A 57,671-nucleotide genomic window follows, 5' to 3' on the forward strand; every position below is an offset into this window, starting at 1 on the left:
TCGGGCCGCCTGCGCGGCTACAAGCGCTGGCGGCCGATCGAGCAGGCGACGATGGCGTACGGCTACGGGCTGTCGATGTCGCTGCTGCAGATCGCGCAGACCTACACCGCCTATGCGGGCGACGGCACGCTGCACCCGGTGTCGCTACTGAGGAACGGCTCCGACCCGCAGACGATCGAGGCCCATCGCGGCCACCGCGTGACGTCGCCGCAGACCGCGGCGGCGATCCGTTCGATGCTCGAGTCGGCCGTCGGCGAAGGCGGCACGGGGCGCCGCGCGCGCGTCGACGGCTACCGGATCGGCGGCAAGACGGGCACGGCGCGCAAGCAGGTCGGCGCAACCTATGCGAAGGGCAAGTACCGCGCACTGTTCGCGGGGATGGCGCCGATGAGCAACCCCCGCCTGATCGTCGCGGTGATGATCGACGAGCCGCGCGGCAAGGGCTATTACGGCGGCACGGTGGCCGGCCCGGTGTTCTCGTCGGTCACGAGCGGCTCGCTGCAGCTGCTCGGCGTGCCGCCGGACGCGCCGGTCGAGCCGACGCCGAATGCGCCGCTCAAGGCGGCCGCGCCGCAAAAGACGGTCGCGGCGCCGAAGGCCGAGCGGCAAGCGCAGACGGTGGCCGCCGGGAAGGCGGCGGCGCCTGTGAAAACGGCCGCGCAAGCCGGCGCGGCCGTAGAGACGAAGGCGGCGGGCTGAAGCCGCTTGGGCGTGGGTGAAGTCGCCGGGGCGCGGCGCGGCGGCGAACAGGTCGGCTGACAGATCGAGGTCGGCTGTTCGCTACGTAGAACCCGCCGCACGCGCCGTTCCGAGAGGCCGGCGCAATCCTGTAATCCCGGCGATCCGCGCAGTCCGCGCAGTCGCAGCGATCCTATCGATCCGAGCGATCCCAGCCGCTAACCATCAATGCGCGGCCGCCACCGGCTTCGCCATCCTGCCGAGCACGTGCTCGGTCATCCCGCGCGCGAGTTCGCTCTCGCCCATGAACACGGTGCCGATGCCCTCGCTCGACAGCAAGTCGGCCTCGTCGCTGCTGTTCGTGCACAGCACGACCTCCAGCGCCGGATTGAGCGTGCGCGAGATCTCGACGATCTGCCGCACGTCGAATACGTCCGGCAGCGTGACGACCAGCATCCCGGCGCGCGCGATATGCGCCTGCACGAGCACGACCGGCTCGATCGCGTCGCCCGACACGGCCGCGACACCGTCCGCGCGCAGCTTCTCGACGAGCTCGCGATTCTGCTCGACGACGACATAGGCGATCCCGCGCTCGTCCAGCGCATGCGCGATCCGCGTGCCGACCTTACCGTAGCCGACGATCACGACCTGGCCGGTCAGGTGCGTCTGCGGCGTCGACATCGGCAGCGCGGCGAGCGGATCGTCGCGTGCCTCGAGCTTGCGCGCGAACGCCGAATGCTTGCGGATCCATGCGAGCGCCGGATCGATCATCGCGAACAGCAGCGTGTTCATCGCGATCGAGATCAGCGCGACCGCGAGAATCAGGCTCTGCCCCTCGGCCGACAGCAGCCCGAGCGCACGGCCGAGCCCCGCGAGGATGAACGAGAACTCGCCGATCTGGGCGAGGCCGGCGCCGACCGTCAGCGCGGTGTTCAGCGGATAGCGGAACGCGATCACGAGCGCGACCGCCGCGAGCGTCTTGCCGATCAGCACGATCGCCGCGACCTCGATCACGTGCAGCGGCTCGGCGAGCAGCACCTTCGGGTCGAACAGCATCCCGACCGAAATGAAGAACAGCACCGAGAACGCGTCACGCAGCGGCAGCGTCTCGTCGGCCGCACGCCGGCTGAACTCCGACTCGCGCATCATCATCCCGGCGAAGAACGCGCCGAGCGCGAACGACACGTCGAACAGCTTGGCCGCGCCGAACGCGATGCCGACCGCCGCGGCGATCATGCACAGCGTGAACAGTTCGCGCGAACCGGTACGGGCGACGAGCCACAGGATGCGCGGGAACACGCGCTTGCCGACCACGAGCATCAGCGCGATGAACGCGGCGACCTTCAGCATCGTGACGCCGAGCGTGCCCCACACGCTGCCGCCGGCCGCGTGCGCGTCGCCGGGCGGCGTGCCGCCGAGCAGCCCCGCGACGGGCGGCAGCAGCACGAGCACGAGCACCATCACGAGATCCTCGACGACGAGCCAGCCGACCGCGATGCGTCCGTTGACCGTCTCGACGAGCCCGCGCCCCTCGAGCGCCCGCAACAGCACGACCGTGCTCGCGACCGACAGCGCGAGCCCGAACACGAGCGCCGCGCCGAGGCTCCAGCCCCAGGTGAGCGCGAGCCCGCCGCCGAGCAGCGTCGCGACGGTAATCTGGACGACGGCCCCCGGCAGCGCGATCTTGCGCACCGCGAGCAGGTCGCCGAGCGAAAAATGGAGGCCGACGCCGAACATCAGCAGCATCACGCCGACTTCCGCGAGCTGCTGCGCGAGCGACAGGTCGCCGACGAAACCGGGCGTGCCGGGGCCGATCACGATCCCGGCGAGCAGATAGCCGACGAGCGGCGGCATTTTCAGCAGCGACGCGAGGTAACCGAAGATCATCGCGAGACCGAAACCGGCCGCGAGCAACGCAATCAGGCTGATGTCATGAGGCATCCCCCCTCCCGAGTTCTTGTAACGATTTAGTAAGGTTCAAGAATGGAAGGATAAGGGATGAGGCGAAAAATTGGCGCGCCACCGCGAAAAATTCATGCGGGTGGCGCGCCATTGCGGGGTGCAACCCCGGTCGGGCGGAACGCGCCCCGCGGGCCGACCGGCGCCGCGAGGCGGAGCGGGTGGGCGGGGCCGGATGCCCCGCCGCGTGGGTCAGCGCGCCGCTTGCGGGAACCGCGCGCCCGGCGGCGGCTCCGGCCGCGTCGACGGCACGCTCTTGCGCACCTTCGCGACCTGCGCGGCCGTGATCGCCGTCCCCGTATTGCCCCAGCTCGTGCGCACGAAGTTCGACACGTCCGCGACTTCCTGGTCCGACAGGCGCCAGCCGAACGGCGGCATCGTGAAGGTCGACGGCGCGGTGTGCGTGCCCTTCAGCGCGCTGCCCGACAGCACGACGTGGATCACCGAAGTCGGATCGTCGCCCTGCAGGACAGGGTTGCCGGCGAGCGCCGGGAACACCCGCGTGTAGCCGTGGCCGTCGCTGCGGTGGCAGGCCATGCAGTTGTCGCGATAGACCGCCGCGCCCGGCTTGCTCGCGTCGCCGGTTTGCAGCGCGTGCGCGGCCGTCGCGTCGTACGCGTACGGTGCCTCGCCCTGCACCTTTGGCGGCAGCGTCTTCAGGTAGCGTGCGATCGCCGTGAGATCGTCGTCGCTCATGTGCTGCATGCTGTGGCCGACCACGTCCGTCATCCCGCCGAACGCGGCCGTGCGCAGCGTGCGGCCGGTCTTCAGGAACTGCACGATCTCGGTTTCGTTCCACGTGCCGAACCCGGTGCGCGGCTCGCCGCGCAGGCTGGTCGGCACCCAGCCGTCGATCGCCGCGCCGCCGGCCAGGAAGTCGAGGCCGCCCGCGTCGGTCAGCGCGCGCTCCTGCATCGTCGCCGCGCGCGGCGTGTGGCACGCGCCGCAATGGCCGAGCCCCTGCACGAGATACGCGCCGCGCGCGACCACCGGATCGGTGTACGGCGCCGCATCGAACGGCTTCGGCGTCGGCGCGAACATCTTGCGCCAGAACGTCAGCGGCCAGCGCATCGACAGCGGCCACACGATGTCCACCTTGCGGTTCTCGTGCTCGACCGGCGCGACGCCGTGCATGAAGTACGCGTACAGCGCCTTCATGTCGTCGTCGGTCAGGCGCGCATAGGACGGGAACGGCATCGCCGGGTACATCGTGTCGCCGTTCTTGCGCACGCCCTCGCGCACCGCACGGGTGAAGTCCTCATACGTCCAGCCGCCGAGGCCCGTCTTCGGGTCCGGCGTGATGTTCGTCGAGTAGATGCCGCCGATCGGCGTGTCAAACTTCAGCCCGCCCGCGAACGGCTTGCCGCCGCTCGCGGTGTGGCACGCGATACAGTCGCCCGCGCGGGCCAGATATTCGCCGCGCTTGACGAGGTTCGCGTCGGCAGACTGTGCGACCGGTGCGGCTGCCGGGCCCGAAGCCGCGGCGGGCGCGGATGCCGGCTGCGCGAACGCGGTGCCGCCCGCGAGACCGAACGCCGCCCAGGCCGTGCCGATCGCCAGGGCGCGCCGCAGCGGGGAAATCCGGCGCGCGGCGTTGTAGTGGTTCATCGTCCTCTTCATGCGGTCACCAGCGGGGCGGGATTTTTCAGGTATTGCTCGCGGATCGCACGTGCCGACCAGTAAGCCAGCGCCGCGATGATCCCGGTCGGGTTGTAGCCGATGCCCTGCGGCAGCGCCGACGCGCCCATCACGAACACGTTGTGCACGTCCCAGCACTGCAGGTAGCGGTTCAGCACGCTCGTCTTCGGGTCGGTGCCCATGATCGCGCCGCCGACCAGGTGCGTCGTCTGGTACGCGCGCGAATCGAAATGCTTGCCGAACTCGCGCGTCGACACGCCGATCGCCTTCGGCCCCATCGCCTCCGCGATCTTCTTCATCTGCCCGGTCACGTACTGCGCCATCTTGATGTCGTTGTCCTTCCAGTCGAAGGTCATCCGCAACAGCGGCTGGCCGTACGAATCGCGATAGGTCGGATCGAGGTCGAGATACACGTCGCGGTACGACATGTTCGTGCCGTGCGCGTCCATCGAGATCGTGTGCGCGTAGTTGTCCTTCACGGCCTTCTTCCACGCCGAGCCCCACTGCGGCGTGCCCGGCGGCGTCGCGATGCCGCTGATCGGCTTCACGCCGGCCTGGTTCACCCACAGCGGCGAGCCGCCGACGAAACCGAGCGGGCCGTGGTCGAAGTTGTCCGCGTTGAAGTCGTCCACCGCGACACCGTTGCCGCCCGCGCCGATGAACGGATTCGTGAAGGTGTCCTTGTCGAAGAACGCCTTGATCGTCGACAGGTTCTGGTACGCGAAATTGCGGCCCACCACGCCTTCGCCCGAGATCGGGTCGTACGGCTTGCCGATGCCCGACAGCAGCAGCAGGTGCACGTTGTGATACTGGAACGCGGCGACGATCACAAGATCGGCCGGCTGATGCACTTCACGGCCGGCCGGGTCGACGTAGGTGACGCCCGTCGCGCGCTTCTTCGTGTCGTCGAGGTCCACGCGCAGCACGTGGCACTTCGAGCGCAGCTCGAAGTTCGGCACCTGCTTCAGCGCGGGCAGGATGTTCAGGTTGGGCGACGCCTTCGAGTACATGTAGCACGCGTAGCCGCTGCAGTAGCCGCAGAAGTTGCACGGCCCCATCTGCACGCCGTACGGGTTCGTGTACGGACCCGACGTGTTCGCCGACGGCAGCCGGTACGGATGCAGCCCCAGCGACTTCGCGGCGTCGGAGAAGCGCTGCGCCGAATACGTATTGAGCTGCGCGGGCAGCGGGAAGTTGTCGCTGCGGTTGGCCTCGAACACGTTGCCGTCGCCGACCACCTTGCCGCCGACCTTGTAAGCCTGCCCCGACGTGCCGAACACCTTCTCGGCGAAGTCGAAATACGGCTCGAGTTCGTCGTAGGTGACACCCGTGTCCTGGATCGTCATCCCTTCGGGGATGAACTTCTTGCCGTAGCGCTCTTCGTAGTGGCTGCGCAAGCGCAGCTCCTCCGGCGTGATCCGGAAATGCACGCCCGACCAGTGCAGCCCCGCGCCGCCGACGCCCTCGCCCGGCAGGAACGCGGCGAGCTGCCGGTACGGCAGCGCAGTGTCGTTCACGCCGTGGCGGATCGACACGGTCGTCTTCGACAGGTCGAGGAACAGCTTCTTGCGGACGTTGTAGGTCAGCTCGTCGATCGTGTTCGGATACGCGCCGTCCGGATAGGTGTCGCGATATTCGCCACGCTCGAGCGCGACGACGTTCAGGCCCGCTTCGGTCAGTTCCTTCGCGAGAATCGCGCCGGTCCAGCCGAAGCCGACGATCACCGCATCGACGTGCGGCTTCTTTTCTGCGGTCATCAGGTGCGCTCCCCGTTGATCGAGACGGGGCCGTACGGATAGGGCTTGCCGTTCTGGTTGACGAAATCCATGAAGTCGGCGCGCGCGCCCGGAAAACCGATCATCTTCCACGCGGCCATGTCGTGATTGCCGCCGTGCACCGGATCGCAGAAGTAGCCTTCGCGCGTGTTCTGCAGCAACAGACCGAAGAACACCGTGGACGGCACGTCGTCGATCTGCGCGCCGCCTTTTTCCAGCGCACCGAGCACGGTGTCGCGGGTTGGCGCGTCGAGGTCGGCGAACGCCTTGCCGTGGGCCTTTTCGCAATAGCGGTTGACCGCCGCGATGCCGAGCCGGTAGATGTCGCGCGGCACGAGCTTGAGCTGGTAGCCGAGCTCGGGCACGCCCTGCTGGAACGGCCCCTGCATGTACCACGTCGCGCCGTGCGCGTACGGGGTTTCCATCTGGCGGTCGATGAATTCGGGCGCGCCGGATTCGAGCGCGCCGGGGCCTTCGGCATCGGCCGGAATCAGCCGGTCGACGGCGGCCTGGACGAACGCCCACTCCTTCGCATCGAAGAAGGTCGGCTTGTACGGCGCGCGTTCGGCGCCGGCCGACGCGGCTGAGGCATTGCCGGCCGTGGTCGAGGACGACGACGAGCGCAGGTCGCAACCGGCGACCGACGCGATCGGCACGAGCGCGACCGACGTGCGCAGGAAGCGGCGACGCGAGTTGGGTTTGTCGGGTGGCGTGGACATGGTCGGATGTTGATCGTTGGGGAGCGTGATTCGGGAACCCGCATTCCGGATGCGGCATGCCCGACACGGTAGCCATGCCGCGCGCGGCCGGCCGTCCTGTTCTTGCGATGTTGCGAGCAACCTCGATGCAGGCGCCGGCCGCGCACTGCGCGGTAGCGCCCGTCATGCAGCCGCGCGGCGTGCCGGTTTCGGCACGCCGCGCGGGGTCGACCTCTTCGCGGGTCTTATCGTCGGACAAATACCGGCTTGCCGCCCGCATCTGCCCGTCATCGCCATGGCCTATTCAACTTAGACGCCGCGCCGGCCGACGGCAAGCGCAACGTGCACGACCCTCATTTCGGGCCCGGCGACAAATGCCGCGAATTATAGATGGAACCGGTTCCATTTCCAAAGGGTTCAGTGCAATTCATTACATCGAAAACCGCAATAATGAGGAAATCGTTTTCCGGAATACGCAAGAGCCGTGGCGCGGCCGCGGCGTCGATCTCAGGGCCGGACGCACGCGCGGGTGTCGCTCGATGGGCGCCCGTGGTTTTTCAGGGGTAGCCCTGCCCGCGCCGCTCGGCGCTTTCCGATGCGGTGCCCGCGACGCACGTTACCGCTTCGCTCGCGGCAAAACGGCCGTCCCGCTCGACGCAGTGCTCACCACGGCCACAGCATCGACGCGATCGACAACGAAAGTGCCGCGCACAGCGGCGAGTAACAGAGGCTGTCCATGCGCGCGAAACGCGACCCGCGAACCCGCTTGAAAAAGCCGACGTAGCGGAAATCGCCGACGGCGCGCACCGCGAAGATCAGTGCGAGCGCAACGATCGCGAACGCGATCGCGCCGGGATACAGGTTCGGCCACAGCCAGCCCGCGCGCGACGCCACCGCGCTTGCGCCGGCCAGCAACGCCGCCGCGACGGCGAGCGTGCCGGGCACAGTCGGCCGCAGCAGCGGTACGCCGTCCTGTTCCGGAATGGCCGCACGCTTGCCGAGCCGTCCGCCGAACGCCCAATAGACGTGAACGAGTGCAATCGCACAAAGCGTCGGCACGCTGAAATACGCGCCCGTCATGTCGGTAAGCTTCCTTGTCTCATCGTGTCGTCGTGTCGTGATCCAGCCGGAAGGAATCCGGCACGCGGCCCCGTTCCGCGCCACCCGAGACGATACCCAAACCGCGTGCCGCATGCATTGCGACGTCCGGTCGCAATACGCCATGCCGCGTGTTGCGGTGCAGTGCGCGCACCGTCGCACCGGGCCGCCGCTTGACTTCCCTCCGGGCACCGCTACCCTCTTATTCCAGTACGGCACGCGAACCGTGCATGCGCAACCGTCGCACACGTGCCGTTCGCCGGCACGCACGATCGGACGATCGCGGCGCGCCCGGGCACGACAACCATGACGAATACCCATGGAGGCGACTCATGCTGATCGGTGTGCCGAAGGAGATCAAGAACCACGAATACCGCGTCGGCCTCACGCCGGCCGGCGCACGTGAGCTCACGCGACACGGCCATCGCGTGCTCGTGCAGCGCGGCGCGGGCACGGCAATCGGCCTGCTCGACGACGACTACACGGCCGCCGGCGCCGCACTGTGCGACGACGCGCGCGACCTCTTCGCGCGCGCCGACATGATCATCAAGGTCAAGGAGCCGCAGGCGGCCGAGTGCGCGATGCTGCGGCGCGGACAGATTCTTTATACGTATCTGCATCTCGCGCCCGATCCCGAGCAGGCGGCCGCGCTCGTGAAGTCCGGCGCGGTCTGCATCGCGTACGAAACCGTGACGGGCCCGGGCGGCGGACTGCCGCTGCTCGCGCCGATGAGCGAGGTCGCGGGGCGCATGTCGATCCAGGTCGCGGCAACGCACCTCGAAAGCCCGCGCGGCGGCCGCGGGGTGCTGATGGCCGGCGTGCCCGGCGTGCCGGCCGCGCACGTCGTGGTGCTCGGCGCGGGCGTGGTGGGCACCGGTGCGCTGCAGATGGCGGTCGGCCTCGGCGCGCGCGTCACCGTGCTCGACACGAACGTGGGCCGGTTGCGCCAGCTCGATCTGGTCTTCGCGAACCGGATCGCGACCGTCTGCTCGAACGCGCATACGATCGACGAAGCCGTGCGCGACGCCGACGTCGTGATCGGCGCGGTGCTCGTGCCGGGCGCGTCGGCACCGCGGCTCGTCACGCGCGACATGATCGCGACGATGCGCACGGGCGCCGTCGTCGTCGATGTCGCGATCGACCAGGGCGGCTGCTTCGAGACCTCGCATGCAACGACGCATGCGCAGCCGACCTTCGTCGTCGACGGCGTCGTGCACTACTGCGTCGCGAACATGCCGGGCGCGGTCGCGCGCACGTCGACGTTCGCGTTGAACAACGCGACGCTCGGCCATGCGCTCGCGCTCGCCGACAAGGGCTGGAAACGCGCGATGGCCGACGACCCGCATCTGCGCGCGGGCCTGAACGTATGCGACGGCCACATCACGTACGAGGCCGTCGCGCTGGCGCTCGGCCTGCCGTACGTACCGGCGGAAGACGCGCTGGCCTGACTTCGGCATGCGTGACGGCGCACACGTGCGCCGTCACGCGCCCTTCGGGCGGCCGCGCTTCGACGCGATGCTTGTGTCGCTTGTGTCGCTTGTGTCGCTTGTGTCGCTTGTGTCGCTTGTGCCGTTGGCGCCGCTGGCACCACTCGCGCCCATCGTGCGCGCCAACAGCGGCCGAAGTTGCGCGAGCGTGCGCGTGTTGAGCACGTCCTGTCGCGTGAGCCACCCGCGCCGCGCCTGGCCGATACCGTATCCAAGATTGTCCAGATCGTCCGCGCACCGCGCGTCCGAGCCGATCGCCACCGCGACGCCAGCCTTGGCGGCCTCGCGGCACCAGACGTCCGGCAGATCGAGCCGCCGCGGGTCGCCGTCGAGTTCGACGAAGCAGTGGCGCGCGGCGGCCGCGGCGAGCACGCGCGGCACGTCGAGTTCGCATGCGTCGCGTTCACCGAGCAGCCGGCCGGTCGGGTGCGCGAGGATCGTGAAATACGGGTGATCGATCGCGCGCAGCAGCCGCTCGGTCTGCGCGTCGCCCGGCAGGTCGAAGCGGTCACGTACCGCGCCGACCACGAGGTCGAGCCGGCCGAGCACGTCGTCGGGCACATCGAGGCTGCCGTCCTCGCGTATGCCGGCCTCGACGCCCTTCAGCAGCACGAAGTCGTCGAACGACGCGTTGAGGCGGTCGATCTCGTCGATCTGCCGTACGAGCCAGTCGGCATCGGTGCGGCCGCCGCCGGACTCCGGCGTGCGATCGGTCACGGCGAGATACGCGAGCCCGCGCGCACGCGCCGCGTCCGCCATCGCGCGCAGGCTGTCGCGCCCGGCCGCTGTGTCGGTATGCGCATGCAGATCGCCATGAACGTGCTTGCGTTCGACCAGCGCCGGCAGCGCGCCGACGCGCGACGCGTCGATCTCGCCGCGGCCCTCGCGCAACTCGGGCGGCACCCAGTGAAGGCCGATCGCCTCGTAGACGGATGCCTCCGTCGCGCCCGCGATCCGCTCGTCGCCGCGGAATACGCCGTATTCGTTGATCTTCAGCCCGCCGGCCTGCGCGATCCGGCGCAGCGCGATGTTGTGCGCCTTCGATCCCGTGAAGTAGACGAGCGCCGCGCCGAACGCGTCGGCGTCGACGACGCGCAGGTCGAACTGCAGCCCGTTGCCGAGCACGACGCTCGAACGCGTCTTGCCGTTCGCGAGCACGCGTGCGACCTCGCCGTAGCCGACGAACGCGTCGGCTACGGCGGCCGGATCGCGTGCGGTCACGAGGATGTCGAGATCGCCGACCGTCTCGCGGCAGCGGCGAAAGCTGCCGGCCGGCACCGCTTCGCCGACGCCGGCCACCTTGCGCAAGCGCTCGAGCAACGGCATCAGCGATTGCACGGCATCCGGCAGCAGAAAGCGCTGCGGCTCGCGCTTCAGGCGGTCGTCGATCGCGTCGAGCAGATGCGCTTCGGTCTTCGCGCCGAAACCCGGCAGCACGCGCACGTGCCCGCTCTTCGCTTCGACGCGCAGCTGCTCGAGCGAGTCGACGTGCAGCGCGTCATGCAGCGCCTTGACGCGTTTCGCGCCGAGCCCCGGCACGTCGAGCAGTTCGACGATCGCGCCCGGCAACGCATGGCGCAGCGTTTGCTGCAGTTCGCAGGTACCGGTCGCGGCGATCTCGCGCAGCTTCGCCGCGAGATCGGCACCGATCGACGGAATCCGGCCGAGATCGCTGCCGTTCGCGATCATCGCCGGAATGTCGCGCCCGTAGTCGGCAATCGTACGGGCCGCGTTGCGGTAGGCACGCACCCGGAACGGGTTGGCGCCCTGGATCTCGAGCATGTCGGCGATTTCGGCGAAGACGGCCGCGCACTCGGCATTGTGGATCGGCATGATCGGCGTGGCTCCCTTCCACGTGGATGGCGCCGTGCGCCGGCGCGCCGGCGTCGGCCCGCCCGGCGCCGCATGTCGACGGCGGCGGGTGCCCGTTGGTCATCCCGCGCCGATTGCCCGTGCCGTACCGCGCGGGGCATGTTGCTTGCGCGGCCCCTGCACCGACGTCAGAGCGATGCGCGCGGTGTCGTCGCGTAGCGCCGCTCGTATACCGACTGGCAATGCGTGCAACGCTCGGCGGTCGGGCGCACGAGCAGTCGCTCGTAGCCGACCGGCGCATCGCAATCGATGCACTCGCCGTAGCTGCCGTCGCGCATGCGCTGCTGCGCGCGCCCGATCGCGCGCAACTCGGCCAGCTTCATCCCGATCAGCGCGTGATCCATGTCGACGAACAGATCGGCATTGGCCTCGTCGCCCTCGTCCGGCGCCGCGCCGGCAAGCTCCGCATAGGACTCCGACGCGCGCTGGTCCTCGCTCGTCCGGATCTCCGCACGCAACGCCTGCTCGCTCTCGGTCAGCCGTCGCTGCAGCGTCTGCCGTTGTTCTCGATCGAGCGCCATCGCCGTCCCTCCTTTTCCGGGTTCCGCGCAATGAGGCATGCGGCGCGCGGTTGTCGCGCCGGTGCACGGCGGGCCGGGATGCCCGGCTCGTCGTGCCCGGATGCGCGTCCGGCCACACGAAGTGCGGGACGCATTCGACGCAGCATAAACCCAATGCACACGCATGTGTTGACCGGCGTCAGCGCCCGCACCGCGCATGAGAAACCGGGGACCGATACGAAAACCCCGCGCGGCAGCATTCGTCTGACGCAGCCGCCGTTGAGGTCGATCAATCCCCTGTAAAAAGTTGCGTCGTAGATTGAGAGCATGCGCGGCGAATCCGCGGCTTTCCGGGAGAACGTCATGTTGTTCGGCGTCGTCATCTGGGTGGCCCTTGCGGCCCTGTTCCCGACGATGGTCGTGCCGACGATCCAGCACGCCATCCAGCCGTCGAGCGCGCAAGCCGCGCCCGACGCCAGCCCCGCCGTCTCGCCCGCTGCGTTGCCGACAGCCGCTCAGCCGCCGGCGGACAGCTGAAGCGCGGTTGCGGGTTCGCGGTTGCGGGACGCGTCGTATCGAGGCCGGCAACACAAGGCGACACTTAATACTTCGCAATCCTCTTCATCAAAACGCATTGCGCCCGACGAAGCCGCGCACGACCGTCATCAGAATGATCTTCATGTCGAACCAGAAGCTCCAGTTCTGCATGTAGAACAGGTCGAACTTCACGCGCGCAGCCATCGCCTCGACCTTGCGCGTCTCGCCGCGATAGCCGTTCACCTGCGCCCATCCCGTGATCCCCGGCCGGACGCGATAGCGATACATGTAGCAGTCGATCAGTTGCCGGTAGAAGTCGTCGTGTTCGATCGCGTGCGGTCGCGGGCCGACCACCGACATCTGGCCGAACAGCACGTTGAAGAACTGCGGCAACTCGTCGAGCGACGTGCGCCGCAGGAACGCGCCGACCGGCGTGATGCGCGCATCGTTGCGCGAGGCCTGTCGCACGATACCGGGCTGTACGCGATGCACGCGCATCGTCCTGAACTTGAGGATATGGAACTCGCGCCCGTCGGCCCCCTTGCGGCGCTGCCTGAACAAGACGGGCCCCGGCGACGACAGCTTCACCGCGATCGCCAGCGCTGCGAGCAGCGGCAGCAGCGGAATCAGCACGGCGACGGCGAACAGCCGGTCGAACGCGAACTTCGCCCACAGTTCCGGCGCGGAACGCGGCGTGGTCGCGAGGTTGATGGCCGGCATGCCGAGCACATCGGTCGCGGATCGCTCGACGACCGCCATCTGCCGCACGTCCGGCAACAGCCGCAGTTCGACGAACTCGTCGCGCAGTTCGCGCACGATGCGCTGGATGCGCGACTCGTGCGACATCGGCAGCGTGAGCCACACTTCGTCGATCTCGCCGCCGCGGATCATGCGCCGCAACGCGACCCAGTCGTCGATCACCGGCACGCCGCCGATCCCGTCAGCCGTAGCCGCGGCCGCTGCATCGTCGTCGAACACGCAGGCAGCCGCGAACGGTCCGGCCGGTTCGAGCTGCATGCGCTCGATCGCCACCCGTCCGTAAGCGGTCGCCCCGACGACCGCAACCCGCCGCTGCCGCGCGCGCGGATCGCCACGCTTCATCGCCAGCGCGCACAGTGCCAGCCTGCCGAGCAGCAGTGCCGCGTCGCCGGACAGCACGGTCCGCGCGATCCAGCGCGTCGTGACCGTGCCGCCGCGGTTCATGATCCACATCGTGCCGGCCACCGTCAGCGTGCCCACGCACACGACGGCCACCACCGTGCGCGTCAGCACGACACCGCCGTCATGCGGCGACGCCGCGCCGCGCGTCACGTGCACGCTGCGCGGCAACAGCGCGACGGTCAGCACGCACAGCAATGCGATCGTGCCGCGCTGCGCGTCCGACAGATCGTGCCACGCGAGCCCCATCGCAGCTTGCGCGGCGAGCGCACCGGCCAGCACGAGCGCAACATCGACCGCGGCGATCGCGGCGCGCCGCATCGCATTCGTTCCACCCGCCATCGCATGCATCGTCACGCACCGTGCGCGGGGAAACCGCCGTGCAGGTCCTGCATGCGCGGCCGCACCGGCAACGCACGCGCGCCGGCCCGCGTGCCGAGCAACCGGCGATAGTCCGCGCGAATCAGCTCATAGCACTCGCATGCCTGGCGCTCGAGACCGTCGCGATCGAGCACGGTGATGCGGCCGCGACGCTGACGGATCAGCCCGGCTTCCTGCAGGTTGCCGGCCGCTTCCGTCACGCCTTCGCGACGCACGCCGAGCATGTTCGCGATCGTCTGCTGCGTGACGGCCAGTTCGTCGCCGTCGATCCGGTCATGCGCGAGCAGCAGCCAGCGGCTCAACTGCTCGCTGACCGAGTGATGCCGGTTGCACAACGCGCTGCGCGATATCTGCGCCATCGTCGCCTGGCAGTAGTTCAGCAGCAGCCGATACGTCGCCGGCGAACGTTCGAATTCCGAGCGCATCACGCAGGTCGGCACGCGGTAGGCCATCCCGCCGATACGGACTTCGACGCGGTTCGATACCGCGATGCCGCCGACGAGCGTCGCCAGGCCGACCACACCTTCGCGGCCGACCACGGCGACCTCGACCATCGCTCCGTCCTCCATCAGGTGCTGCACCGACATCATGGCGGTCGTCGGGAAATGCAGGTGGCGCATCGGTTCCCCGACACGATCGAGCATGCCGGCCTTGATCCGGACCAGTTCGAGGTGCGGTGCGATGGCGCGGATGCTGTCCTCCGGAAGGGCATCAAGGATGGCATTCGCCGAGTAGCTCGAGTGAAGATGAAGCATGTCTGTATCCCTTTTATCGTCCGCGCCGCATGCAGCCGCGTCAGCGGAACTCGTTATCGCGATGCGCGCCCGGACGGCGACGCGGGTTGCGGCCCACAACCCTCGATCCAATCGACCCTCGGCGTCTCGCCACTGGATCGAATCGGCAGTCCCGTTTTCGACACGCCCGTCCTGATAAGCGATTTACGTGCCAATACCCGCCTCATCCTTAATATATAAATGACTCGCGATTTAGAACCCCCGAATAGCCGGCCGAAAACCGCAAAAAACGTCTCATTTCCGGACACTCTCCGTCGTCGCGGACGCAGCCGGCGATTCGACTGATCATTGGGCGCGGGGGCAGGCAGTGGCACCGGCAGCAGCGCCGGAGTCTTATCGTTCAAGAACTTACATCCGGTTTTCAATTGTTTCCGTGATGTCTCACACGGATCCGAGTCGCATGCCGCACGCTCGAATGGTCGTTTGAAACTGTCTCAAATATGAATCGTCGGATTAATTTACGGCTTTGTAAGCGAACGCACATATCTCACGCAACATCATGATTAAATTGATAAATCATGACCATTAATCTCAATTGTCAAACAATGTTCAATGCATTCTTGATATTTTTCTTGTACGATGCACATCGTTGCCTGATTGATTCTCGATCAACACCGAATTCGCGATTCATCCGCCAATTCATTTCGGCGTGATTAATTCGTACGAAGATGATCTTCAAATACATATAACCTTTGCATTTACCTTGAATCGTCAAACTTTGTGAAGTGACGTAATGCGCAATTTATCGAATTGAATTGCGTGCTAGCCTTTTCCGCCATCGGCATTCGAATTTCGATGAACACAAATCCGCACGTGCGTGCTAAATCCCCGTGGATGGCGCCGCGCGATGTGCGATCGCTCCCTACGAGGATTCGCCGTGACCCACCAGGCCAATGACGCCGCCGCCCACGCGAGCGGCATGATCGAGCTTTCCCACAGCTTCGACGCCAACCGGTTCCTCGCGGCCCTCGACCGCGACGAACGCGCCACGCTGATTGCCAACCTTCAACTCGTTCACCTGAAATCGGGCCAGGTGCTGTGCGAACCGGGTGAAATGCTCACCGCGGTCTACCTGCCCGTCACGACGGCGATTTCGCTGCAGTACGTGTCGTCCGGCGGCATGACGCTGGAAGTGGCCGAGATCGGCAGCGAGAGCGTCGTCTGCGACGACGTGATCGGCGGCAGCGGCCGGATGCCGTGTCGTGCCGTCGCATGCCGCGACGGCTTCGTCTACCGGCTCGACCGGCGCATCTTCGCCGCCGCGTTCGACGCGTCGCCGGTGATTCGCCATCTGGTGTTCGTCTGCGTGCGGCTGCTCATGGCCCAGGTCTCGCAGATCACGTTCTGCAGCCGCCATCACGTGCTCAAACATCAGTTATGCAGATGGTTCCTGCTCGCGTATGACCGGTCGCGCAGCATCGAGATCCAGATCACCCACAGCATGCTCGCGCAGATGCTCGGCGTGCGGCGCGAAACGGTCACGGACGCGGCCGGGGAAATCCAGAAACTCGGCCTGATCCGCCAGTACCGGAGCTCGATCGAGCTTGCCGACCTTGCGGGCCTCGAGAAAATGTCGTGCGGCTGCCGCGCGATCGTGCGTGACGAGATGAAGCGCATCCTGTCGGCCGACTCGGGCGTGAGCACCGCGGCACGCGCGTGATGCGCACGGCGTGTCGGCGCACGCGTGCGATCCGAGTCAGCCGATTGTAGGGTGGCGAACAGAACGCCGGGCGTGCGAATGGTCTACTGATGCCGGACTGCCGGGGGGATGTCAGCGCGCTGCGCGCGTCCGCCCTTGCGGACGACACCACACACGCCGGAGCAGCACGTGAAAAACGAAATCAGAACCATCCTCAAGCACGTCGCCCACCTCGAAGCCGCGATCGATTCGATCGGTGACGGGGATGACCTCTACGAAGCGGGCCTCTCCTCGCTCGATACGATCCAGCTGATGCTCGCGATCGAGAAGCAGTTCAACATCGAGATTCCCGACGAGATGCTGAACCGTAATCTGTTCCGCAGCGTCGACGCGCTCGCGGACACAATCGCGACCCTGCAACGCGCCGAGCATTCCGCATGAGCGCGCTGCTTCCCGAACTCGCGGCCGACGACGAACCACGCCGGCTCGACGAGGCCGCGCACGCGGTCGCGCAAATCGCCGCCCAGCACGCGGATGCGGTCGACCGGGACGCGCGCTGCCCCGTCGAGGCGATCGAGGCCATGCGTGCGCGCCGCCTGCTGAGCGCAATGGTCCCGACCCAGCTCGGCGGTGCCGGCGCGTCGCTGGCCGACATCGCATCGGCATGCTCGATTCTCGGCCAGGCCTGCGCATCGTCGGCGATGGTGTTCGCGATGCACCAGATCCAGGTGGCCTGCATCGTCAATCACGCGGCCGACCAGGGCTGGCACAAGCTGTTCCTGCAACAGCTCGTGCGCCATCAGTGGCTGCTCGCGTCGGCGACGTCGGAGGACGGCGTCGGCGGCAACCTGCGCGCGAGCCAGTGCGCGCTCGAGACCAACGGCGGCGAATTCCGGCTGCACAAATCCGCGCCGACGATCTCGTACGGCGACTACGCGGACGGCATCCTCGCGACCGCGCGGCGCGACGCCGACGCGCCGGCGTCCGAGCAGGTGCTCGTCACGGTGCTGCGCGACGGCTATACGCTCACGCGCCGCGGCGAATGGGACACGCTCGGCATGCGCGGCACGTGCAGCAACGGCTTCGTGCTCGATGCACAGGGCACGACCGTGCAATGCCTGCCCGTGCCGTTCGCGCAGATCGCCGAACAGACGATGGTGCCGGTTTCGCACATCCTGTGGGCGGCGGTGTGGATCGGCGTGGCCGGCGACGCGTTCCATCGCGCGCACCAGTTCTTCCGCACGCAGGCGCGCCAGACCGACGGTGCGCCGTCGCCCGCGTCGCGGCGCATCGCCGAATCGCTTGCGCTGATGCAGGCGATGCAGGCCCGCGTCGACAGCGTGCTGCGCCTCTATGCCAGCGCGTCGCCCCGCTCGTGGTCGGCCGGCATGGCCTGGGCCGCCGAAATCAACACGCTGAAGACCTATGTGTCGTCGACCGCGCTCGAAGTCGCCCAGCAGGCGATGATGATCTGCGGGATGGCCGGCTACAAGCACGGCACGCCGTTCAGCATCGGCCGCCACCTGCGCGACCTGCACGCGGCGCCGCTGATGATCAGCAACGACCGCATTGCCGCCAATACCTCGAGCCTGCTGCTCGCACTGCGTCCCGCGACGCTGGAGAAACATTCGTGAACGATCGCCTCTCCGTACCCTCCGCCGCCACCCCGTCCGACGCGCCGCTCGACCGCGCGGGCGTCAATCCGCTGCGCGACGAGCTGATCGATGCGGGCCTGCTCGTGTCGACCGGCATCCAGGGCCTGTTCGGCCGCAGCGAGCGGTTCGAGCGCGTCGTCGAAGCGCTCGACGCCTTCGTCACGCGCCTCGGCGCCGACCAGCAGGCCGAAGTGCTGCGCTTCCCGCCGGCGATGAGCCGCACCGAATTCGAGCGCAGCGAATACATGAAGAGCTTCCCGCAACTCGCGGGCAGCGTGCATGCGTTCTGCGGCGACGAACAGCGGCACCAGCGCGTGCTGCAGTGTCTCGACCGCGGCGAGGACTGGACCGAAAGCCAGAAGCCGACCTACGTCGTGATGACGCCGGCCGCCTGCTATCCGGTCTATCCGGTCGTCGCGCGCGCCGGTGCGCTGCCCGACGACGGCCGCATCGTCGACGTGTTCTCGTATTGCTTCCGCCACGAGCCGTCGCTCGACCCGACCCGCATGCAGCTGTTCCGGATGCGCGAATACGTGCGGATCGGCACGCCCGAGCAGATCGTCGCGTTCCGCGCGACGTGGATGGAGCGCGGCACGCGGATGATCGAGGCGCTGCGCCTGCCGAACGCGATCGATCTCGCGAACGATCCGTTCTTCGGGCGCGGCGGCAAGATCGTCGCAAACAGCCAGCGCGAGCAGAACCTGAAGTTCGAGCTGCTGATCCCGATCGAGCACGACGACCGCCAGACCGCGTGCCTGAGCTTCAACTACCACATGGATCACTTCGGGCTGCTGTGGGACATCCGCACCGCGACGGGCGACGTCGCGCACACGGGCTGCGTCGGCTTCGGCCTCGAGCGGCTGACGCTCGCGCTGTTCCGTCATCACGGTTTCGACCTCGACGCATGGCCGGCCGACGTTCGCGACGTGCTGTGGGGTACGCGATGAAATTCGTGTCCCGCGACGGCGAGGACGCGTCGTTCGAGGACGTGCGCCACCGCGCTCGCCACTACCGGCCGCACCCGCTGCACAGTCAGGAGATGGTCTGGAAACAGACCAACTGCTACGTCGACATGTGGCTCGAGGTGCTCCGGTGGTGGGGCCTCAATCCGTACGCGGCACTGCCGTTTACGATCGCGCTCGATTTCGAGGGCGACCAGTTCACGTTCTTCAAGTTTCCGCACGACGAACTGGAGCGACTGTACGGCATCGTCGTGCAGGAACACTCGATCTACGAGCCGCTCGACCAGCACATCGAGACGCAGGTCGCGCGCGGTCACCTGATGATCGTCGAGGTCGACGCGTGGTTCCTGCCGGACACGCGCGGCAGCAGCTACCGCACGCAGCATACGAAGACGACGATCGGCATCGACTCGATCGATCGCACGCGCCGCCAGATCGGCTACTTCCACAACAGCGGCTATTACGTAGCCGAGGATTTCGACTACAACGGGCTCGTTGGCGGCAGTTCGCCAATGCCGCTGCCGCCGTACGTCGAGTGCGCGAAGCGGCGTTTCGCACCGCTCGACGAGCGCGCGCTGTGCGAAGTCTCGCTCGCGTCGCTGCAGCGGCATCTGCGCCGGCTGCCGGTCGTCAATCCGGTCACGGCGTTCCGGCGCCAGTTGCAGCTCGATGCGCAATCGCTCGCCGGTTCCCCGCTCGAACGCTTCCACGCGTACTCGTTCAATTCGGTGCGGCAACTCGGCGCGAACTTCGAACTGTTCGGCCACTACACGCGCTGGCTGCAGGCGAGCGGCTGCGTCGGGCCGTTCGCCGAGATTCGTACCGCCTGCGACCGCATCGCGTCCGAGGCGATGGTGCTGGAGTTCCGGCTGGCGCGGGCGTGCGCGCGCGGCAAGGAAGAGCACGGCGACGCGACGCTCGAAGCGATCGAAGCGGCTTACGCCGACCTGATCGACTGCGCGCGGCAGATCGCCCCGCCGCTGCAGCACGCGGTGCCCGTTCGCGTCGACGCGGCCCCCGTGCCGTTGATGCGGTGACACGTGCGCACACCGCGCTCGCGTGGTCACTGCTCGCCACGGCCGCGGGTGCCGCGAGCACGCCGCTCGATCTTCCCGCCGACGGCTGGATCGCCGCCCCCGTCCCCGGCACGGTCGCGCAGGCGCTCGCGCTGGCCGGCCGGCCCGACGATACCGCGTCGCTCGACGAGCGCGACCACTGGTATCGCGTCGAACTGCACGGGCACGGGCCGCGCGTGCTGCGCTTTCACGGCCTCGCGACGCTCGCCGAGGCATGGCTCGACGACACGCCGATCCTGCGCTCGGACAGCATGTTCGTCGCGCACGACGTGCCCGTGTCGCTCGACGGCACGCACCGGCTGACCGTCTGCTTCCGCGCCCTCGCGCCGCACCTGCGCGATGTGCGCGCACCGCGCCGTGCACGCTGGCGCACGCGGCTCGCCGAACCGGCGACGTTGCGCACCGTTCGCACGTCGCTGCTCGGGCACATGCCCGGCTGGTTTCCGCGCTGCGTGCCGACCGGTCCGTGGCGGCCCGTCGACGTGCTGGACCCTGCCGACGGTCCCGTTCTCGTTCATTGCGACCTGCACGCGCGCCTCGACGGCGATACCGGCTGGCTCGATGCGGCACTCGCGTTCGCCGGGCCGCTGCCCGATGCGTTCACGGCCCGGCTGTCGTGCGGCGAGCACCACGCGACGCTCGAACGCCGCGGCGCCGACCGGCTGCATGCGACCGTCGCAGTGCCGAACGTGCGCCGCTGGTGGCCGCACACGCATGGCGAACCGGTGCTTTACGAGGTCGCATTGCACATCGGTGCCGACCGGCGGCCGCTCGGCGCGACGGGCTTTCGCACGATCGAACCGGACGTGGGCGACGACGGCAAGGGGTTCGGGTTGCGCGTCAACGGCGTGCGCGTGTTCGCGCGCGGCGCATGCTGGAGCAGCGCCGCACCGCTCGCGCTGCACGCGGACGACGCGACCTATGGCCGCCTGCTCGGATACGCGCGCGACGCCGGCTTCAACATGATTCGCGTCGGCGGCACGATGACCTACGAGGCCGACGCATTCCATGCGTGGTGCGACCGGCTCGGACTGCTCGTCTGGCAGGACTTCATGTTCGCGAACTTCGACTATGCGCTCGACGATCGCGCCTTCGCGGATGCCGTCGGTCGCGAAGCCGAACAGTTCCTCACGCGCCTGCGCGCGTCGCCGTCGCTCGCGGTGCTGTGCGGCGGCAGCGAGATTGCGCAGCAGGCCGCGATGTCCGGACTCGGGCCGAAGCAGCGCTTTCTCGAACTGACCGCCGAGCGCCTCGCCGATCATGCGGCGGCACGGCGGCCCGACGCGCTGTACGTCCCCGACTCGCCCGACGGCGGCGTACTGCCGTTCATGCCGCGCGAGCGCGTGTCGCACTATTACGGTGTCGGCGCGTACCTTCGCCCGCTCGACGACGCGCGTCGCGCCGACGTGCGCTTCGCGAGCGAATGCCTCGCGTTCGCGAACGTGCCGTGCGATGCGATGCTCGCCAGCCTCGGCTGGCCGGGCGTGCACGAGCCGCGGTGGAAAGCGGCCGTGCCGCGCGACCCCGGCACGTCGTGGGATTTCGACGATATTCGCGATCACTATCTGCAGACGTTGTACGACGTGGCGCCCGACCGCCTGCGGCGCGAGGATCCGTCGCGCTACTTCGAGCTGTCGCGCGCGGTGATCGCGGACCTGATGCGGGACACGTTCTCGGAGTGGCGGCGCACCGGCTCGCGCTGCGCGGGCGCGCTCGTCTGGCAGTTCCAGGATGTGATGGCGGGTGCCGGATGGGGCTTGCTCGATGCGGCGCATCGGCCGAAATCGGCGTGGTATGCGCTGCGCCAGGTACTTCAACCGGTGCAGGTCCTGCTCGTCGACGAAGGGCTGAACGGGCTCGACGTGCACGTGATCAACGAGCGGCCGGCGCCGCTGTCGGCGGCCGTCGAGCTGGTCGCGCTGCGCGACGGCCGCACGCCGGTCGCGCGTGCCGGCGGTCCGGTCCGGATCGCCGCGCACGACACGGTGCGGCTCGATTCGGCTGAATTGCTCGGCCGCTTCTTCGACTGGACCTACGCGTATCGCTTCGGCCCGTGCGAGCACGATACCGTCGTCGCGACACTGCGCGCCGACGACGGCACGCTGCTGTCGCAGGCGTTCTACTTCCCGTCCCGCACGCACCCGGCCGTGTTCGCCCGCCGCGAACCCGGCATCGAGGCATGCGTGTCGCGCACCGGCGACATGTGGCACGTCGACATCGGCACGCGCCACGTCGCACGTCACGTGCAGATCGATGCACAGGGCTTCGTGCCGCGCGACGACTGGTTCGATCTCGCGCCCGGCACGCCGGCGCGTGTCGCGCTGGTACCGCTCGCGAACACCGGCGGCCATGCTGCCGCCGGCGCGCCGCCGACCGTCGAAATCCGCGCGGTCAACGCCGCGCGAACCGTGCGCGCGGCGTTGACCGGCTGACGCAAGCGGGCGCGGGACCGGGATCACGCGCGCGCACGCGCTCGCACGGCCGCACCGCGCACGTCAGTCCGACGACCCCGTGCCGCGCGGCCGCTCGATGCCGTACGCTTCCATCCAGCGATAGAGCGTTGCACGCGACACGCCGAGCTCGCGCGCGGAAGCGGCGACGCGTCCGCGCGTGCGCAGCAGCGCGGTTTCGATCGCTTCGCGCTCGATCGACTTGCGGATGTCGGCCACCGACGGCGACGCCGCGTCGAGACAGTATTCGAGCTCGAGGTCCTGCGCGGTGATCAGGCGCCCTTCCGTCATCACGACCGCGCGCCGCACGCGGTTGATCAGTTCGCGCACGTTGCCCGGCCAGTCATGCTTGTAGAGCGCCGTGATCGCATCCGTCGAAAAGCCGCGCACGCGATGGCGCGCGTCGCCGCGAAAGCGTTCGAGCATGTGATGCGCGAGCAGTTCGATGTCCTTGCCGCGCGCGCGCAGCGGCGGCTGGTCGATGCGCATCACGCAAAGACGGTGGAACAGGTCCGCGCGGAAACGCCCTTCTTCCATCGCTTCGCGCAGGTCGACGTGCGTCGCGGAGACGATCCTCACGTCGACCTGCACCGGGTCGCTGCCGCCGAGGCGATGAATCGCGCGCTCCTGCAGGAAGCGAAGCAGGCTTGCCTGGCTCTCGTGCGGCAGGTCGCCGATTTCGTCGAGCAGCAGCGTGCCGCCGTTTGCGGCCTCGACGTAGCCGATCTTGCGCGCGTTCGCGCCGGTAAACGCGCCGCGCTCATAGCCGAACAGTTCCGATTGCAGCAGGTGGGGCGGGATCGCACCGCAGTTGACCGCGACGAACGGGCCGTTGCGCCGTTCCGAATGACGATGGATCGCGACGGCCGTCAGTTCCTTGCCGGTTCCCGTCTCGCCGAACACGAACACCGGCGCGTCGGTGCGCGCGAAGCGCCGCACCGTATCGAACAGCCGCAGCATCGCGCTGCAGGTGCCGACGATGCCGTTCTCCTGCGATTCGAGGCGTTCCCGATCGCGCGCGAACAGGCATTCCATTCCGTACGCATGGCCGACCGTATCGGCAATGCGTTGGTGCGATGCGGGCAACGTGATGTAGTCGAAGCAATAGTCGCGCAACAGCGCGCGCACGTTCGTCGAGGCCGTCTGACCGGTCTCGACGAGCGCGACCCACACGACGTCGCGCATCGACGCGCAGGTCGACGCGATGCTGCCGATCGCGTCGGCGTGACCGCCGCTCAGGTCGAGGATGCCGCAGGTGATTTCGCCGGAGGTGTCGCGCAATTCGCTCGCGTGCGCGACGACCGTCACTTTCCAGTCGCGTCGCGCGAGTTCCTTGCGCAGCATGACGGACGGCGACTGGGTCCAGTAAATCAGAGGACGCTGCCCGGTAGTCCTCTCCCCGCCGGCGCTCTTATCGCGCGTTATTGGCATATTCATAGCGAACCATCACTTTCTCCACTCCGCGAACCGTTCGCGTGCGCTGCGGTCGGCGGCGCATGGCCGCCTGTCCGCGCTGCGTTTCCGCAGCTTTGGCGAAGATCGAAACTGCACACGGCGAGAGCCCCCGGAGGTCGAGCCGAATGTCATCCGGCCTCGTTGTCATCGAACTCGAAGGGAACGCGCGGCCGCGGGAGCCGCGGCGTTCCGGCTTTCATACGACGCGCCGTCAGGCGGAGCGCGTCGGCAAACGGGAATTCCGTCCGCATTTGCGTCGCGTCGTACACGACAGCCGCGCCCGATGCTGAACCGGATGGCCGCCAACCCGCTTTCGGAATGGTGGCCTCATTTCATCCGTTCCTGAATCTACACCCCGTATCGAGATGGCCTTGTTACCAAAAGATAAAATCGATTCAGCCGATTACGCTGCCGCCCCGCCGGCGCGGCGCGCGTTTAGCGCCTCGGATTTGATTATCCACGACCATTCCCTTCAAACAGTGCCAAATACCACTTTTCTGCAAGATCGGCGCGTTCCATTGCCCGCGATTCTCGCCTGAATCGCACAAATAATCCGGACAGCGTTTTGCATCCGTGGGTAATCGCGCGTCCCGTGCGACACCGCCACGACGCATCGAACGCGGGCGAACCGCGCGTGTTCGTTACAACATCGTAACGAAGCAGACGGTCGTGTCGTCCGTCTCCTGACGCGATGCAGCATGGCGTCCATGCCTGTCGTGCCACCCACGATCGCTGCCGACATGCCGGTGCGACAGGCACTGTGCTGCTGCAAGCCCGCATGCAGCGCGAACGCGTCGGGCAGCGCACCGTCGCAAGTATGCGCGTGTTGGCCGGCGCGTCGAAACGATCGTGTCCGGATGAAGGATGCGCGCATCGCGAGGACATCGACGATGCGGCAGATGTTGGCCTGCGAGCGGAGCCGGTCGCGATGCGCGACCGGCCCGCCGTGAACGATCGCAATCTTCAAGTACAGCCCCCGATTCTTCAATCGCGTTCGATGCGGACGGCCCGCTGCACGGTTCGCAGCGGGCCGTCGCGACGAATCAATTATGGGAAAGCCGGCATGCGGCCACTGTGTGCTACCGCACAGTGCCCCGCTCACGGCGCGGCCCGTTTCGCGCTGCCGGCATCGGCCGCACGAAACGGGCATAACAGGCATAACGGGAGTGTGAGTACGCTTTCGAACAGACCGGCGTGCCCCGCATCCGCATTATGAACATCGGCGAGCCGCACCGAACGCACGCGTTCATGCGGCTCGGCGTGCTGAAGGCTTCACATGAGGACCGCATCATGGAATGGCATTGTTGTGAATTCGAACATCTGAGCGCCGTCGATCTCTATGCAATCCTGCGCTCGCGCAACGCAGTGCTGGTGGTCGAGGATGCGCACACGCATCTCGACATCGACGGCAAGGATGCGCATGCGCTGCACGTGTTCGCGTGCATGCACAAGGGCGACACGACGGAAGTCGTCGCCTACGCGCGCGTGCTGCCCGGCGACGACGCCGACCCGGACGTCGTGATCGACAAGGTGCTGACGAGCGAGGCGTGTCGCGACGACCGCACCCTCGAGCAACTCATGCAGCGCGCGCTCACGGCCGCGCAGGCCGCGTGGCCCGACGTGGCGGTGCGCACGCACGTGCCTGTACAACGCCAGGCCTTCTACAAGCGTTTCGGATTCCGTAAGGCCTACGGCCCCTATCTCGAACAGGGCGCGCCGTTCATCGGTCTCGTCCGGCCGGCCGACCGTGCCGCCGGCGCGCTGCGCCAGCTGCTGTCCCGGACCGTCTCGGCACCGCGATCGCGAAACGAGGACACGCGCGTCGACGGCCGCGCACACAACCGGCTGCCCGCCGATACCGGAGCCAATCGATGAACGCCAACCTTCGCCCGGTTCCCGATCCCGAGCTGCCCTGCGTCCTGCCCGTCATACTCGCCGGCGGTTCCGGCACGCGCCTCTGGCCGCTGTCGCGCGAGCAGTATCCGAAACAGCTGATCGAGCTGACCTCGAACGAATCGCCGCTGTCGGCGACCGCGCGCCGCCTGAACGGCATCGCGAACGCGGCGCTCGGCGACACGCTGCTGCTGGTGTGCGGCGAACAGCATCGCATCATGAGCGCCGCGCAGGTGCTCGGGCGCGCGGCGCCCGCCCGCATCCTGCTCGAACCGGCCGCGCGCAATACGGCGCCTGCGCTGACGCTCGCGGCGCTCGACGCCAGCGTGCTCGCGGACGACCCCATCCTCGCGGTCATGCCGGCCGATCACGTGATCGGCGACGTCGCCGCGTTCCAGGAAGCGGTCGGGCGCGCGGCGCGCTACGCGCTGGAAGGCGCGATCGTCACGCTCGGCGTGCTGCCGCGCCGCGCGGAAACCGGCTACGGTTACATCCAGGTCGGCGAACCGCGCGCCGGCCGCCTCGGCGGACAAGGCGGCTATGCGATCGGGCGCTTCGTCGAGAAGCCGAACGCCGCGCTCGCCGAACGCTATCTTCATTCGGGCGATTACTGGTGGAACAGCGGGATTTTCGTCACGCGCGCGTCGATCTGGCTCAAGGCGATCGGCGCGCTCGCGCCCGACATCCATGCGGCCTGCGACGCGGCATGGCGCGCGGGCACCGCCGAGCATCCGTTCTTCCGGATCGACGCGGCGGCATTCGACGCATGCCCGTCCGACTCGATCGACTACGCGGTCATGGAGCGACTCGCGGAGCACCCCGAACTCGGCATCGAAGGCATCGTGGTGCCGCTGTCCGCAGGCTGGTCGGACGTCGGCACCTGGGATGCGATCTGGGAAATCATGCCGAAGGACGATCAGGGCAACGTCGCGCGCGGCCCGATCGTGTTCGAGGACACGCAGGACAGTCTCGTGCGCTCGGAGGGCCGGCTGATTGCGTGCGTCGGGATGAAGGACGTCGTCGTGATCGAGACGCCCGATGCGGTGCTGGTCGCGAACAAGCACGACGTGCAGCGCGTGAAGAACATCGTCGCGCGCCTGAAGACCGAGCAGCGCCCGCAGGCGAGCGAACACCGCAAGGTGCAGCGGCCGTGGGGCCACTACGATTCGATCGATCTCGGCGAGCGGTTCCAGGTGAAGCGGATCGTCGTCGAACCCGGCAAGCAATTGTCGTTGCAGATGCACTATCACCGGGCCGAGCACTGGATCGTCGTGCGCGGCACCGCGAAGGTCACGCGCGGCAGCGAGGTCTTCCTGCTCAGCGAAAACGAATCGACCTATATCGCCGTCGGTGAGGTCCACCGCCTCGAGAATCCCGGCCGGATTCCGCTCGAGATCATCGAGGTGCAGTCGGGTGATTATCTCGGCGAAGACGATATCGTGCGGTTCGATGATCAGTATGGAAGGCCGGTCGTTGAGACCGCGCGGCAGCGACCGTCGCTCGCCTCGCGCGAACCGGACGAGGAAGCCGCGGAACGCACCGTCATCCGGTAAGCGCATGCGGATCGAGGCGGCGTGCGCGCTGGCGATGCGAGCCGCCGCGCGAACAACGGGTGGCCGCCTGTTCGCCGCATGGCGCCGCCGACCGGCGGCCCACGCGACGCACGATCAGTCGATGCCGCCTTGCGACCAGCGCGCTTGCCTGACGGATTCGCGCACGCACGGCAACAACGACGTATCCGCGCCGATCGCGTCACCTGCTGCCGACAGCGGCTGACGCGCGGCCGCACACGGCGCGCCCCTCGCCTGCCCTCCCGACGTCCCCGCCGGCCGGCCGGTCGCGCAATCGTGCGCAGGGTCGACCCGGACCGGCATTCCACCGATCCCCGACAGTTGATTGTCCGCGAGCCGCACGCCCGACACGTTTCCCCACAGGCGAATGCCGTCGAATCGCGCATGCGACACGCGGTTGCCGATCACGGTCACGCGCGACACCGAACCCGACCACGTGCTGACCTCGATCGCCGCCTGCTGCGTTACCGGGCGAGGATTGGCCCGGTCCGTCGCGGTCTGGATGTCCGCGATCGAGTTGCCCTCGATGCGGATGTCGGACGAGCCGGCAGTGCGATTGCTGTCTTCCTGCGCGACGAGGATCCCCGAGCTCACCTGTACGTTGCGCACGATGTTGTTCGAGATGGTGACGTTCGCACCGCCGACCACCGTGATGCCCCGGCCCCACGGATTGCCCTCCAGCGAGTTGCCGGTGATCAGCACGTTGCGCGTCAGCACGCCTTCAGCCTGGTAACTCACCACGGCGATCATGTCGTCGCCGGTGCCGCGCACGACGTTGCCCTGCACGAGCACGTTGTGCGAGCCGTGCGTCATGTGAATGCCGTCCGCCAGCGTCGACAGTACCTCGTTGCCGACGATCGCGACGTCAGCGCCGCCGAACACGAAGACCCCGCCGCCCGCACCACCGTCGATGACGTTGTCGAGCACCTGCACGCCGCGCCCCGTCACCTCGACCTTCGAAGACTCCGGCGTCGTGAGGCGTGTCGTGCCGGTTCCGGTGAACCGGAAGCCGACGAGCGTCGTACCCTCGCCGCGCATCTCGATCGTCTGGTCGTCGGGGGTTGTCGCGATCAGCGTCGCGCCGTAGCCCGACAACACCACATTCCGCTGCCGCACGACCAGCGACCGGCCGACCACATACCGCCCCGGGGCGAACACCAGTCGCTGACCAGGCTGCAACGCGTCCAGCGCATGTTGCAGCATGTCGGCCTGATCGGCCGCGTCCGCAGCGGGACGCACGTACGCATCCGGTACATTCGCATGAAGTGCACCAGGTGCGGGCGTGCCAGATGCCGCCGCGACACTGTCCGGCCACGCCAGCCCGCCTGCCATGCACATGCCGGCGATCGCCGCGCATGCAAGGAACGGGCTTTGTGATCTACGCATATCGAATCGACTCCCTCGAATCACTTCACGCGCACCGGCTGGCGCACCCGAATCGCCGCATGCCGGCCGAGCTGCCCGCACGCGATAACGCCGAAGCGGTCGACGCCATACGCTCGATTAGATCATTCGAGCCAGCCGGGTTTCGGTGCGTCAACAGACCAATGCCTCCCGCCTGCACGGCGCGATCTGACATACCGTTCGATGACGCGTCGCGCCACCCATGAAGCAAATCGCCGAACGGTAGGCTCGCGAACCGAGTGCCGATCGACGATGCGTATCATGGCCACCACGCGACGCGACCGTGCTGCGGCATCGCTCAAAGGCACCGGTCGCACCCGATCCGGCGTCGCGGCCCCGGCGTGCACTGCGCCGGTGAACTACACGCGCCGGGCACCCGGATCGTCCGCACTTCGCTCGTCCAGAATCCGTTCATGACCGACCTGACCATCGCAATCTGCAACTACAACCACGGCGCATACCTGCGCGACGCGATCGATTCGGCGCTCGCGCAGAGCGCGCACGGTGTACGCGTGCTGGTCGTCGACGACGGTTCCACCGACGATTCGCGCGACATCATTCGCTCGTATGGCGAGCGCGTGACGGCGGTGTTCCAGGAGAATCGCGGTCAGGTCGCCGCATACAACCGCGCGCTCGAACATGTCACGACGCGCTACGTGATCCTGCTCGACGCTGACGACCTGCTCTATGCCGACGCCGCGGCCCGCGTGCTCGCCGCGTTCGCGTCCGGCGACTTCGTGAAGGTGCATTTCCGGCTCGACGTGATCGCGCGGGACGGTGCGATGACCGGGGCGAGCGTGCCGCAGTCGGCCGTCGCCACCGACTGCGGCCGCCTGTTGCGCGCGGGCTGGCTGTACCCGTCGCCGCCCGCATCGGGCAACGCGTATCGGGTCGATGCGCTCAAGCGCATCTTTCCGGTGCCCGTCACCCCGGACAACCTGCATGGCGCGGATTTCTATGCGATCTACGGTATCGCGTTGCTCGGCGCCGTGCACATGATCGATGCAACGCTCGGCGGCTATCGCGTCCATCAGCAGCCGGGGACGGGCCCGTCCGCCGACACGCCGGCCCTTGCCCTCACCAATTCGGAAGACGCCGCGACGGGCGCGCTGAAAGCCGAACGCCGGTGGGCGACGCTGCGCATGCTCGCCGGCACACGGCTGCACGAAGCATTGCCGATCGCACCGCTCGACTTCGCGATCGAGAAGGCCCGCTTCGCAAGCACGCTCTATCACGCCCCACTCGTGCGGCGCTGGCGCTGGTTCCTGTGCGAATCCGCGCGCTACTGGCAAACCGTGCTGCGCAATCCGTTCTGGGGCCCTGCCAAGAAAGCGGCCGTGGCCGGGCTGTCGCTCGCATGCTTGCTACCGTCGGCAACGCTCAGCAACCGTGCGATTCGCTATATCTCCAATCCGCTCGCGCGCGTGCGGAAGTCATCCGGCCATCACGCCGACGCTCGATAGCGTCGCCGAATCGCGCCTTCGGTAAGCCATCGCACCCAGCGGGTCGCGCATGCGCTGCACAATGATCCGGACCAGTGGATTCACGCGCACTGACCGGATTTCGTCGTTGTCTCGTCTCCAGTCGTCGTAGTCGAACGCCGGTATCCGATGTTCGGATGAATCGAGCCGACACGTAGAACGCGGCATTGATTCGTCACGCTGCATCGTGTTCGGCACCCTCCGGCAACGTCGATCCAGTATTCCATCGGCGGAAACCATCCGGCTGCCCCGTAAGCTCGAACAAGCGACTGCGACAGCAGGATCCAATGGTCACGGTAGCCATGCATTTATCAATCAGGAATGCATAGTTTTAACGAACTCGACACCGAGACAACACGATTCGCAGGCGGCTCATCGTCATGACGGGCGATGAATGTGCGATCGGATCGCTTGACCGAAAGATGACCCAAGAAAAGATCGTTCATATCGCCGAAGCGTTTGGTGGCGGCGTGCTTTCGATGCTGACCCATCTCGCCAACCATGCCGCGGCGACCGGCGTCGACGTGACGGTTCTGCACTCGATCCGACCGGAAACCCCGACCGATTTTTCGACGCTGTTCCTGCCCGACGTGAAGCTCGTGTACGTCGACATGGCGCGCGAGGTGAGCGTCAAACAGGATCTGCGGAGCTTGCGTGCGCTCGTCCGGAACCTGCGCGACTGCAAGCCGACCGCGATTCATCTGCACTCGTCGAAGGCCGGCGTGCTGGGGCGAATCGCCGCCCGGATCGCCGCCCCGAATGCGAAGGTCCTCTACTCGCCGCACGGACTCTCGTTCCTGCGCCGCGACGTGTCGCGCATGAAGCAGTATGCCTATCTGAGCTTCGAGCGCATCGCGGCGCACATCGGCGGAACCATCGTCGCGTGCTCCGGCAGCGAACTCGCCGAGATCAGGGGAAAGGTCCGGGCGAAGTCGGCAGTCCTGGTGGAAAACGGCGTCAATGCGGCGGAGATTCCATCGCGTCGAACGCGCGACGATCGCAAAGTCGTCATCGGGATGAGCGGCCGAGCGTCGTTCCAGAAAAATCATGAAGCATTCGTGCGCCTTGCCGAAACGCTGCACGGCGCGAACGTCGAGTTTCTCTGGATCGGCGGCGACGCCGCCGAGATTCCGGACCCCGGCCAGCGCCGGGCAGTCGTCTGCAGCGGCTGGGTCACCCGCGCACGCGCGCTCGCGCTGACGTCGGAACTGGATATCTACGTCCAGACCTCCCGATGGGAAGGCATGCCGGTCGCGCTGATCGAAGCGCAGGTCGCCGGCATACCGGCCGTGGTGACGGACGTCGTGGGCAATCGCGACGTGGTGATTCACGGCGTGACCGGCTATGTCGCGTCGAACGCCGACGAGATGACCGCATATCTGACCCTGCTGCGCGACGACCGGCAGCTTCGCGAGGAAATGGGCGCAGTTGCCCGGCAACGGGCGATTCAGCGGTTTTCGATGAACGCGATCTTCCGTCAGTGGCACGCCCTTTACGGACTCGACACCGACGGGGCGCGTGTCGACACGCACGACTTCAAGCCGGTTGTTCCCGATCACGTCAAAGCCTGATTCCGATTTCGACATCCCCTTATCGACATGATCGCTTTCAAGAAATCGAAGCAACTCGTATACAACGGCCGATTCACAACGCAGAAAACAACCGGCGTGCAACGCGTCGCGCGCGAGCTGATCGCCGCACTGATCAAGTTTCAGCCCCAGGATCCGGTAACAGTGCTGGTGCCTCCGCAGCCCGGCGTCGAGGTAAGCGGCGCGAAGACGGTCAAGGTCGGTTTTTACAAGGGCGTGGTCTGGGAGCAGCTGGTCCTCCCGCTATTTTCACGCCGCGGCCGCATCGTGAATCTCAGCAATTCGGCATCCATTTTCATCGGCAACCAGATCATCTACATGCACGATGCGGCGGTGTTCGACACGCCCGCGCATTTCTCCCGGCCATTTCGCGTGTGGTACCGGATCATGTTCTGGATCCTGGCGCGAACCTCCGTTTGCGTGCTGACCAACTCCTATTTCTCGCGGGATCGCCTCGCGCATCACTGCGGCGTCTCCGCGGAGAAGATCAGCGTCGTGCCGCTCGGTGCGGATCATCTCGATGCCCTGGAAGCAGACACGAGCGTGCTCGACAAGCATGCGCTGACGCCGGGCCGCTTCGTGCTCGCGGTCAGCAGCATGAATCCGACCAAGAACTTCGGGCGGCTGATCGCGGCATTCCGGCAGATCAACGATCCGTCGGTCGATCTCGTCATCGTCGGCATGCAGAACGCCACCGTGTTCGGCAAGCAGGATCATCTCTCGGCATCCGAGCCGAACATCAAGTACGTGGGCTACATCAGCGACGAGCAATTGAAGGCGCTGTATCAGAACGCAGCGTGCTTCCTTTATCCGTCGATCTACGAAGGCTTCGGCATACCGCCTCTCGAGGCGATGCGCTACGGCTGTCCGGCGGTTGTCGGCAAATCGGCCGCACTACCGGAAGTCTGTGCCGATGCGGCGCTGTACTGCGATCCGTTTTCGCAGGACGACATCGCGCAGAAATTGCGGAGCCTGCTCGATTCCACCGAGCTCAGGGCCGAGCTCAAACGCAAGGGAAGCCTGCACGCGGAGAAATATCGCTGGAGCCGAAGCGCCGAGATGATGACGGAAATCTTCGAGAGTCTGTAAGAGCGACTCCCGCATTCCGGCGCCGCAACGACGCCGGTGTGCTCCGCGAACTGCTCCGGTTACCCGACGTTGACCGGGTTGCCGGTCGCGGCCCGATGATTTCCGAACATGCGCTTGCCCAGATACGACCTGATCGGTTCTTCAACAAATTTCGCCAGGATGGCGGCGGACACGATCGAAAGAAACGCGGCGATCATCGCGGTTCGGACAACGTGGATGTCGGCCTGTGGCGCATACGCGAACACCAGCCTTCCGATCGGATAGTGCACGCAATAAAGCGGATACGAGATCCAGCCGAGGAACGCGCTGAGCCTTGCAATCGTCTTGCCGCTGGGCGCGAGCATGGCCCCCCGGTAAACCAGCGCAGGTGCGACGAACAGCAGGATAGCCACTGAATACATCCCCTTGATCGACGACGGAAACGCGACGACCAGCAGGAAAACGACAAACAGCATGTAGTCGTTCTTCACGAGCCCGGCGATGAACCAATGCGGCTTCGCCGGAAGATCCGAGTCGTACATCTTTCCAATCGCGATGCCCAACAAGAACCCGTAGCCCACCCTGAAGAAGCCGCCGATGAAGTTATCCGCCGCCCAGCCCTGGTTCATCATGATCGCCAGCTTGGCGTTATCGAGACTGGCGAGGAATCCGTATACGAGGAATGCGACGAGACAGGCGTAGGCCCATCTCGACAGATTCCGCGCGGTCATCTTGATTGCCGCGATCAGGATGACGCTCGCGAACAACTCGAAGAACAGCGACCAGGCTGGTGGATTCAGCGGGAATACGCCAGGATCATTGACGGACGGCAAGCTGTGATTCGCCGCGCCGACGAAACCCGACACCGAAAAGCGACCGAGGTATGGAACGAGAAAAAAATTCTGGCCGGTGGCGGCCGCCAGGTTGCCCAATGAGAACTGGGCGGACGAATTGACCTGCATGACGATCAGGCTCGCGAAGCCGATCACGAACCCGATGAAAATCATCGGGTACAGGCGTATTACCCTGCGCTTCAGATACTCGCCACGCCATGTATCCTGGCGCAACCTTTCACCGTAGGAGTACGCAAGAATGAATCCGCTCAGCATGAAAAACATGTCGACGGAAAGATAGGCACCCTGCAGGATCGTGCTCGATAGTTCCTGCAGGAAATGCATGAACATCACGCTTATCGCAGCGATGCCTCGCAAGCCGTCCAGGATTTCGAACTTCTGCTTGTGACTGGCCATGAAAGTGAGTGGCTCCGGGAAATATCGATCTTGCAGGTTCGGCACGCGTCGGCGCACACTTGCACGTTTCCGTGCGACCCGGCGCCCTACGATTGCCGTACCGCCGCCGCGGATCAGAAAGTCTTGTAGACGATGTCCGGCGCGGGCGAATCGGAAATGACCAGGACCAGCACGGTCACGACCGCCAATACCGTGCACCACGAGGTACGGGCGTAACGCGACAGGAACAGTCCGGCCATGCCGCCTTGCGTCATACGCTCATATATCGCGTTGAGCACGGCAAGCGTCACCGTCGCCCCCACGAATACCAGCAGCCATACGAACGCGACGAGCACCGGGCCGAGCGTCGTCGCGATGGCCTGGATTTCGCTCCAGGTCGACCAGAACCACAACAGGCTGAATGCGAAAAACGTGAACGTCAGCCCGCGCGCGCAATGGGCGTAGAGCGGCGTGTTGCACAGCGCGACGTACCGTTTCTTGCCAAGCCATTTGGTCATGCGGATCTGATACAGCTTGTTGACGCTGACGCCCCCGCCCTGCAGGACACCGAAGAACAGAAACATCGACGTCTGTCCGTGCCAGGCGCCGACCAGGAAGAACGTCACGAAGAACGCGACGACACCCAGATACGGCTCCAGTGAGCGCGACGGAAAGCGACGCATGAGTGTCATCAGCAGCGGGTTGTATACGTAGGTCTTGAGCCAGCCGGAGAGCGTGATGTGCCAGCGGCTCCAGAATCCGATGAAGTTGGTCGACGAGAACGGCCGGTCGAAATTCTCCGGCAGTGAGATCCCAAAGAAGCGCGCGACACCGACGACCGTGTCCGTGTAGCCGGAGAAGTTGAAATACAGATAGACCGGATAGATCGCGGCGATCGTCAGCCCGGTCAGCATGCGCTCGCCGAGTGGTTGCATCGGCGACAGTTGTGCAAGCGCCTGATGATGGACGTGCGACAGTGCCACCGACACGATCGCCACCTTGAAGAATCCCACGATGATACGCTCGAGCGCGACGCCGTAGTCGATTGCATCCGGCCCCGGCCGCTCGTTCGTCTGCGTCACGCTGTAATCCTGAAAGCGTTGAATCGGCCCCGACACGATCGACGTGAAGTTGAGCACGTAATTCAGATACACCACCGGCGTCACGCGAACCGACAGGCCCGGACTGCGAGCGTCGATGATGAGGTGGAGCATCCGGAAAAAGATGTAGGACACGCCGATCGTCGCGTAAGGGTGCGACAGCAGCAACGCGGACGGCACGAACGTATAGCGTTTGAGCCAGAAGAACAGCGCGATCACGATCGCGAGGATCGGCGCGAAAGCTGCCAGCCACTGCTTCGTTTGCATGCCCCGGACGCTCAGATAGCCGACGAGCAGGAATGCGGCGAACGGAATCCACGCGACCGGATCGCGGGAAAACGTCGCCAGGAACAGCAGATTGACGACGAGAAATATCGCGTTTTGCCAGGTCAGCGAGCGAGACAGGTTGAAGATCAGCGCGGCGACGGCTGCAAAGGCGAAGAACTGAAAGGATGGAATATTCATCGGGCGACCTGGAAACGGTTCGAAGCGATGGCGGCGGCATGCGCCGCCATGTTCAATGTGACCCGCATGCCGACAACGCGGGCGACCCGCCGGCGGTAAGCGCCGTCACCATGCTTTGCGCGACAACGCGCGCGCCGGCGGCGTTCAGATGGTTGTCGACCGGATAGTAGTAATCGGCCGGGTTCGCCGACTGCTTCAGGCTCGAGGCCAGGTCGATGTAGCGCATGCCGTGCTTCGCGGCGATTTCGGCCATCGCGTGATCGAGCGCCAACGGATCGATGCCCGTCGGCAGCGATTTCGCGGCCAGGAGCCCCGCCTGCGTCCGTTGCGGAATCAGCATCAGCGCCACCGGCACGCCCGTCGCGCGAAACCTGTCCGCGACCGTTGCGGCCACTTTGTCGAACGTCTCGAGCCGCTCGCGCCAGGCGGTCGAAAATGGCGGCCGAAGGAAATCGGCCTTGTCGCCGTATTTCAGATACATCGGAACCTGAATGTCCGGATTTTCGAACATGTAGTGCTGTGCGACGGCGACGGCACGGCTGCCGCTCAGCCAGCCCTTGGCACGCGCCATCAGGTCGCTGCGCGGTTCCGGCGCAACGGTGGCCGCGGGCGCATCCGCGACGTCCGGCAGATTGATCTTTTCCAGATCGAACGGCGCAACCGTGAGTACCGCTGCATCCGGCTGCAAGGCGAGCGCCGGCCCGATCCGGTTCAGCACCTTGCGGAACGGCAGTTCGTAGACACCGAGATTCTGGACCTCCACCGGTGCGCCACACATCCTGCTCAGGTCATGTTCCGCCAGCGCCGCGAACGATTGGTCATACGGGAGGCTCGTGCCTTCGGCAAACGACGTGCCGAGCAACGCAACGCGTCGCGTACCGGCCGGCTTCGGCCCGCAACCCTCGGTCGAGCGGAAACCGCAAGCGTTGTAGTGGTAAGTGATCCACGGCGTTTCCGGGGTCTTGACCGTCATCGTGCAATTCGGGACGTTGCGCATGCCCTCCCTGGCATCGGCTACATGACATGCGCCCCCGCGCGTTCCCGCGCTCCAGATCGCCCTCGTCGCGAATTCGGCGGCAACGAAAAGGCAGACCACCGTCGCCACGACGATCAACGGCAGCAATACATAGTCACGGCGCGGCAGCTTGCGAGAAGCCGCGACGTCATCCGTCTCGCGCAACGACGTGAGTGATACGGTGTTTTTCATGGTTCAGGCGGCAGCAATCGTATCGAAACCCGCCCGCGTCACGGCGAAATGACCCGGCGCGATCTCGCGGTCGCTGGCCATTTCCCAGACCGTCGTGCCGTCAGGCTCTTCGCTCACGGCTTCGAAACCGAGCTTCGCGTAATGATCCTTGACCAGCGCATTGCGGTCGGTCGGGATATAACGCCCGATCACGCGCGTGACATCGCGCTGGCGCGCATGCTGCAGCACTTCGCGCAACACCATCTGTTCGACCTGGCGCCCGAGCACGCGGCAGCTCATCAACCACGAATCGATCTGCCAGGTACTCGGCGCATGTTCGTCGGGCCGGCAAATCAGGACCGAGATCATGCCGTTGTCGCCGAACGTATCCGTCAGGCGAACCTGCAACGTGAAAACCCGCCCGTCACCTTCGAGCGCATGGATCTCCGCGTCCGTATAGCGGCGCGTCGTCAAATTGAACTGGTTCGACTTGTTGATCAACTGAACAATGCGTGCCCGTCCGGTATCGTCGAACGGTGCGAAATCGATCTTCATGTCGAGCGAACGCAGGTACGCATCCATGTCGCCGGCCTGACTGCGCAGCGCCACGCGGCGCGCATTGTCCTGGTACATGTCGGCGCGCTTCTGATCTTCCGGCAAGAATGCGAGGGACTCGAAATAGCCCGCGGCGGCAAGGGTCCGCGCGTACAGCGAAGGATCATCGGGCAACTCGGGAACGGCGACTTCGGGCAACGTCGTACGGACCAGATTCCGCTCGACCGGATTGTCGTCGAGGAACACCATCGAATCGATACCGAGCGACAGTTCGTCGGCAATCGCGCGAATATTGGTAGCCTTGTCGTTCCAGTTGGCCTGGAACACCGCAAAGTGTTGCTCGCGCAACAGCATCTCAGGGTGCTTTTGAAACGGCAGACGCGCCGTATCGTCGTTGTTCTTCGACGACACCGCGAGCACGATGCCGCGCGCCCTCAGCGAAAGCGCGAGCTGCTGCACTGCGAGATGGGCCTCACCGACCGCATCGCCCTGCGCCACCTTGATGCCTTCGAGCAAGTCGTCGCCGATCACCCCGCCCCAAAGGGTGTTGTCGAGATCGAGTACCAGCACACGCCGGCTCTTGCCGCGCGCGGCCCCGAGCAGCCGGCCCACGTGATCCGCATAGAGCGGCACGTAGTCGCCGGAAAACGGATACTTGGCCAGATTCCATTGCGCGGGCGAATGCCAGTTCGCCAGTCCGACCGTCCCCGCGACATGCGCAACGTCGAACAGGATGTCGTTCGATTCCGTCACACGCTGCGCGAGCGCTCGATTGAAACGTTCGACCAGATTGAGCGGCGTGCCGGCAATCAGCGCATCCCGGTTGCCGAACAGCGTGTCGGACGGCGGCGCGAGCGTCTGAACGATCGACGGCGCATTGCCGTGCTGCCTGAAGCCGGCGCGCAGTGCATCGATCTGATCCAGTGCCGCAATCACGCTGTGCTGCGCCGCTTCCTCGTCGCCCGGTTGTGCGTTGAGCGGCAGCCCGCGGTAATCCAGGGCCACCAGCACGGCATCGACTTGCGCGCGATTGATCGTCGAATCCGGCGCAAGGGCTTCCTGCATGACCTGCCCGTAGTGCCCCGACACGATCTCCAGCGCGACGCCATGACGCGCGGCGCTGGCGACGAGCGGCAACACGAGATGATCGAGCGTGCCGTTGCCGACCAGCCCGAGCCGGAACGGCGTGAGCGGCGCGAGCGTGCGCCCCGCGCCCTGCAAGGCAACGATCGCGCGCCCCAGCTTGATCAACTGATTTTCGCCGAGCGCGCAGTTGGCCAGTTGGCGTAAGCGGCTGCCCAATCCGACACCCGGATGATCGTCGATCGATTCGACGAGCGTGCGGCATCGCGCGGAGAAATCGTCAGGCGGGCGCGGCAACCAGGCCAGCGCAGTGTACAAATCATCTTTCATCGGAGGGCGCTCTCGGCGAAGCTGGTTCTGGACGGGAAATGCGGGCCGACGCGCGTCACGCGGCGTGGCGCTTGCTGATCAGATCTGCAAATTCACCGACGTTCTTCAGGCCGGAAATATCGGCTGCGGCAAGCTTGATTCCGAACGCGCGCTCGACGCTCAGAACCAGGCGGATATGCGACAGGCTGTCCCATCCGTCGACGTCAGCGGCGGTCAGTTGAGGCGTTGCCACCAGCTCGTCGTCGTCGAATACGTCCCGCAACACATCGGTCAACTTGGCATAGACGGCAGATTGGCTCACGGCGAAGGCATCCTTTGACGTAGGGAAAAATGAACGATGCGATGTGCTCGGTCGAAGTTGTTCGCGTGCAGGTCATCGCATTGCATCGGTCGGCGGTCCGCGACGGCACGACAACCTCGACCACCGTGCAAATGCTAGCCCGGCGATCGAATCGTTAACGTGCGAAAAGCTACTTTTCCGGGAGACGACAGGGCGCGAACGCAGGTTTCGACTCGCGAGCGCAATGTCGAGCGGGTGCATGGCCGCCCCGCCGTTTCGCGCACGACAGGCACCGCGACGCGAGGCCGAACGTCGACTGGTCATCGGTGGCATTCGTGCTGCGATACGCTGCGAACCAGGCCGTCGTTCGACACGTCAGCGCGCCCGCGTGCGCCTCACGGTGCGGCAGGATGGGTGGCCGGCGCGACCGATTCCGGTCGCTTGACGAAATAGCGGAACACGGTGATCAGCAAGACTATCGGCACGAAATTCCGTCCGCTGAACAAATTCGGAATTCGAAGAATCTCCATGATCGAAACGTAGAGCACGGCATGCGCGCAACACCAGAACCCGGCTCCGCTCCGCCAGCCTGCATAGCTCCGTCCGAACACCCAGCCGAGGACAACCGCATCGAGCAGCCCGAACCAGCCCCATTCGTAAAAATGAACGAAGATCCCGGAAGGATTGTTGAATTCCGGGTCGGCGTAGCTGTTCAGGAACACGGTGATGCTGTCGGTCGAGTCGAGCCACGGCTGCAACGGCGCTCCGATGATCGGAAAATGCAGCAGCCAGTCGAAGGTGAACATCGGATGGCCTCGGTCCCACCCGAGCACGCTCAGTATCCCCGCACCGTTGTTCAGCGCCGTCGAGTAGTACAGGCCGAGACGTTCGATCGCGAAATCGAACACGTTGTCGTAGATGGTGACGTAATAGGCCTCCCACGACCGGTTGTACTCGTTCGCGATGAAGAGCCCGAACAGCAACGGAATCGCGGCGTACGGCCCGAGCGTCAGCAGTCGCGAGAACCGGCCGCCGAGCCGGAACCGCACGATCATGAGCGCGCATGGCAGCGCCACCTCGATCAACGCGAGCCGCTCGGCAAAGATGAAGCTGCGCAGCAGCGTCAGCACCGCGAGCACGCCCAGGTAAACCTTGTAGCGGTTCAGCCCCTTGACCGGCGTCTTGAACACGTAGAAATACAACGCGACGTACGGCGCGGCTGCCTGCGTGAACGAGCTCAGGCCCGTGAAGTGCCCTTTCTGCTCGAGCATGACATACGCATTCGCTTCGCCGTGCAGGAACGCCAGCAACAACGCCGGACGCGCGAGAATCCCGCCCAGCAGCATGAGATTGCCGAACAGCGCGAGCACGAACACGAAATCGAGTACGCTGGGGAGCAACTCGGCGGGCGCGGCCGGCGGCCCCCGGCGCGACTGCACCTCGGTCGTCGCGAGCCACGCCGTCGCCACGACCACCAGCAGGAACAACGCGCCGACCAATGCGTAATAGCCGTCGAAGTAGAGCCGCGCGATCGATTTCTGATTGACCAGCAGACTCAGCGACAACATCCCGTACAACGGCAGGATGAAGATCAGCACGAGACGGGCGGGATCTTCCCACCAGTAACCTGTGTAAGCACCTGCCTCACGACGGACACGCGCCGCCCTGCGCGCCGTCGCCCCGCTCTGTCGCGGACGGAGCCTGCCGTCGCCCGCACCACGCCGTCTCATGAAGCCCGTTCCATCTGTTGTCGCGATACCGCCATTCCCTTGGCGACCGCCGCGGCCTGATGCGTGTTCGTATCCGCATAGCCGTAGTCGTACCGTCCGGGCGCGCCCTTGTAATCGTTCAGGACCACGCCGCGCACGTCGATATGCGCGTGTTCGAGCCGTCGTGCGCTTTCGTCGAGTTCCGCCAGTGTCGTCACGCCGCTGCGCGCGACGAGGAACACGGTTCCCGCGAGGCGGCCGAGCACCAGCGCATCGGCCACCGGCAGCAACGGCGGGCCGTCGATCACGACCATGTCGTAGCGCGATGCGACCTGCTCGATCAGTTCGGCGAGCGCGGGCTGCAGCAGCAACTCGCCCGGATCGGGCACGACGCTGCCCATCGCGATGAAATCGAGGCCCGGCGCGATGCCGCGCTTGATCGCCTCGTCGAGCCGGTGGGTGCCAGCCACCACGTCCGACAGGCCCGGTGCGCGACTGTAGCGGAACCGTTCGTGCAGCGACCCCTTGCGCAGGTCGGCATCGATCAGCAGGACTCGCCGTTTCGCCGCGCCGACGAGCGACGCGATATTCGCGGCGACGAACGACTTGCCGACACCCGTCGTCGGCCCGGAAATCAACACGACGGGATTCGACGCGTCCGGCATCGACAGTTGCAGTGCCGCACGGAAATTGCGCAGACTTTCGAGCGCCGCGTCCTGCACGGCGGCGGGCGGCACCGGCTCGCGCGCGCCGCGCCGTCCAGCCTTCGGGCGCAACTCCGCTTGCGCCGCGCCCGGGCTGTGCGGCACGGTCGCGAACACGGGCAGCCCCGTCGTCCATTCGATTTCCTCGGCATCGCCGATCGTGCCGACGATGCGCTGCCGGACGATCACGATCGCCGCGCCTGCCAGCAGGCCCACCATCAGCAGGGCGATCACGGCGACCCCGCGATGCGGGCCGATCGGCTGCTCGGCGACCTTCGCCGTATCGACGATCCGCACGGTGCCGGTCTTGCTGGCCCGCGCGAGGATCATCTGCTGGCGCGTGTTGAGCAGGTTCGTGTACAGCGCCGTGTCGACGGCCACGTCGCGCTGCAACTGCAGCACGCCCTGTTCGACGGTCGGCAACTGCTGGATCTGCTTGCGTGTCGTGTCGAGCGAACGCTGCGCATCGGAGAGCTGAGCATCGACGGCCACCACGGCCGGATGCTTCGGCATGAAGCGCGTCAGCAATTCCTCGCGCCGCTGCTGCAGCGTCTGCACGCGCGTCTCGATGTCGACCGACTGCTGGCGCAACGCCAGCGCTTCGTCGCTCGTATTGACCGTCCCGTGCGAGGCCCGGAACGCGTTGAAGCGGCTTTCCGCCTTTTCGAGCTGCGCCTTGAGCTGCGGCAACTGGGCGTCCATGAAGCGGATCAGCTTGTCGGCCGCCTCGGACTTGCGCTGCGTGTTCTGCGCCAGGTATGCGTCGCCGATCGCGTTCAGCACACGGCTGTCGTGCACGGGATCGGTGCCGTCGAGCGTCACGCCGACCATGTTCGACTGCTTGCCGCGCTCCGAGATCAGCGCGTTCTTCTGCAGCCAGGCCGTCGCCTCCTCGTCGCTGTAGCGCGTCAGGTCGAAGCGTGCGCCGGGCTTGCCGGCCACGCCGCGCACGAATATGTCGAGCGGCCCCTGCGGCGTCTCGACATGCAGCGGCTGCCCGATTCGGCCCTGCCATGCCGGCCCCTTGCGGCCGAACCAGCCCGTACGCTGCAGCGTGTAGGCGCCATCGTCGCCGACGGTCAGCGCGAACCGCTTGCCGAGCAGGCGCTTCGGCACGTCGAAGGTCGGCACGTCGATGTGCTCGGTGCCGTATACATAGCCGCCCGGCAACGGCGACGACAGCCCGTCGGCCGCGTTCACGAATCGCCAGCCGATCAGCGGCAGGTAATGCGGCCGGGCGTCGACGGCCAGATTGGTACTGTCGATCGCGCGATCGAGCACCGCGCGGGATTTCAGCACTTCGATCTCGGTCGACGCATCCGTCTTCAGGTCGAATACCGACGACGGATCACCGGTCGGCGACGTCGATTTCGAGTCGGTCGGGCTTTGCTCGACCTGGAACAGGATGTCGGTCCGGTAGACGGGGGCCGCACACAGCGCATACACGGCGCCAACGAGCGCGCCCGCGAGCGCCGTGCCAAGGATCAGGCGCCGGCCGCCGTACAGCATGCCCCAGTAGCGGCGCACCGGATAGGACGGCCGCAGGGCGGGCCCGCTGTGCGGGTCGAGCAGGGTCGAGGAAGTCATACGGCATCAGTCCCGTAGGCGCGACGCGCGGTCGCGATGACGAAATGGGTCATGAGGGTCACGGCGAAATCGCCTTGGCCGTCAGCGCACCCTGCGCGGACGACGGAATCAGCAGGTTGACGACGCGGCTCCAGCGCACCAGCGACGACGCATCGACGAACACGACGTCGCGACGCTCGAGCGGAAACTGGTCGGCCAGCGCGAACGACGCGGGCGAACTGCCGTCGAGGTGGTACACCCGCGGGCGGTTGTCCGGGCCACGACGCACGACGAACACCTGGCGCGCGTCCGACGTGTACTGGCTCGCGCCGCCCGTGTCGCCGAGTGCTTCGCCGAGGCTCATCCGGCCGTCGGTCAGCGTCAGCGTCGCGGGCCGCGACACCTCGCCGAGCACGAACACCTTCGCGTCGCTCGCCGCGCGCACGCGCACGAGATCGCCGTCGCGCAGCAGGATGTTCGACGGGTTCACGCCCGCGGCGATCAGCGCCGGCAGGCTCACGTTCACGGTCTTGTCGCCGCGCGTCACCGAGACCTGCGAGCGATCGGCCGTCGGGGTGAAGCCGCCCGCGCGGTCGATCGCCTCGGGCAGCGTCATCGGCATGTCGTTGACGATCTGCAGACCCGGCGTGCGCACCTCGCCATCGAGATAGACACGCTTGCTGCGATAGGTCTGCACGCGCAGTGCGATCTGCGGCTTGCGCACGTATTCGCCGAGACGCTTCGTCAGCAGCGCGCGCGCCTGCGCCTCGGTCAGCCCCGCCACGTGCACGAGGCCGGCATACGCGAACTGCACGTTGCCGTTTGCGTCGACCGTGTAGCCGGTCGCGACCGAACTGGCACCGACACCGTCGCCGCCCCCCGTCGTCTGCGTCGTCGGCAGGTTCAGTTCGGGGTGGTCCCATACGACGATGCCGAGCACGTCGCCCGGGCCGATCACGTACGGCTTCGGCTTGCCGAACAGCTGGCGGATTTCCGCATCGACATTGGCCGGCCGGCCCGCATGCTGCTGCGCGACGAACGCCGGCGTGATTTCGATCAGATCCTCGCTCGACACGTTCTGCACGCCGTCGAGGCCGCCCGCGCCCGATGCATCGGCGCTCACGCGCGCATTCGCGTCACGGTCGGCAGGCGCCCGGTACGTCATGCCCGGCGACAACGCACATGCGCTCAGTGCGCACGCGGCCGCCACGATCGCCATGCGCGACAGCCACGGTGCGCGACGGGTGCCGGCCATGCGTGGCTGCGGCGCTCCGAGCGTCGATTCGGGTTGCGTGGTGATTGACATCGTGCCCTTCCAAAACTGTGTGGTAACCCGCCGAACGCGGCGAACTCCGGCATTACGCTTGCCGGCGCGGCTCGCATCGCGGTGCCGCGCCTCCCTCTACACCGCACGTCAAACCGTACGATTCGTCATGAACTGCACTTCGTCGCTTTCGTTACTCGTCTGCATCGCCTCGGCCGGCATCGTCTGCACCGTCGATGCGCAGACGTTGCCCGCCGTCCCGGCCGACGCGCCGACGTTCGCATCGGCGGCGGCGCTCCCGCCGGTACCGTTGCAGCGATCGGCGCAAGCCGTCGCGACAAGCGACGCCGTCGAACCCGCTGCAGCCGCCTCCGGAGTCGCGAGGTCCGCTTCCGCGCGTCCCGTCGCCAGTGCCGCCGTCCAGCCCGAAACGCGCGCCCGCGGCACGCTGCGCAGGCCGCTCGTGCCGGGGCGGCCGCATCGCCCGCAAGCGGCCAGTGCACCCGCCGACGACGTATGGCGCGGCGACAGGTTGTACGCGTCGCCCTACGCGAAGTCGCCCTATGAGCAACCGGACGATCCGGACTGAAGCATCCCGGCCGGTCATGCCTCGGCATGACCGGCAATGCACCGATACGGAATTGGACACCACGGCGAACGGCACGTCTGTGAGGGACCCCACCGAACGCCGATCTTCATGCGTAGAGGCGATCGCACCCCGATGCGCCGCCGCGTGCGACGCGGCTCGCATCACGACCGGCCGACGGACACGCTCGCGTACGATCGCGCGGCCGCTTCGGGTGCGGCCGGATCGGCGACGCGCGCGACCGGCCGGACCGAGTCGCGACCGAGCGCCTGCATGCACCGGTCGATCACGATGTCCGTGCCCACCGCGCCGTACACCGCATGGTCGACCTGCGGCTCGAGGTACAGACGCACGTGACGCGAGCACCGGAACGCGCGCTCGATTGCACCGAAGTGACGCCGGACATCGTCGATGCCGGGATCGAGCGCGCCGTACACCAGCGTCGTCCATACGTTGCGCTGCGCAAGCTCGTGCATCACGCCGCGTGGCGTGCCGATGCCCGGCTTCCAGCCGGCGCGCGCAGCGAGCGCCTTCGCCGGCACGCTGACCCGCGCGATCGCATTCGCGGCCACCGCCCGCACGATCGGCCGCAGGTCGCGCCGCTCCCGCACGAGGCGCTTCCATTTCTGCCAGTCGCGCACCGACAGCCAGTAACCGCGCACCGAGTTGTTCCGCTGCTTCTGCACTGCCTCGAGCGAGAGTCCGGCCGGCCACACGAAGCGGGCGAGATTGATCGCGATCACGCCGCCGAGCGACGGCGTCTTCACGGCCGCATGCAACGCCGCATAGGCGCCGGAACAAATGCCCGCCGCGGCCACCTCCGGGTGACCAAGCGCGCGCAGCCAGTCCGCGGCAGCGGCCACGTCGTCGCTCGACTGCGCCGAATACACGACGCCCGACTGGTCGTCCAGCGCAGCGGGCCCGCTATCGCCGACGCCATGCACGTCGATCCGCAGCGTCGTCACCCCGGCGCGTGCCAGCGCGCGCGCGAGGCGCACGCTGAAGCGCCCTTCGCCGCTGCGCGGGTTCGTCGACGTGTTCGCGATCACGAGCGCCGGGCCGACCGGATTCGCCGGCCGCGTGTCGGCGGGACGGCACAGCACGCCAACGAGCCGGTTCGGACCGACCGCGACGACCTGCTCGGTCATGTCGTGCAGGTCCAGCGCGACGGCCGACTCGCCATTCCACGCCGAATCCGCTTGCATCGAGGTTTCGGCGCCAGCCGACATACGCGGCGCGCGTCCGGCGATCCAGTTCGCGAGCGTGTCGATCGCCGCGAGCGGCAAGCGCGAGCGCGTGCCGTCCAGCATCGTCGTCGGCCATTCGCGGAATGCATCGCTCGCCACGTCCACGCCGCGCTCGAGCAGCGCTTCGCGCAATGCCGGCCCGTCCCCCTGATCAGGCTGGATCAACAACATCGCGCCAGGCAACGTCGGCGCATCGCGCACGACGTCGCACAGATCGACCGCCTTCAACGCATCGACGAAGTCGTCGGGAAAGCGGTGCCCGAGCACGTTCATGCACGGTTCGTCACGATGCGCGGCGCGGATCGCGGGCGACGTGATATCGAGCCACTGCCGATGCACGAACGACAGCTCGCGCAGGTAGGCGCGACCGCGCACGACCGGCGCCAGCGCCACCAGTGCGTCGACGCGCGGCGCCGGGCGCGGGCCCACGCCCGCGGCGGCCAGCATCGCGAACAACGCGCCCGCGCGGATCCCGACGAGCGTCAGCGCGGTTACGCCAACCTGATCGCGCAACAGGTCGATCGCGTCGTGAATGCTGGCGATGCTCGCGACATACCGACCGGCGTCGCGATCGTCGCCCGCCGAGTCGCCGGTGCACGGATAGTTGAATCGCAATACCGTGACACCCTCGCGGGCCAGCCGCTCCGCGATCGCCCGCATGAGCTTGTGCGTCCACGATGCCTCGTGACCCAGCGATTCGCACAGGATCACGCCTTGTGTCGTTTGTCCTTCGTGCAGCCACCCCACGCAGCTGCCGAACGTTATCGGCTTCAATCGGTACTCCTCGGATCGGTATTTGTTATCGGATGCGGACACGCGTCCGGCGGCTCCACCGGAATCGGCCACTCCACGGTCATGTGACTGCCCTACGACGCACGGCCTTCAGGCAACGGACCTCCGCCGCGCCCCTGCGCAACCCGTCTGCCCTTCGCGATGCGTTGTCCTGCCCCCGCTGCTTGGCGGCGGCAGGTTGCCGGCCCGAGTCGCCGTCAAGCCATGTCCGCCGCGAACCCAAACAGTCGTTCGATTAGAGCACTCGGCCCGAGCGCCCTTCGGTGCGCCAGCTTACAAATGCATTCATTACCGTGGCGATACAACGAGGCGCCCGCTGTCGCGATTCGCGCCGCGCGCGTGCGCCGAATCCACGAAAGGTAGGCTCGCGAACACAGTCGTCTCGCTCGCCCCGTATCATGACCGCCATGCGATGTGGCCGTGTCCGGCATCGCCGGACGAAACCGGCGCCTGCCGGAACGGGCCGCGAACCCACGCAGCCGGGTCAGCGCCGACCGGCCGCGCGAGCGCACGGCGGCCCGCACCCCACCGCCCTGCGACACCCACGGCGCCGACCAAGCGAATGTCAAACCTCAAGAAGAATTTCCTGCTGCTGCTGACGCTGCAGATTTCGATGTATGCGGTGCCGCTGCTGATCGCACCGTTGCTCACGCACGCGCTGGGCCCGGAAGGCTACGGGCAGCTCGCGTTCTCGCTCGCGGTCATCGCGTACCTCACCAACTGCACGAGCTACAGCTTCGACCTGACCGCCACGCCGCGCATCGCGCTCGCGCGCGACGACCGCGCCGAACGCTCCCGCATCTTCTGGGCGACGCTGTATGCGCAGATCGGCATCGCGGTGATCTGTTTCATCGTGCTGGTCGGGCTGATCGTGCTGGTCGGCCGCTTCGGCGAAGACCGCGACCTGCTGCTGATCGGCTTCGGGATGGTGGCCGGCGTGGCGTTCACGCCGGGCTGGTATTTCCAGGGCATGGAGAAGTTGCGCGCACTGAGCGTGATCCTGTTCGTCGGCCGCATCCTGAGCCTGCCGGCGATGTTCGCGCTCGTGCACAGCCCGGCGGACATCGACCGCGCGATGATCGTCAACGCGGCCGTCCCGACGCTGTCCGCGCTCGTACTGGCCGTCTATCTGTATGCCCAGCGCGAAATCGACTTCGTTCGCGTAGGTTTCGCCGACGTCGCCGAATCGCTGAAAGGCGGCTGGCAGGTGTTCCTCGCATCGACGTCGATCGCATTCTATGCGTCGACCAACACCGTGCTGCTCGGCTTCGTGTCGGGCAACGTCGCGGCCGGCTACTTCGCCGCCGGCGACAAGCTGATCCGCGCGGCGCTCAGCATGCTCCAGCCGCTGAAGGCCGCCACCTATCCTCGCATCAGCTATCTGATGCGGCATGCGAGAAACGACGCGTTCTCGTTCCTGCGCAAGCTGTTCGTCGTGCAGGTCGCGATGGTGCTCGGCATCTCGCTCGCGATCTTCTTCGGCGCGCCGCTCGCCGTGCGCATCCTGTACGGCCCTTCGTACGAACCGACGGTCCAGGTGCTGCGCTGGATGGCCTTCATTCCATTCATGGCCGGGATGACCGACCTGTTCGGTGTGCAGACGATGCTGCCGCTCGGAATGAAGTCCGAATTCACGCGTGTCCTGATGTCATCGGGCATTCTGAACATCGTGCTCGTGCCGGTGCTCGCGAAGTACTTCGCCGAACTAGGCGCCGCCGCCGCCGTACTGACGGCCGAGGCTGCGGTCGCAGCGGCGCTCGCGACCGTCGTCTATCGCGCCGGGATTCCGCTGCCGGGCAGTCCCGTCGCTCGGCGCGGTTAGCAGGCGCACCGTCCGTGCTGCCTGGTTTTCCCGGAACCGCATGAACAGCACGATGCGATCTTAACGTCCGCGCTGTTCATGGCCAGGCTCAGGGTTTCAATCGCGAAGCGCCGGACCCGACATGACAACGGATCCGGCAGTAGCCGCCAAGCTCGAACATATGCGGTCCGGCATAACGATTTCCACCCTCTCCGCACATGGTCCGCGCGAATGCGTTGACAGGCAGACGGCAATCAACCGCCACACCATTTATTCATCGTGACATCAAACGTGAAGGTCAGCACCTGCCCGGTCGTCATGACGACATTTGCCCCGGTTGTCGTCTGTATATTGGCGTTGTTCGCGATCGTGCAATTGCCGTTGGTGGCCACGATCTTGACGGATTGACCGTCAATTCCGCCGGTCAGGTTAGTTAGCGTCGTCGGTGCGGCATAGTTCGCCGTCAGCTTGCTCAGGCCAGTCACGCTCGGCGTCGGGCTCGTGCCGACAAACCCACCGGCCCACAGCGCCATCGCATTGCCCGCATTGTCGGCGGCCGGTGCGCCGTAGCTGTACCGAACCAGCCCGGTCGCGTTCTCGATATGAAATTGCCACGGCCACATTTGCAGCAGGCGCCCGCTTGCCCACGCGCTATTGGTCGCTCGGCCGTATCGGTCTTCGGGAACGTACTTGTAGCGGCCTGCGACGCCGTTGCCTTGCGATGCGTTGACGCAAATCTTTGAAAAATATTCTCCGGCGGGAATGAACGACGTGTTGGACATGGACGGCGTGAACGTATACGTGTCCGTTCCCGCCGTCACGCTGCCCGCACGCGTAATCGTTCCGGTGATGCCGAAGATGGTTGCCAGCGTCGTATCGCCGGTGCCGTTGGCCGCCAGGACCGGCATGAAAATCGGCAAGTTCGGCATCGTATTGAAACGCCAGCCCGGGATCGCCACGGCGCCGGCGCCCGTCAGCGTCATCGCAGAAGGAATCGGCTGGAACACGCTGTCGGTCTCGCAGTCGATTCTCAGATTGTATGGGCTCTCGGTCGAAATGCACACCGCCTCGCCGCTGCCGAAGTAGTTCCGAAGCTTGATTGCGTTGTATCCGACGTTGCCGACAATTACGCCCTTTACGGTCTGCGGAAACGCAAAGATAAATTCATTGTCGGTAGGATACGCATTGAAGTTCGGATTCGGCAGGATCTCGGCCGCGTAGTCGTTGCGCGCACTCAACGGGAAGTTGATGTCGAAGACGCAATTGGTCACTTGTCCGACAACACTGAACATACGCCCGGTACCGAGGCCCATCGTGGTCATCCGGTCGTGCAGCAGGATGTTGCGCGCCCGGATTCCGTACAGCGGATAACCCGTGTTCGACGTGCGGCGATCCTGTACCGCAAGCGCCGTGCCGTTGCTGAAGATGATGTCGATATTGTCGAGGTTGAACAGGTTTGACGAATCGGACGCGGCGGCGGCCGGACTGTCGTCAAGATAAATGCCGAAGCTGGGCGTATTCGTCGCCATGTCGCCGCAATGTCGAATCTTCATCGTGCTCAGGTTGACTTCTCGGACGTTCGCGCGTGCCTGGGTCGACCCGCTCCCGGTGTCCGTCCACAACACGCCACCGCCACGGAAATACAGGCAATTCACGTGAGCGACGTCGAGCCAGTCCACATTGCCTTGCAGCACCAATCCGTGCTGCAACGACGCACACGCGCGATTCCCCTGAAGGGTGAAGTCTCGCAGCACGCAGCCAGCGGTCACCGCCGTGTTGGACGTCCATGACACGTTGCCCGTCTGCGGCAGGTCCGTCGTTTCACTGTTGAAACCCGCGTTCAACACTGTGAAGCACTGTCCGCCGACGCCTGCGCCGAACTGAATGATCGACGTGCGGCTCGAGTGTCCGAAGATCGCTATCGGCTTCGTGACCGGGGGAAGCGCGAGGCTTGAATAGTAGACGCCCGCGGGCAGATCACCCTTGACCGGCCAGATCGTCATCAGGTAATTCAGCCAGGCCGTCAGGGCTGGGCCGTCGTCGCTGCCGTACACGACATTGGCGCCGGTTGCGCTCGCCGCCGCCACCTTCGCGAGCGTGACCTGTGTCGCGCTGACGATTGCCGTGATCGTCGTGGACACAACCAACGTCGCGACGCCATTCGCATTGGTGGTCGCGATGTCGATGCGTTTGCCCACGTCCGCCGCGGTGAACGCCGCCGATGCCGACGAAAAGGCGGTGGAGCCCCCTGTCGTTACGCCGTCGTTGACGATTCGCGCGTTCCCCTTCGCGCCGAAATACTTTGCGCTAACCGGTAAATTGGCGGGAAGCGCCGCCGGAAGGTCCATCCAGACCTGCGTGGTGCCCGCCGCAAGACTGACTGCCGCGCCGCCGTTGCTTGAAGCCAGAACAGTGGTGCGCGACAGCGTGTTTCCGCTGGCCGTGTATGTGCCGATTCCGATTTCCCAGTTTCCGCTCGGCTCCCCCGTGCTGCTCACGGCCTGCAACCCGTAATAGAACGTGTCGGCATTTGCACATACGGATGAAAAAGTCCGGAATCCCGTCATTGCACCAGCTAGAGACAGAACCCCCGTACCCGTGGAGGTGGTCGTTTCCTTCACGCGGTCCCGAAGTTGAAATGCCATATCGATCCTCGACGCGCGCCGACAAGCACGCAAAAGAGTGAAATGCGCCGGATGCACGGCGTCGTGCAACGGTCATCGGCTCACTCGTCTCCGGTGACTTCGCTGCATGACTTGCCATCCGGCGAGTTGAACGCCGGATGAGCGCTATTGGCCCAACCGAGGAATCATCGTGACCGTCGGGGCGGTGCTATAGGTGACCGTCATCGCATCGCCCGGCTTGAGATCGAACCTTCCATTCGTGAAGCCGGTGGCATAGGCCGCTTGACCGCTTCGCGAGACATTGAGTGACGACACGGTACCGCGCGTCGATCACCTCCTGCAGAAGCGGTCGCGCGGTCAGACCCGTTGCCGTGCCAACGATGTACGTAGCCGGAAATTGTGCTGTCATTCAAGCACTCCATATCATCGCAATTCAATCGAGATGCAAAAGTAAAAAAATGCTGGACGGTCGGACGCTACGTCTTCCGAATCCCCGGCGTGCACCTGCAGGAACGCACGCGGCTGCCAGGCAAGACGCCGCCGCGCATCAACCCTGCCAGCCCAGATATCCTTTTTCTTGTTTTCACGAAGAGAAATCACGCACGTTCGCACGCACCCATTCATTGCAGAATAAGAACGATTTTCCCGATGAACTGTGCGTTCGGTAACCGAAGCACGGAGCGATTCGCACGCGAATCGGCGGGAGCGATCCGGCCGAACGACTTGCCAATTCGATGCGCACGCAACGAATCCCCCACATGCCGCCCCCGTTGCCGGCACCGATCCGGCTCCCCTCGAAACGACCGACCGCGGGTACTTCTTACTCTGCTGCACATGCACAATCAGGAACGCTTACCTCCTTTTCCCCGCACCGCGCAGCCGCGTCGAAAAAAGATCGTACGTATCAGTAGAAACACCGATGCTGTAGTCAAACTACATTCGTACGATTGGCCACTGCAGAGAATCGCTACATCCGATTCGGCAGTGTCGGACGGTCCGCGTCGCCGTCCGCGTTGTTCGATCGGGCCCAACCGGCCGTAACGATTCCCCGCCTGGCCTGGCATGCCGACGCGCAACCACCCTGCATCGCCAGCCGAATGCGTCCGGTGCGAATCCACCGGACGTGCGCAGCTCCAGACATCATCCGAACAACAACCGGCAATACGATCATGGAGAGCAACATGCGGGACAAACACTGGCTGGCCGTCGTGCTGGCAGCGACCCTCTGCACCACCGCCTACGCAGGCAACGCCGATTTCAATTCGCAGGGCGACGCCGCCGACGCGTTCGCGTCGTCCGCCGCGCAGCGGCGCGCCGACGTCCTCGTGCACAAGATGACGCTCGACGAGAAACTGCAGTTCATCCATTCGCAATACGAAATGTCCAAGGTGCCGAACGGCGGTGCCGGCTACATCCAGGGCGTGCCGCGGCTCGGCATTCCCGATCTCAACATGGTCGACTCCGCGACCGGCTCCGGCAGCACGTCGCTCGCAAGCACGACCTTCCCCGCCACGATCGCCGTCGCCGCGAGCTGGGATCGCCGCCTGTCGTACGACTACGGCAAGCAGGTCGCGATCCAGTTGCGTGCGCAAGGGTTCGGCATGGGTCTCGGTGGCGGCACCAACCTCGCGCGAGAGCCGCGCGGCGGACGGCTGTTCGAGTATCTCGGCGAGGATCCGCTGCTCGCAGGCGACCTGCTCGCCGAGCGCACGCTCGCCACGCAGCGGCAGAAGGTCATCGCGACCATCAAGCACTATGCCGGCAACGAACAGGAGCATGGCCGGATGGGCGGCAACACGCAGATCGACGAACGCACGCTGCGCGAGCTCTACCTGCTGCCGTTCGAGATCGCCGCGAAGCGCGGGCAGCCCGGCAGCGTGATGTGCAGCTACAACCGCCTGAACGGCGCGTACGCGTGCGAGAACACGCATCTGCTGAACGACGTGCTGAAGAACGAATGGGGCTTCCAGGGCCAGGTGCAATCCGACTGGGGCGCGACGCACAGCACGGCCGCCGCGATCAACGCCGGGCTCGACGAGGAAGAAGACGTCGGCCCGTCGGTCTACCTGACACCGGCGACCGTCAAGCAGGCGATCGCGAACGGATCGGTATCGACCGCGCGCCTCGACGACATGGTGCGCCGCAAGCTGGCCGTGATGATCCGCGTCGGCGTGATGGACGATCCGGCCAAGGGCGGCGGCACGATCGATTTCGCGGCCGCGAACCGGTTCGCGCAGAGCGTCGCCGAGCAGTCGATCGTACTGCTGAAGAATGACGGCAACCAGTTGCCGTTGGCGGCAGCGGCCTTGTCGCGCATCGCGGTGATCGGCGGCCACGCCGATGCGGCCGTGCTGTCGGGCGGCGGCTCGGGCAACACGCGCGATCCGGTCACCGGTTCGTTCGCGGGCTGCGGCGGCCTGACGTTCGGAGCGTCGACCGGCTGCAGCTGGTGGCACAATCCATGGCTCAAGGTCGACGTGCCGATCGTCGCTGCGATCCGCGCGCTCGCGCCGGCAGCACAGGTCACGTTCGCGGGCAACAGCGACCAGCAGTCGCCGTTCCGCGCGTATACGCAGCAGGAAATCGACCAGGCCGCGGCGCTCGCGGGCCGCTCGGACGTCGCGATCGTCGTGGTCGCGCAGCCGGCCGGCGAGGATTTCGGCGATCTGCAAAGCCTGAGCCTCGCGAATCCGTCGAACCAGGACGCGCTCGTCGAAGCGGTCGCGCGGGCGAACCCGCACACGATCGTCGTCGTCCAGAGCGGTAATCCGGTGCTGATGCCGTGGAAGGACAACGTGTCGGCGATCGTCGAGGCGTGGTATCCGGGCGAAGGCGGCGGCAAGGCCATCGCGAACGTGCTGTTCGGCGCGGTCAACCCGTCCGGCAAGCTGCCCGTCACGTTCCCGGCGCGCGACCAGGACACGCCGACGTGGGGGCAAGGCGGCGCATTCGACAACGATCCCGTCTACGCGGAGAAGCTGAACATGGGCTACCGCTGGTACGACGCGCGCAACATCAAGCCGATGTTCGAATTCGGCCACGGGCTGTCGTATACGCACTTCGCGTATTCCGGGTTGTCGGTGTCGCGGCAACGGGACGGCTCGCTGAGCGTCGCGTTTACCGTGCGCAACGACGGACGTGTCGCCGGCGCGGAAACGCCGCAGGTCTATCTCGGCGTGCCGTACAAGGACGAGCCGCCGAAGCGGCTGGTCGGCTGGGAAAAGATCCGGCTGAACCCGGGCGAGGCACGGCATGTCCGCGTGACCGTGTCGCCGCGGATGCAGAGCGTGTGGGATACGTCGCGCAATGGCTGGAAGGTCGTGCCGGGCGGGACGGTGTATGTCGGCGCGTCGTCGCGCGATATCCGGCTGCAGGGTAGCTAGGCAGCCGGCCTGACGATGCCGGTGTCGGGTGGAATGCCGCCCGGCACCCGCGGACAACACGTCGATTCGTGCGATGAATGAGGCACCACCGGCCGGCAAACAATGTGCAATCGCCGCGTTTCGTTCGCATTGCCGACCAGGCGTCGGCAATGCGTGCACGATGCGGACACGAATGAGAATCGGGAATGCCATCCATGCCCGGATTGACTTGCTCGTGCGACCCGTTCGGGTAGGATGTGAACGTGCGATTTACCGGACTTCGTACCGGCCACCCACCGCACGAATGTGATAGCGTAGTGAAGCCGCAGCACGGTCTCGTCGCCGATGGTCGGAGTAGAACATGTCGGCAGGTCCGCGGGCGCGCTTCGTCGTCAGTCGTCATTGCAAAGGAGTTCTCCCATGTGGACCAAACCTGCCTACACTGATCTGCGACTCGGTTTCGAAGTCACGATGTACGTGTCGAATCGCTGATTCGGGCACGCCATCCGGAAAGGAAAGCCTCGGTCTGCCGAGGCTTTTTCTTTGCTTCGCACCCCGGCCCCTCGTCGCACCGTCATGCTCATACACATCCTCGGATCCGCCGCGGGCGGCGGCTTTCCGCAATGGAACTGCAACTGTGCGAACTGCGCGGGTTTTCGCGCGGGCACGATCGACGCGCAGGCCCGCACCCAGTCGTCGATCGCGCTGTCCGACGACGGCGCGAACTGGGTGTTGTGCAACGCGTCCCCCGACATTCGCGCGCAGTTGCAAGCCTTCCCGCCGTTGCAGCCGGGCCGTGCGCTGCGCGACACCGGCATCGCCGCCGTCGTGCTGATGGACAGCCAGATCGACCATACCGCCGGCCTGCTCAGCCTGCGCGAAGGCTGTCCGCTGCAGCTGTGGTGCACCGACATGGTCCACCATGACCTCAACAGCGGCTTTCCGCTGTTCAACATGCTCGCGCACTGGAACGGCGGGCTGGTCTGGAACCGCATCGTGCTCGGCGACAGCTTCACCGTGCCGGCCTGCCCGAACCTGCGCTTCACGCCGCTGCCGCTGAGCAGTGCAGCACCACCCTACTCGCCGCATCGCTTCGATCCGCATCCCGGCGACAACATCGGCCTGCTCGTCGAGGATCGCCGCACCGGCGGCACGCTGTTCCATGCGCCGGGGCTCGGCACGGTGGACGACGCGCTGCTGCAACGGATGAACGACGCGGACTGCGTGCTCGTGGACGGCACGCTGTGGGACGACGACGAGATGCTGCGACGCGGCGTCGGTGTACGGTCCGGCCGCGAAATGGGTCATCTCGCACTGAACGGTCCGGGCGGCATGCTCGACGTGCTGGCCCGGGTGCCGGGCCCGCGCAAGGTCTTGATTCACGTCAACAACACCAATCCGATCCTCGACGAAGGTTCTCCCGAACGCGCGGAATTGCGGCAGCGCGGGATCGAGGTCGCCTTTGACGGGATGGACATCGTGCTATAAGAAACGCATGGTCCCGCTGCCGCGACGCGCATCGTGATGCATACGACGTCGATTGCGGTACAACGCACGCCCTTCCACTGTCCCCAACGTCATGGAACCGTCGATGAGCCAACCCGCTCTCACTCCCGCCCAGTTCGAACAGGCGCTGCGTGCCAAGGGCGCCTTCTATCACATCCACCACCCGTACCACGTCGCGATGTTCGAAGGCCGCGCGACCCGGGAGCAGATCCAGGGCTGGGTCGCGAACCGCTTCTACTATCAGGTCAGCATTCCGCTGAAGGACGCGGCGATCCTCGCGAATTGCCCGGACCGCGAGGTTCGCCGCCAGTGGGTCCAGCGCCTGATCGATCATGACGGAACCGCCGGCGACGAAGGCGGGATCGAGGCGTGGCTGAGGCTCGGTGAAGCGGTCGGGTTGGACCCCGCGCAGTTGCGCTCGCAGGAACGCGTGCTGCCCGGCGTGCGTTTCGCCGTGGACGCGTACGTGAATTTCGCTCGCCGCGCGAACTGGCAGGAAGCTGCGAGCAGCTCGCTCACCGAGCTGTTTGCGCCGCAGATCCACCAGTCGCGCCTCGACACCTGGCCGCGCCACTACCCGTGGATCGATCCGGACGGCTACGCGTATTTCCGCACGCGCCTCGGCCAGGCGCGCCGCGACGTCGAGCACGGGCTCGACATCACGCTGCGGCATTACACGACCTACGAGAGCCAGCAGCGGATGCTGGATATCCTGCAGTTCAAGCTCGACGTGCTGTGGACGATGCTCGACGCGATGTCGATGGCCTACGAACTGCATCGGCCGCCTTATCACACCGTCACCGACCAGCCGGTCTGGCACAAGGGAATCGCACCATGAATTTCGACAGGAATCGCGTGCCGCGCTGGCGGCCGGGTTTTCGCTTCCAGTTCGAGCCGGCCCAGCATGCGCACGTGCTGCTGTACCCCGAAGGCATGGTCAGATTCAACGAAAGCGCGAGTGCGATCGGCGGGCTGATCGATGGCACGCGCACCGTCGCGGACATCGTTGCGCATCTCGAACGGCAATTCCCCGACGTGCCCGAACTCGGTACCGACGTCGAGGATTTCATGGAGACCGCCCGTGCCCAACACTGGATCGAACTCGCGTGAACCGGTGACGCCCGACGCCGCGCGGCCGGCAACCGGATTGCCGCTGTGGCTGCTGGCCGAACTGACGTACCGGTGCCCGCTGCAGTGCCCATACTGCTCGAATCCGCTCGATTTCTCGCGCCAGGGCGCGGAGCTCGACACGGAACAGTGGTTCAGGGTCATGGCCGAAGCGCGCGAGATGGGCGCCGTGCAGATCGGCTTCTCGGGCGGCGAACCGCTGGTCCGTCCGGATCTTGCCGCACTGATCGGCGAGGCGCGCCGCCTCGGTTACTACACGAACCTGATCACGTCGGGTATCGGCCTGACCGAGCAGAAGATCGAGGCGTTTCGCCGCGCCGGCCTCGATCACATCCA

At 66.2% G+C, this 57,671-nt stretch carries 44 protein-coding genes (2 of these 44 only partly in view); 22 read left to right on the plus strand and 22 right to left on the minus strand.

What is annotated here, in order from left to right; genetic code table 11:
• Window positions 1–699, plus strand: partial view of a peptidoglycan D,D-transpeptidase FtsI family protein gene (locus tag U4Y91_RS15505; RefSeq protein ID WP_321805753.1) — the final stretch only. It extends 1,194 nt beyond the left edge of the window; only the last 699 of its 1,893 coding nucleotides appear in the window; its start codon lies off the left edge, out of view; the stop codon is at window positions 697–699.
• Between the two features lie 204 nt (window positions 700–903).
• Here the strand turns inward: U4Y91_RS15505 and U4Y91_RS15510 are convergent, their stop codons facing one another.
• From U4Y91_RS15510 to U4Y91_RS15530, 5 genes are all read right to left on the minus strand, one after another.
• Window positions 904–2,619, minus strand: coding sequence for a cation:proton antiporter (locus tag U4Y91_RS15510; RefSeq protein WP_321805754.1), 1,716 nt, complete (start codon window positions 2,617–2,619; stop codon window positions 904–906).
• 210 nt (window positions 2,620–2,829) lie between these two features.
• The gene (locus tag U4Y91_RS15515; RefSeq protein WP_321805755.1) at window positions 2,830–4,257 is read right to left on the minus strand and encodes a cytochrome c; all 1,428 of its coding nucleotides are present in this window, start codon (window positions 4,255–4,257) and stop codon (window positions 2,830–2,832) included.
• Window positions 4,254–6,032 (minus strand): GMC family oxidoreductase, encoded by a 1,779-nt coding sequence (locus U4Y91_RS15520; RefSeq protein WP_321805756.1) that lies wholly within the window; start codon window positions 6,030–6,032, stop codon window positions 4,254–4,256. The genes U4Y91_RS15515 and U4Y91_RS15520 overlap by 4 nt, the downstream gene beginning before the upstream one ends.
• Entirely contained in the window at window positions 6,032–6,769 is a 738-nt protein-coding gene (locus tag U4Y91_RS15525; RefSeq protein WP_321805757.1) for a gluconate 2-dehydrogenase subunit 3 family protein, read from the minus strand. Before U4Y91_RS15525 ends, U4Y91_RS15520 begins: the two co-directional genes overlap by 1 nt.
• Before the next feature lie 642 nt (window positions 6,770–7,411).
• Window positions 7,412–7,828, minus strand: coding sequence for a DUF3995 domain-containing protein (locus U4Y91_RS15530; RefSeq protein WP_321795264.1), 417 nt, complete (start codon window positions 7,826–7,828; stop codon window positions 7,412–7,414).
• Window positions 7,829–8,178: 350 nt separating this feature from the next.
• Here U4Y91_RS15530 and ald point away from each other — a divergent pair, with 350 nt between their 5' ends.
• Window positions 8,179–9,294 (plus strand): alanine dehydrogenase, encoded by a 1,116-nt coding sequence (gene ald, locus U4Y91_RS15535; RefSeq protein ID WP_321805758.1) that lies wholly within the window; start codon window positions 8,179–8,181, stop codon window positions 9,292–9,294.
• Between the two features lie 33 nt (window positions 9,295–9,327).
• Here the strand turns inward: ald and polX are convergent, their stop codons facing one another.
• Window positions 9,328–11,166, minus strand: coding sequence for a DNA polymerase/3'-5' exonuclease PolX (gene polX / locus U4Y91_RS15540; RefSeq protein WP_321805759.1), 1,839 nt, complete (start codon window positions 11,164–11,166; stop codon window positions 9,328–9,330).
• Between the two features lie 167 nt (window positions 11,167–11,333).
• The gene (locus tag U4Y91_RS15545; protein ID WP_321805760.1) at window positions 11,334–11,726 is read right to left on the minus strand and encodes a TraR/DksA family transcriptional regulator; all 393 of its coding nucleotides are present in this window, start codon (window positions 11,724–11,726) and stop codon (window positions 11,334–11,336) included.
• 306 nt (window positions 11,727–12,032) lie between these two features.
• Between U4Y91_RS15545 and U4Y91_RS15550 the strand changes: the two genes are divergently transcribed.
• Window positions 12,033–12,242: a hypothetical protein gene (locus tag U4Y91_RS15550; protein WP_321805867.1), complete on the plus strand. Its 210-nt coding sequence runs from the start codon at window positions 12,033–12,035 to the stop codon at window positions 12,240–12,242.
• Window positions 12,243–12,329: 87 nt separating this feature from the next.
• On the opposite strand, the gene U4Y91_RS15555 is transcribed toward U4Y91_RS15550, so the two are convergent.
• Both U4Y91_RS15555 and U4Y91_RS15560 read right to left on the minus strand, forming a co-directional pair.
• Window positions 12,330–13,742 carry an undecaprenyl-phosphate glucose phosphotransferase gene (locus U4Y91_RS15555; RefSeq protein ID WP_321805761.1) on the minus strand — a complete coding sequence of 471 codons (1,413 nt, stop codon included), beginning with the start codon at window positions 13,740–13,742 and terminating at the stop codon, window positions 12,330–12,332.
• 11 nt (window positions 13,743–13,753) lie between these two features.
• The gene (locus U4Y91_RS15560) at window positions 13,754–14,536 is read right to left on the minus strand and encodes a Crp/Fnr family transcriptional regulator (RefSeq protein ID WP_321805762.1); all 783 of its coding nucleotides are present in this window, start codon (window positions 14,534–14,536) and stop codon (window positions 13,754–13,756) included.
• Between the two features lie 916 nt (window positions 14,537–15,452).
• Here U4Y91_RS15560 and U4Y91_RS15565 point away from each other — a divergent pair.
• The 6 genes from U4Y91_RS15565 (at window position 15,453) to U4Y91_RS15590 (ending at window position 22,339) form a co-directional block, all read left to right on the plus strand.
• On the plus strand, window positions 15,453–16,235 hold the full coding sequence (locus U4Y91_RS15565) for a Crp/Fnr family transcriptional regulator (RefSeq protein ID WP_321805763.1): 783 nt from the start codon (window positions 15,453–15,455) through the stop codon (window positions 16,233–16,235).
• 168 nt (window positions 16,236–16,403) lie between these two features.
• Window positions 16,404–16,655 carry an acyl carrier protein gene (locus U4Y91_RS15570; protein WP_044842951.1) on the plus strand — a complete coding sequence of 84 codons (252 nt, stop codon included), beginning with the start codon at window positions 16,404–16,406 and terminating at the stop codon, window positions 16,653–16,655.
• The gene (locus tag U4Y91_RS15575; RefSeq protein ID WP_321805764.1) at window positions 16,652–17,848 is read left to right on the plus strand and encodes an acyl-CoA dehydrogenase family protein; all 1,197 of its coding nucleotides are present in this window, start codon (window positions 16,652–16,654) and stop codon (window positions 17,846–17,848) included. Before U4Y91_RS15570 ends, U4Y91_RS15575 begins: the two co-directional genes overlap by 4 nt.
• Window positions 17,845–18,816, plus strand: a complete 972-nt coding sequence (locus U4Y91_RS15580; RefSeq protein WP_321805765.1) for an amino acid--[acyl-carrier-protein] ligase — start codon at window positions 17,845–17,847, stop codon at window positions 18,814–18,816. The genes U4Y91_RS15575 and U4Y91_RS15580 overlap by 4 nt, the downstream gene beginning before the upstream one ends.
• Window positions 18,813–19,868 carry a DUF1839 family protein gene (locus U4Y91_RS15585; RefSeq protein ID WP_321805766.1) on the plus strand — a complete coding sequence of 352 codons (1,056 nt, stop codon included), beginning with the start codon at window positions 18,813–18,815 and terminating at the stop codon, window positions 19,866–19,868. The genes U4Y91_RS15580 and U4Y91_RS15585 overlap by 4 nt, the downstream gene beginning before the upstream one ends.
• The gene (locus U4Y91_RS15590; RefSeq protein WP_321805767.1) at window positions 19,865–22,339 is read left to right on the plus strand and encodes a glycosyl hydrolase 2 galactose-binding domain-containing protein; all 2,475 of its coding nucleotides are present in this window, start codon (window positions 19,865–19,867) and stop codon (window positions 22,337–22,339) included. Before U4Y91_RS15585 ends, U4Y91_RS15590 begins: the two co-directional genes overlap by 4 nt.
• Before the next feature lie 63 nt (window positions 22,340–22,402).
• Here U4Y91_RS15590 and U4Y91_RS15595 read toward each other — a convergent pair whose 3' ends face one another.
• Both U4Y91_RS15595 and U4Y91_RS15600 read right to left on the minus strand, forming a co-directional pair.
• A complete protein-coding gene (locus U4Y91_RS15595) occupies window positions 22,403–23,794 on the minus strand; it encodes a sigma-54 dependent transcriptional regulator (protein ID WP_321805768.1) in 1,392 nt (463 codons plus the stop codon).
• 490 nt (window positions 23,795–24,284) lie between these two features.
• Window positions 24,285–24,779 carry a hypothetical protein gene (locus U4Y91_RS15600; RefSeq protein WP_321805769.1) on the minus strand — a complete coding sequence of 165 codons (495 nt, stop codon included), beginning with the start codon at window positions 24,777–24,779 and terminating at the stop codon, window positions 24,285–24,287.
• A gap of 323 nt (window positions 24,780–25,102) precedes the next feature.
• Here U4Y91_RS15600 and U4Y91_RS15605 point away from each other — a divergent pair, with 323 nt between their 5' ends.
• Both U4Y91_RS15605 and U4Y91_RS15610 read left to right on the plus strand, forming a co-directional pair.
• Window positions 25,103–25,687 (plus strand): drug:proton antiporter, encoded by a 585-nt coding sequence (locus U4Y91_RS15605; RefSeq protein WP_321805770.1) that lies wholly within the window; start codon window positions 25,103–25,105, stop codon window positions 25,685–25,687.
• Window positions 25,684–27,258, plus strand: a complete 1,575-nt coding sequence (locus tag U4Y91_RS15610; protein WP_321805771.1) for a mannose-1-phosphate guanylyltransferase/mannose-6-phosphate isomerase — start codon at window positions 25,684–25,686, stop codon at window positions 27,256–27,258. The genes U4Y91_RS15605 and U4Y91_RS15610 overlap by 4 nt, the downstream gene beginning before the upstream one ends.
• A gap of 114 nt (window positions 27,259–27,372) precedes the next feature.
• Here the strand turns inward: U4Y91_RS15610 and U4Y91_RS15615 are convergent, their stop codons facing one another.
• Window positions 27,373–28,662: a right-handed parallel beta-helix repeat-containing protein gene (locus U4Y91_RS15615; RefSeq protein ID WP_321805861.1), complete on the minus strand. Its 1,290-nt coding sequence runs from the start codon at window positions 28,660–28,662 to the stop codon at window positions 27,373–27,375.
• A 431-nt stretch (window positions 28,663–29,093) separates the two neighbouring features.
• Here U4Y91_RS15615 and U4Y91_RS15620 point away from each other — a divergent pair, with 431 nt between their 5' ends.
• The 3 genes from U4Y91_RS15620 (at window position 29,094) to U4Y91_RS15630 (ending at window position 32,839) form a co-directional block, all read left to right on the plus strand.
• Window positions 29,094–30,143 (plus strand): glycosyltransferase family A protein, encoded by a 1,050-nt coding sequence (locus U4Y91_RS15620; protein WP_321805772.1) that lies wholly within the window; start codon window positions 29,094–29,096, stop codon window positions 30,141–30,143.
• 440 nt (window positions 30,144–30,583) lie between these two features.
• Window positions 30,584–31,732, plus strand: a complete 1,149-nt coding sequence (locus U4Y91_RS15625) for a glycosyltransferase (protein WP_321805773.1) — start codon at window positions 30,584–30,586, stop codon at window positions 31,730–31,732.
• Window positions 31,733–31,759: 27 nt separating this feature from the next.
• The gene (locus tag U4Y91_RS15630; protein WP_321805774.1) at window positions 31,760–32,839 is read left to right on the plus strand and encodes a glycosyltransferase family 1 protein; all 1,080 of its coding nucleotides are present in this window, start codon (window positions 31,760–31,762) and stop codon (window positions 32,837–32,839) included.
• A gap of 59 nt (window positions 32,840–32,898) precedes the next feature.
• Here U4Y91_RS15630 and U4Y91_RS15635 read toward each other — a convergent pair whose 3' ends face one another.
• From U4Y91_RS15635 to U4Y91_RS15670, 8 genes are all read right to left on the minus strand, one after another.
• Window positions 32,899–34,068, minus strand: coding sequence for an acyltransferase (locus tag U4Y91_RS15635; RefSeq protein ID WP_321805775.1), 1,170 nt, complete (start codon window positions 34,066–34,068; stop codon window positions 32,899–32,901).
• 113 nt (window positions 34,069–34,181) lie between these two features.
• Window positions 34,182–35,612, minus strand: a complete 1,431-nt coding sequence (locus tag U4Y91_RS15640; RefSeq protein ID WP_321805776.1) for an MBOAT family O-acyltransferase — start codon at window positions 35,610–35,612, stop codon at window positions 34,182–34,184.
• A 52-nt stretch (window positions 35,613–35,664) separates the two neighbouring features.
• On the minus strand, window positions 35,665–36,585 hold the full coding sequence (locus U4Y91_RS15645) for an SGNH/GDSL hydrolase family protein (protein WP_321805777.1): 921 nt from the start codon (window positions 36,583–36,585) through the stop codon (window positions 35,665–35,667).
• Window positions 36,586–36,822: 237 nt separating this feature from the next.
• A complete protein-coding gene (locus tag U4Y91_RS15650) occupies window positions 36,823–38,766 on the minus strand; it encodes an HAD-IIIC family phosphatase (protein ID WP_321805778.1) in 1,944 nt (647 codons plus the stop codon).
• 55 nt (window positions 38,767–38,821) lie between these two features.
• Window positions 38,822–39,067 carry an acyl carrier protein gene (locus U4Y91_RS15655; RefSeq protein ID WP_059666713.1) on the minus strand — a complete coding sequence of 82 codons (246 nt, stop codon included), beginning with the start codon at window positions 39,065–39,067 and terminating at the stop codon, window positions 38,822–38,824.
• Between the two features lie 374 nt (window positions 39,068–39,441).
• Entirely contained in the window at window positions 39,442–40,776 is a 1,335-nt protein-coding gene (locus tag U4Y91_RS15660; RefSeq protein WP_321805779.1) for an oligosaccharide repeat unit polymerase, read from the minus strand.
• A complete protein-coding gene (locus U4Y91_RS15665) occupies window positions 40,773–43,046 on the minus strand; it encodes a polysaccharide biosynthesis tyrosine autokinase (protein ID WP_321805780.1) in 2,274 nt (757 codons plus the stop codon). The genes U4Y91_RS15660 and U4Y91_RS15665 overlap by 4 nt, the downstream gene beginning before the upstream one ends.
• 58 nt (window positions 43,047–43,104) lie before the next feature.
• The gene (locus tag U4Y91_RS15670; RefSeq protein ID WP_321805781.1) at window positions 43,105–44,331 is read right to left on the minus strand and encodes a polysaccharide biosynthesis/export family protein; all 1,227 of its coding nucleotides are present in this window, start codon (window positions 44,329–44,331) and stop codon (window positions 43,105–43,107) included.
• Here U4Y91_RS15670 and U4Y91_RS15675 point away from each other — a divergent pair.
• Complete coding sequence (locus tag U4Y91_RS15675; protein ID WP_321805782.1) at window positions 44,318–44,878, plus strand: hypothetical protein; 561 nt, start codon at window positions 44,318–44,320, stop codon at window positions 44,876–44,878. The two genes, U4Y91_RS15670 and U4Y91_RS15675, sit on opposite strands and share 14 nt — an antisense overlap.
• 161 nt (window positions 44,879–45,039) lie before the next feature.
• Here U4Y91_RS15675 and U4Y91_RS15680 read toward each other — a convergent pair whose 3' ends face one another.
• Window positions 45,040–46,896: a serine aminopeptidase domain-containing protein gene (locus U4Y91_RS15680; RefSeq protein WP_321805783.1), complete on the minus strand. Its 1,857-nt coding sequence runs from the start codon at window positions 46,894–46,896 to the stop codon at window positions 45,040–45,042.
• A 580-nt stretch (window positions 46,897–47,476) separates the two neighbouring features.
• Between U4Y91_RS15680 and U4Y91_RS15685 the strand changes: the two genes are divergently transcribed.
• On the plus strand, window positions 47,477–48,736 hold the full coding sequence (locus U4Y91_RS15685; RefSeq protein ID WP_321805784.1) for an oligosaccharide flippase family protein: 1,260 nt from the start codon (window positions 47,477–47,479) through the stop codon (window positions 48,734–48,736).
• 233 nt (window positions 48,737–48,969) lie between these two features.
• On the opposite strand, the gene U4Y91_RS15690 is transcribed toward U4Y91_RS15685, so the two are convergent.
• A complete protein-coding gene (locus U4Y91_RS15690) occupies window positions 48,970–51,360 on the minus strand; it encodes a hypothetical protein (protein WP_321805785.1) in 2,391 nt (796 codons plus the stop codon).
• Window positions 51,361–52,520: 1,160 nt separating this feature from the next.
• On the opposite strand from U4Y91_RS15690, the gene U4Y91_RS15695 reads away from it, so the two are divergent.
• The 6 genes from U4Y91_RS15695 to pqqE form a co-directional block, all read left to right on the plus strand.
• Window positions 52,521–54,722, plus strand: coding sequence for a glycoside hydrolase family 3 C-terminal domain-containing protein (locus U4Y91_RS15695; protein WP_321805786.1), 2,202 nt, complete (start codon window positions 52,521–52,523; stop codon window positions 54,720–54,722).
• Between the two features lie 399 nt (window positions 54,723–55,121).
• Window positions 55,122–55,193: a pyrroloquinoline quinone precursor peptide PqqA gene (gene pqqA, locus U4Y91_RS15700; RefSeq protein ID WP_124485082.1), complete on the plus strand. Its 72-nt coding sequence runs from the start codon at window positions 55,122–55,124 to the stop codon at window positions 55,191–55,193.
• A gap of 84 nt (window positions 55,194–55,277) precedes the next feature.
• Window positions 55,278–56,189, plus strand: a complete 912-nt coding sequence (gene pqqB, locus U4Y91_RS15705) for a pyrroloquinoline quinone biosynthesis protein PqqB (RefSeq protein WP_321805787.1) — start codon at window positions 55,278–55,280, stop codon at window positions 56,187–56,189.
• A 103-nt stretch (window positions 56,190–56,292) separates the two neighbouring features.
• Window positions 56,293–57,045 carry a pyrroloquinoline-quinone synthase PqqC gene (gene pqqC, locus U4Y91_RS15710; protein WP_321805788.1) on the plus strand — a complete coding sequence of 251 codons (753 nt, stop codon included), beginning with the start codon at window positions 56,293–56,295 and terminating at the stop codon, window positions 57,043–57,045.
• Window positions 57,042–57,317 carry a pyrroloquinoline quinone biosynthesis peptide chaperone PqqD gene (gene pqqD / locus U4Y91_RS15715; protein ID WP_044842933.1) on the plus strand — a complete coding sequence of 92 codons (276 nt, stop codon included), beginning with the start codon at window positions 57,042–57,044 and terminating at the stop codon, window positions 57,315–57,317. The genes pqqC and pqqD overlap by 4 nt, the downstream gene beginning before the upstream one ends.
• On the plus strand, window positions 57,289–57,671 hold the beginning of the coding sequence (pqqE, locus tag U4Y91_RS15720; protein WP_415750462.1) for a pyrroloquinoline quinone biosynthesis protein PqqE. It continues 790 nt past the right edge of the window; the window shows 383 of its 1,173 coding nt (coding positions 1–383); it begins with the start codon at window positions 57,289–57,291; its stop codon lies beyond the right edge, outside the window. The genes pqqD and pqqE overlap by 29 nt, the downstream gene beginning before the upstream one ends.

It is taken from the genome of Burkholderia sp. BCC1993 (assembly GCF_905339865.1).
Taxonomy (GTDB): domain Bacteria; phylum Pseudomonadota; class Gammaproteobacteria; order Burkholderiales; family Burkholderiaceae; genus Burkholderia.

Excerpts from the sequence above, each read along its gene's own strand:
- U4Y91_RS15585 (WP_321805766.1), top strand. The coding sequence starts at position 18,813 with ATGAAATTCGTGTCCCGCGACGGCGAGGACGCGTCGTTCGAGGACGTG.
- U4Y91_RS15555 (WP_321805761.1), bottom strand. The coding sequence starts at position 13,742 with ATGGCGGGTGGAACGAATGCGATGCGGCGCGCCGCGATCGCCGCGGTC.
- U4Y91_RS15615 (WP_321805861.1), bottom strand. The coding sequence starts at position 28,662 with ATGCGTAGATCACAAAGCCCGTTCCTTGCATGCGCGGCGATCGCCGGC.
- U4Y91_RS15550 (WP_321805867.1), top strand. The coding sequence starts at position 12,033 with ATGCGCGGCGAATCCGCGGCTTTCCGGGAGAACGTCATGTTGTTCGGC.
- U4Y91_RS15635 (WP_321805775.1), bottom strand. The coding sequence starts at position 34,068 with ATGGCCAGTCACAAGCAGAAGTTCGAAATCCTGGACGGCTTGCGAGGC.
- U4Y91_RS15670 (WP_321805781.1), bottom strand. The coding sequence starts at position 44,331 with ATGTCAATCACCACGCAACCCGAATCGACGCTCGGAGCGCCGCAGCCA.
- U4Y91_RS15695 (WP_321805786.1), top strand. The coding sequence starts at position 52,521 with ATGCGGGACAAACACTGGCTGGCCGTCGTGCTGGCAGCGACCCTCTGC.
- ald (WP_321805758.1), top strand. The coding sequence starts at position 8,179 with ATGCTGATCGGTGTGCCGAAGGAGATCAAGAACCACGAATACCGCGTC.
- pqqD (WP_044842933.1), top strand. The coding sequence starts at position 57,042 with ATGAATTTCGACAGGAATCGCGTGCCGCGCTGGCGGCCGGGTTTTCGC.
- U4Y91_RS15620 (WP_321805772.1), top strand. The coding sequence starts at position 29,094 with ATGACCGACCTGACCATCGCAATCTGCAACTACAACCACGGCGCATAC.
- U4Y91_RS15515 (WP_321805755.1), bottom strand. The coding sequence starts at position 4,257 with ATGAAGAGGACGATGAACCACTACAACGCCGCGCGCCGGATTTCCCCG.
- U4Y91_RS15685 (WP_321805784.1), top strand. The coding sequence starts at position 47,477 with ATGTCAAACCTCAAGAAGAATTTCCTGCTGCTGCTGACGCTGCAGATT.
- U4Y91_RS15625 (WP_321805773.1), top strand. The coding sequence starts at position 30,584 with ATGACCCAAGAAAAGATCGTTCATATCGCCGAAGCGTTTGGTGGCGGC.
- U4Y91_RS15575 (WP_321805764.1), top strand. The coding sequence starts at position 16,652 with ATGAGCGCGCTGCTTCCCGAACTCGCGGCCGACGACGAACCACGCCGG.
- U4Y91_RS15560 (WP_321805762.1), bottom strand. The coding sequence starts at position 14,536 with ATGCTTCATCTTCACTCGAGCTACTCGGCGAATGCCATCCTTGATGCC.
- U4Y91_RS15665 (WP_321805780.1), bottom strand. The coding sequence starts at position 43,046 with ATGACTTCCTCGACCCTGCTCGACCCGCACAGCGGGCCCGCCCTGCGG.
- U4Y91_RS15595 (WP_321805768.1), bottom strand. The coding sequence starts at position 23,794 with ATGAATATGCCAATAACGCGCGATAAGAGCGCCGGCGGGGAGAGGACT.
- U4Y91_RS15690 (WP_321805785.1), bottom strand. The coding sequence starts at position 51,360 with ATGGCATTTCAACTTCGGGACCGCGTGAAGGAAACGACCACCTCCACG.
- U4Y91_RS15610 (WP_321805771.1), top strand. The coding sequence starts at position 25,684 with ATGAACGCCAACCTTCGCCCGGTTCCCGATCCCGAGCTGCCCTGCGTC.
- U4Y91_RS15545 (WP_321805760.1), bottom strand. The coding sequence starts at position 11,726 with ATGGCGCTCGATCGAGAACAACGGCAGACGCTGCAGCGACGGCTGACC.
- U4Y91_RS15645 (WP_321805777.1), bottom strand. The coding sequence starts at position 36,585 with ATGACGGTCAAGACCCCGGAAACGCCGTGGATCACTTACCACTACAAC.
- U4Y91_RS15520 (WP_321805756.1), bottom strand. The coding sequence starts at position 6,032 with ATGACCGCAGAAAAGAAGCCGCACGTCGATGCGGTGATCGTCGGCTTC.
- U4Y91_RS15510 (WP_321805754.1), bottom strand. The coding sequence starts at position 2,619 with ATGCCTCATGACATCAGCCTGATTGCGTTGCTCGCGGCCGGTTTCGGT.
- polX (WP_321805759.1), bottom strand. The coding sequence starts at position 11,166 with ATGCCGATCCACAATGCCGAGTGCGCGGCCGTCTTCGCCGAAATCGCC.
- U4Y91_RS15650 (WP_321805778.1), bottom strand. The coding sequence starts at position 38,766 with ATGAAAGATGATTTGTACACTGCGCTGGCCTGGTTGCCGCGCCCGCCT.
- pqqB (WP_321805787.1), top strand. The coding sequence starts at position 55,278 with ATGCTCATACACATCCTCGGATCCGCCGCGGGCGGCGGCTTTCCGCAA.
- U4Y91_RS15530 (WP_321795264.1), bottom strand. The coding sequence starts at position 7,828 with ATGACGGGCGCGTATTTCAGCGTGCCGACGCTTTGTGCGATTGCACTC.
- U4Y91_RS15640 (WP_321805776.1), bottom strand. The coding sequence starts at position 35,612 with ATGAATATTCCATCCTTTCAGTTCTTCGCCTTTGCAGCCGTCGCCGCG.
- pqqC (WP_321805788.1), top strand. The coding sequence starts at position 56,293 with ATGAGCCAACCCGCTCTCACTCCCGCCCAGTTCGAACAGGCGCTGCGT.
- U4Y91_RS15660 (WP_321805779.1), bottom strand. The coding sequence starts at position 40,776 with ATGAGACGGCGTGGTGCGGGCGACGGCAGGCTCCGTCCGCGACAGAGC.
- U4Y91_RS15525 (WP_321805757.1), bottom strand. The coding sequence starts at position 6,769 with ATGTCCACGCCACCCGACAAACCCAACTCGCGTCGCCGCTTCCTGCGC.
- U4Y91_RS15605 (WP_321805770.1), top strand. The coding sequence starts at position 25,103 with ATGGAATGGCATTGTTGTGAATTCGAACATCTGAGCGCCGTCGATCTC.
- U4Y91_RS15630 (WP_321805774.1), top strand. The coding sequence starts at position 31,760 with ATGATCGCTTTCAAGAAATCGAAGCAACTCGTATACAACGGCCGATTC.